61 protein-coding genes, 6 tRNA genes and 1 rRNA gene (1 of these 68 running past the window's edge) are annotated in these 57,671 nt (G+C 43.1%); 57 read left to right on the top strand and 11 right to left on the bottom strand.

The window, feature by feature from the left end:
- The 5 genes from M3197_RS15550 to M3197_RS15530 all read left to right on the top strand — a co-directional run.
- A protein-coding gene (locus M3197_RS15550; protein ID WP_285851432.1) for an ABC transporter ATP-binding protein crosses the window boundary here: on the top strand, positions 1-712 show its 3' portion. It extends 1,058 nt beyond the left edge of the window; only the last 712 of its 1,770 coding nucleotides appear in the window; the start codon falls outside the window, past its left edge; it ends in the stop codon at positions 710-712.
- 151 nt (positions 713-863) lie between these two features.
- A complete protein-coding gene (locus tag M3197_RS15545; RefSeq protein WP_285851431.1) occupies positions 864-1,478 on the top strand; it encodes a DNA-3-methyladenine glycosylase in 615 nt (204 codons plus the stop codon).
- A gap of 75 nt (positions 1,479-1,553) precedes the next feature.
- Complete coding sequence (locus M3197_RS15540) at positions 1,554-2,069, top strand: type 1 glutamine amidotransferase domain-containing protein (RefSeq protein ID WP_251662560.1); 516 nt, start codon at positions 1,554-1,556, stop codon at positions 2,067-2,069.
- Positions 2,070-2,217: 148 nt separating this feature from the next.
- The gene (locus tag M3197_RS15535; protein WP_251662558.1) at positions 2,218-2,373 is read left to right on the top strand and encodes a hypothetical protein; all 156 of its coding nucleotides are present in this window, start codon (positions 2,218-2,220) and stop codon (positions 2,371-2,373) included.
- A gap of 56 nt (positions 2,374-2,429) precedes the next feature.
- Positions 2,430-3,476: a YkvI family membrane protein gene (locus M3197_RS15530; RefSeq protein ID WP_251662632.1), complete on the top strand. Its 1,047-nt coding sequence runs from the start codon at positions 2,430-2,432 to the stop codon at positions 3,474-3,476.
- A 52-nt stretch (positions 3,477-3,528) separates the two neighbouring features.
- Here M3197_RS15530 and hmpA read toward each other — a convergent pair whose 3' ends face one another.
- A complete protein-coding gene (gene hmpA, locus M3197_RS15525) occupies positions 3,529-4,716 on the bottom strand; it encodes an NO-inducible flavohemoprotein (protein ID WP_251662556.1) in 1,188 nt (395 codons plus the stop codon).
- A gap of 160 nt (positions 4,717-4,876) precedes the next feature.
- Between hmpA and M3197_RS15520 the strand changes: the two genes are divergently transcribed.
- Together M3197_RS15520 and M3197_RS15515 are read left to right on the top strand one after the other, a co-directional pair.
- Positions 4,877-5,314 (top strand): Rrf2 family transcriptional regulator, encoded by a 438-nt coding sequence (locus tag M3197_RS15520; RefSeq protein WP_251662630.1) that lies wholly within the window; start codon positions 4,877-4,879, stop codon positions 5,312-5,314.
- A gap of 60 nt (positions 5,315-5,374) precedes the next feature.
- Positions 5,375-6,301: a manganese-dependent inorganic pyrophosphatase gene (locus M3197_RS15515; protein ID WP_251662554.1), complete on the top strand. Its 927-nt coding sequence runs from the start codon at positions 5,375-5,377 to the stop codon at positions 6,299-6,301.
- 168 nt (positions 6,302-6,469) lie between these two features.
- Here the strand turns inward: M3197_RS15515 and M3197_RS15510 are convergent, their stop codons facing one another.
- Positions 6,470-7,852, bottom strand: a complete 1,383-nt coding sequence (locus tag M3197_RS15510) for an FAD-dependent oxidoreductase (protein ID WP_251662552.1) — start codon at positions 7,850-7,852, stop codon at positions 6,470-6,472.
- A gap of 220 nt (positions 7,853-8,072) precedes the next feature.
- On the opposite strand from M3197_RS15510, the gene murB reads away from it, so the two are divergent.
- A complete protein-coding gene (murB, locus tag M3197_RS15505) occupies positions 8,073-8,990 on the top strand; it encodes a UDP-N-acetylmuramate dehydrogenase (protein WP_251662550.1) in 918 nt (305 codons plus the stop codon).
- A 60-nt stretch (positions 8,991-9,050) separates the two neighbouring features.
- On the opposite strand, the gene M3197_RS15500 is transcribed toward murB, so the two are convergent.
- Entirely contained in the window at positions 9,051-9,725 is a 675-nt protein-coding gene (locus tag M3197_RS15500) for a universal stress protein (protein ID WP_251662548.1), read from the bottom strand.
- Positions 9,726-10,080: 355 nt separating this feature from the next.
- On the opposite strand from M3197_RS15500, the gene M3197_RS15495 reads away from it, so the two are divergent.
- The 11 genes from M3197_RS15495 to M3197_RS15445 all read left to right on the top strand — a co-directional run bounded on the left by M3197_RS15495 (position 10,081) and on the right by M3197_RS15445 (position 22,869).
- On the top strand, positions 10,081-12,486 hold the full coding sequence (locus M3197_RS15495; protein WP_251662546.1) for a Na+/H+ antiporter subunit A: 2,406 nt from the start codon (positions 10,081-10,083) through the stop codon (positions 12,484-12,486).
- Positions 12,473-12,898, top strand: coding sequence for a Na(+)/H(+) antiporter subunit B (locus tag M3197_RS15490; protein WP_251662544.1), 426 nt, complete (start codon positions 12,473-12,475; stop codon positions 12,896-12,898). Before M3197_RS15495 ends, M3197_RS15490 begins: the two co-directional genes overlap by 14 nt.
- Positions 12,899-13,237: a Na(+)/H(+) antiporter subunit C gene (locus tag M3197_RS15485; protein WP_251662542.1), complete on the top strand. Its 339-nt coding sequence runs from the start codon at positions 12,899-12,901 to the stop codon at positions 13,235-13,237.
- Positions 13,230-14,726, top strand: coding sequence for a Na+/H+ antiporter subunit D (locus M3197_RS15480; protein WP_251662540.1), 1,497 nt, complete (start codon positions 13,230-13,232; stop codon positions 14,724-14,726). Before M3197_RS15485 ends, M3197_RS15480 begins: the two co-directional genes overlap by 8 nt.
- 23 nt (positions 14,727-14,749) lie before the next feature.
- Positions 14,750-15,232 (top strand): Na+/H+ antiporter subunit E, encoded by a 483-nt coding sequence (locus tag M3197_RS15475; protein ID WP_251662538.1) that lies wholly within the window; start codon positions 14,750-14,752, stop codon positions 15,230-15,232.
- The gene (locus tag M3197_RS15470; protein WP_251662536.1) at positions 15,232-15,516 is read left to right on the top strand and encodes a Na(+)/H(+) antiporter subunit F1; all 285 of its coding nucleotides are present in this window, start codon (positions 15,232-15,234) and stop codon (positions 15,514-15,516) included. The genes M3197_RS15475 and M3197_RS15470 overlap by 1 nt, the downstream gene beginning before the upstream one ends.
- A complete protein-coding gene (locus M3197_RS15465) occupies positions 15,494-15,889 on the top strand; it encodes a Na+/H+ antiporter subunit G (RefSeq protein WP_251662533.1) in 396 nt (131 codons plus the stop codon). Before M3197_RS15470 ends, M3197_RS15465 begins: the two co-directional genes overlap by 23 nt.
- Before the next feature lie 529 nt (positions 15,890-16,418).
- Complete coding sequence (locus M3197_RS15460; protein WP_251662628.1) at positions 16,419-18,776, top strand: penicillin acylase family protein; 2,358 nt, start codon at positions 16,419-16,421, stop codon at positions 18,774-18,776.
- A gap of 501 nt (positions 18,777-19,277) precedes the next feature.
- Positions 19,278-19,634, top strand: coding sequence for an ArsR/SmtB family transcription factor (locus tag M3197_RS15455; RefSeq protein WP_251662626.1), 357 nt, complete (start codon positions 19,278-19,280; stop codon positions 19,632-19,634).
- Entirely contained in the window at positions 19,627-21,735 is a 2,109-nt protein-coding gene (locus tag M3197_RS15450; protein WP_251662531.1) for a heavy metal translocating P-type ATPase, read from the top strand. The genes M3197_RS15455 and M3197_RS15450 overlap by 8 nt, the downstream gene beginning before the upstream one ends.
- 27 nt (positions 21,736-21,762) lie before the next feature.
- Positions 21,763-22,869: a GNAT family N-acetyltransferase gene (locus tag M3197_RS15445; RefSeq protein ID WP_251662529.1), complete on the top strand. Its 1,107-nt coding sequence runs from the start codon at positions 21,763-21,765 to the stop codon at positions 22,867-22,869.
- A gap of 41 nt (positions 22,870-22,910) precedes the next feature.
- Here the strand turns inward: M3197_RS15445 and M3197_RS15440 are convergent, their stop codons facing one another.
- On the bottom strand, positions 22,911-23,066 hold the full coding sequence (locus M3197_RS15440) for a lmo0937 family membrane protein (RefSeq protein WP_125101451.1): 156 nt from the start codon (positions 23,064-23,066) through the stop codon (positions 22,911-22,913).
- A gap of 132 nt (positions 23,067-23,198) precedes the next feature.
- Between M3197_RS15440 and mntR the strand changes: the two genes are divergently transcribed.
- The 5 genes from mntR (at position 23,199) to M3197_RS15415 (ending at position 26,393) form a co-directional block, all read left to right on the top strand.
- Positions 23,199-23,606, top strand: coding sequence for a transcriptional regulator MntR (gene mntR, locus M3197_RS15435; protein WP_025785473.1), 408 nt, complete (start codon positions 23,199-23,201; stop codon positions 23,604-23,606).
- 37 nt (positions 23,607-23,643) lie between these two features.
- The gene (locus tag M3197_RS15430; RefSeq protein ID WP_251662527.1) at positions 23,644-24,504 is read left to right on the top strand and encodes a CvfB family protein; all 861 of its coding nucleotides are present in this window, start codon (positions 23,644-23,646) and stop codon (positions 24,502-24,504) included.
- A gap of 54 nt (positions 24,505-24,558) precedes the next feature.
- Positions 24,559-25,443, top strand: coding sequence for a DUF1002 domain-containing protein (locus tag M3197_RS15425; RefSeq protein WP_251662525.1), 885 nt, complete (start codon positions 24,559-24,561; stop codon positions 25,441-25,443).
- A gap of 64 nt (positions 25,444-25,507) precedes the next feature.
- Complete coding sequence (locus M3197_RS15420) at positions 25,508-25,789, top strand: GNAT family N-acetyltransferase (protein ID WP_251662523.1); 282 nt, start codon at positions 25,508-25,510, stop codon at positions 25,787-25,789.
- Positions 25,790-25,913: 124 nt separating this feature from the next.
- On the top strand, positions 25,914-26,393 hold the full coding sequence (locus M3197_RS15415; protein ID WP_251662520.1) for a DUF4064 domain-containing protein: 480 nt from the start codon (positions 25,914-25,916) through the stop codon (positions 26,391-26,393).
- Positions 26,394-26,443: 50 nt separating this feature from the next.
- On the opposite strand, the gene M3197_RS15410 is transcribed toward M3197_RS15415, so the two are convergent.
- Positions 26,444-26,941 carry a GNAT family N-acetyltransferase gene (locus M3197_RS15410; RefSeq protein WP_251662518.1) on the bottom strand — a complete coding sequence of 166 codons (498 nt, stop codon included), beginning with the start codon at positions 26,939-26,941 and terminating at the stop codon, positions 26,444-26,446.
- A 180-nt stretch (positions 26,942-27,121) separates the two neighbouring features.
- Between M3197_RS15410 and M3197_RS15405 the strand changes: the two genes are divergently transcribed.
- The 3 genes from M3197_RS15405 to M3197_RS15395 all read left to right on the top strand — a co-directional run bounded on the left by M3197_RS15405 (position 27,122) and on the right by M3197_RS15395 (position 28,987).
- On the top strand, positions 27,122-27,499 hold the full coding sequence (locus M3197_RS15405) for a YbyB family protein (RefSeq protein WP_251662516.1): 378 nt from the start codon (positions 27,122-27,124) through the stop codon (positions 27,497-27,499).
- Between the two features lie 294 nt (positions 27,500-27,793).
- A complete protein-coding gene (yidC, locus tag M3197_RS15400) occupies positions 27,794-28,648 on the top strand; it encodes a membrane protein insertase YidC (RefSeq protein ID WP_251662514.1) in 855 nt (284 codons plus the stop codon).
- Between the two features lie 90 nt (positions 28,649-28,738).
- Entirely contained in the window at positions 28,739-28,987 is a 249-nt protein-coding gene (locus M3197_RS15395; protein WP_251662512.1) for a hypothetical protein, read from the top strand.
- A 45-nt stretch (positions 28,988-29,032) separates the two neighbouring features.
- Here the strand turns inward: M3197_RS15395 and M3197_RS15390 are convergent, their stop codons facing one another.
- Positions 29,033-30,196 carry an MFS transporter gene (locus tag M3197_RS15390; protein ID WP_251662509.1) on the bottom strand — a complete coding sequence of 388 codons (1,164 nt, stop codon included), beginning with the start codon at positions 30,194-30,196 and terminating at the stop codon, positions 29,033-29,035.
- Positions 30,197-30,376: 180 nt separating this feature from the next.
- On the opposite strand from M3197_RS15390, the gene M3197_RS15385 reads away from it, so the two are divergent.
- A complete protein-coding gene (locus M3197_RS15385) occupies positions 30,377-31,234 on the top strand; it encodes a M15 family metallopeptidase (RefSeq protein WP_251662507.1) in 858 nt (285 codons plus the stop codon).
- A 71-nt stretch (positions 31,235-31,305) separates the two neighbouring features.
- Here M3197_RS15385 and M3197_RS15380 read toward each other — a convergent pair whose 3' ends face one another.
- Together M3197_RS15380 and cls are read right to left on the bottom strand one after the other, a co-directional pair.
- Positions 31,306-31,557, bottom strand: a complete 252-nt coding sequence (locus M3197_RS15380; protein WP_251662505.1) for a hypothetical protein — start codon at positions 31,555-31,557, stop codon at positions 31,306-31,308.
- A 62-nt stretch (positions 31,558-31,619) separates the two neighbouring features.
- Positions 31,620-33,071 (bottom strand): cardiolipin synthase, encoded by a 1,452-nt coding sequence (gene cls, locus M3197_RS15375; protein WP_251662503.1) that lies wholly within the window; start codon positions 33,069-33,071, stop codon positions 31,620-31,622.
- A gap of 802 nt (positions 33,072-33,873) precedes the next feature.
- Between cls and M3197_RS15370 the strand changes: the two genes are divergently transcribed.
- Positions 33,874-34,014 (top strand): Lmo0850 family protein, encoded by a 141-nt coding sequence (locus tag M3197_RS15370; protein WP_172643597.1) that lies wholly within the window; start codon positions 33,874-33,876, stop codon positions 34,012-34,014.
- Between the two features lie 39 nt (positions 34,015-34,053).
- On the opposite strand, the gene M3197_RS15365 is transcribed toward M3197_RS15370, so the two are convergent.
- Both M3197_RS15365 and rodA read right to left on the bottom strand, forming a co-directional pair.
- Positions 34,054-35,235, bottom strand: coding sequence for an FtsW/RodA/SpoVE family cell cycle protein (locus tag M3197_RS15365; protein WP_251662500.1), 1,182 nt, complete (start codon positions 35,233-35,235; stop codon positions 34,054-34,056).
- 99 nt (positions 35,236-35,334) lie between these two features.
- A complete protein-coding gene (gene rodA / locus M3197_RS15360) occupies positions 35,335-36,513 on the bottom strand; it encodes a rod shape-determining protein RodA (protein ID WP_251662498.1) in 1,179 nt (392 codons plus the stop codon).
- Positions 36,514-36,727: 214 nt separating this feature from the next.
- On the opposite strand from rodA, the gene M3197_RS15355 reads away from it, so the two are divergent.
- The 6 genes from M3197_RS15355 (at position 36,728) to M3197_RS15330 (ending at position 43,873) form a co-directional block, all read left to right on the top strand.
- Complete coding sequence (locus M3197_RS15355; RefSeq protein ID WP_251662496.1) at positions 36,728-37,795, top strand: D-alanine--D-alanine ligase; 1,068 nt, start codon at positions 36,728-36,730, stop codon at positions 37,793-37,795.
- Positions 37,796-37,807: 12 nt separating this feature from the next.
- The gene (locus tag M3197_RS15350) at positions 37,808-39,187 is read left to right on the top strand and encodes a UDP-N-acetylmuramoyl-tripeptide--D-alanyl-D-alanine ligase (RefSeq protein WP_251662494.1); all 1,380 of its coding nucleotides are present in this window, start codon (positions 37,808-37,810) and stop codon (positions 39,185-39,187) included.
- Between the two features lie 3 nt (positions 39,188-39,190).
- Positions 39,191-39,907 carry an alpha/beta hydrolase gene (locus M3197_RS15345; protein ID WP_251662492.1) on the top strand — a complete coding sequence of 239 codons (717 nt, stop codon included), beginning with the start codon at positions 39,191-39,193 and terminating at the stop codon, positions 39,905-39,907.
- A gap of 343 nt (positions 39,908-40,250) precedes the next feature.
- Positions 40,251-41,762, top strand: coding sequence for a degradosome RNA helicase CshA (gene cshA, locus M3197_RS15340; protein ID WP_251662490.1), 1,512 nt, complete (start codon positions 40,251-40,253; stop codon positions 41,760-41,762).
- A gap of 133 nt (positions 41,763-41,895) precedes the next feature.
- Positions 41,896-42,375, top strand: a complete 480-nt coding sequence (locus tag M3197_RS15335) for a PH domain-containing protein (RefSeq protein ID WP_251662488.1) — start codon at positions 41,896-41,898, stop codon at positions 42,373-42,375.
- Positions 42,368-43,873: a PH domain-containing protein gene (locus M3197_RS15330; protein ID WP_251662486.1), complete on the top strand. Its 1,506-nt coding sequence runs from the start codon at positions 42,368-42,370 to the stop codon at positions 43,871-43,873. Before M3197_RS15335 ends, M3197_RS15330 begins: the two co-directional genes overlap by 8 nt.
- A 664-nt stretch (positions 43,874-44,537) precedes the next feature.
- On the opposite strand, the gene M3197_RS15325 is transcribed toward M3197_RS15330, so the two are convergent.
- The gene (locus M3197_RS15325; RefSeq protein ID WP_251662484.1) at positions 44,538-45,167 is read right to left on the bottom strand and encodes a rhomboid family intramembrane serine protease; all 630 of its coding nucleotides are present in this window, start codon (positions 45,165-45,167) and stop codon (positions 44,538-44,540) included.
- 65 nt (positions 45,168-45,232) lie between these two features.
- Here M3197_RS15325 and acpS point away from each other — a divergent pair, with 65 nt between their 5' ends.
- The 22 genes from acpS to M3197_RS15215 form a co-directional block, all read left to right on the top strand.
- Positions 45,233-45,598, top strand: a complete 366-nt coding sequence (acpS, locus tag M3197_RS15320; protein ID WP_251662482.1) for a holo-ACP synthase — start codon at positions 45,233-45,235, stop codon at positions 45,596-45,598.
- Positions 45,599-45,670: 72 nt separating this feature from the next.
- Entirely contained in the window at positions 45,671-46,678 is a 1,008-nt protein-coding gene (locus M3197_RS15315) for a LolA family protein (protein ID WP_251662480.1), read from the top strand.
- Between the two features lie 113 nt (positions 46,679-46,791).
- Positions 46,792-47,916 (top strand): alanine racemase, encoded by a 1,125-nt coding sequence (gene alr, locus M3197_RS15310; protein ID WP_251662477.1) that lies wholly within the window; start codon positions 46,792-46,794, stop codon positions 47,914-47,916.
- A 146-nt stretch (positions 47,917-48,062) separates the two neighbouring features.
- Positions 48,063-48,350 carry a transcriptional regulator gene (locus M3197_RS15305; protein WP_369795252.1) on the top strand — a complete coding sequence of 96 codons (288 nt, stop codon included), beginning with the start codon at positions 48,063-48,065 and terminating at the stop codon, positions 48,348-48,350.
- A gap of 4 nt (positions 48,351-48,354) precedes the next feature.
- The gene (locus M3197_RS15300) at positions 48,355-48,705 is read left to right on the top strand and encodes a type II toxin-antitoxin system PemK/MazF family toxin (protein WP_025783175.1); all 351 of its coding nucleotides are present in this window, start codon (positions 48,355-48,357) and stop codon (positions 48,703-48,705) included.
- 141 nt (positions 48,706-48,846) lie between these two features.
- On the top strand, positions 48,847-49,674 hold the full coding sequence (locus M3197_RS15295; protein WP_251662475.1) for an STAS domain-containing protein: 828 nt from the start codon (positions 48,847-48,849) through the stop codon (positions 49,672-49,674).
- A gap of 1 nt (position 49,675) precedes the next feature.
- On the top strand, positions 49,676-50,038 hold the full coding sequence (locus M3197_RS15290) for an STAS domain-containing protein (RefSeq protein WP_025783173.1): 363 nt from the start codon (positions 49,676-49,678) through the stop codon (positions 50,036-50,038).
- A 2-nt stretch (positions 50,039-50,040) separates the two neighbouring features.
- Positions 50,041-50,442, top strand: coding sequence for an anti-sigma regulatory factor (locus M3197_RS15285; RefSeq protein ID WP_251662474.1), 402 nt, complete (start codon positions 50,041-50,043; stop codon positions 50,440-50,442).
- A gap of 12 nt (positions 50,443-50,454) precedes the next feature.
- Positions 50,455-51,456, top strand: a complete 1,002-nt coding sequence (locus tag M3197_RS15280; protein ID WP_251662471.1) for a PP2C family protein-serine/threonine phosphatase — start codon at positions 50,455-50,457, stop codon at positions 51,454-51,456.
- Positions 51,457-51,541: 85 nt separating this feature from the next.
- The gene (locus tag M3197_RS15275) at positions 51,542-51,880 is read left to right on the top strand and encodes an STAS domain-containing protein (protein ID WP_251662469.1); all 339 of its coding nucleotides are present in this window, start codon (positions 51,542-51,544) and stop codon (positions 51,878-51,880) included.
- Positions 51,867-52,343 carry an anti-sigma B factor RsbW gene (rsbW, locus tag M3197_RS15270; RefSeq protein WP_039044384.1) on the top strand — a complete coding sequence of 159 codons (477 nt, stop codon included), beginning with the start codon at positions 51,867-51,869 and terminating at the stop codon, positions 52,341-52,343. Before M3197_RS15275 ends, rsbW begins: the two co-directional genes overlap by 14 nt.
- Positions 52,318-53,103, top strand: a complete 786-nt coding sequence (sigB, locus tag M3197_RS15265) for an RNA polymerase sigma factor SigB (protein ID WP_251662467.1) — start codon at positions 52,318-52,320, stop codon at positions 53,101-53,103. The genes rsbW and sigB overlap by 26 nt, the downstream gene beginning before the upstream one ends.
- Positions 53,103-53,699 carry a SpoIIE family protein phosphatase gene (locus tag M3197_RS15260; RefSeq protein ID WP_251662465.1) on the top strand — a complete coding sequence of 199 codons (597 nt, stop codon included), beginning with the start codon at positions 53,103-53,105 and terminating at the stop codon, positions 53,697-53,699. Before sigB ends, M3197_RS15260 begins: the two co-directional genes overlap by 1 nt.
- A 67-nt stretch (positions 53,700-53,766) precedes the next feature.
- On the top strand, positions 53,767-55,926 hold the full coding sequence (locus M3197_RS15255) for a Tex family protein (protein ID WP_432814008.1): 2,160 nt from the start codon (positions 53,767-53,769) through the stop codon (positions 55,924-55,926).
- A gap of 11 nt (positions 55,927-55,937) precedes the next feature.
- The gene (locus M3197_RS15250; RefSeq protein ID WP_251662624.1) at positions 55,938-56,396 is read left to right on the top strand and encodes a SprT family protein; all 459 of its coding nucleotides are present in this window, start codon (positions 55,938-55,940) and stop codon (positions 56,394-56,396) included.
- 160 nt (positions 56,397-56,556) lie between these two features.
- Positions 56,557-56,631 (top strand) — tRNA-Glu (locus M3197_RS15245).
- A gap of 23 nt (positions 56,632-56,654) precedes the next feature.
- Positions 56,655-56,729: transfer RNA gene (locus tag M3197_RS15240), tRNA-Gln, on the top strand.
- Between the two features lie 95 nt (positions 56,730-56,824).
- A tRNA-Lys gene (locus tag M3197_RS15235) sits at positions 56,825-56,900 on the top strand.
- A 79-nt stretch (positions 56,901-56,979) separates the two neighbouring features.
- Positions 56,980-57,066, top strand: a tRNA-Leu gene (locus M3197_RS15230).
- A 22-nt stretch (positions 57,067-57,088) separates the two neighbouring features.
- Positions 57,089-57,165 (top strand) — tRNA-Arg (locus M3197_RS15225).
- Positions 57,166-57,187: 22 nt separating this feature from the next.
- Positions 57,188-57,261, top strand: a tRNA-Gly gene (locus M3197_RS15220).
- A 284-nt stretch (positions 57,262-57,545) separates the two neighbouring features.
- Positions 57,546-57,671 (top strand): 16S ribosomal RNA (locus tag M3197_RS15215); the annotation flags it as partial.

Raw genomic sequence — 57,671 nt, 5'->3', positions numbered from 1 at the left:
TTACGATAGCGATAAGCCCGTTCTGAAAAACGTGACATTCAGTGCTGTGCCTGGCACTGTTACTGCATTTGTCGGTCCGAGTGGTGGAGGGAAAACGACATTGTTTTCTCTGATTGAGCGATTTTACAAACCGATGTCAGGCACCATCTCCCTGGGAAATCGCTCTGTTGAGGAGATTGAGTTATCGGACTGGCGTGGAAGAATAGGGTATGTCTCGCAAGAAAGTCCCTTACTCAGTGGAACCATTGTCGATAATATTGCCTATGGACTGTCGGAACGCCCATCGCTGGATAAAATCCGAAACGCTGCATCTGCGGCCAACGCGCTTGGGTTCATCGAAGAGATGGAAGACGGATTCGATACACTTGTCGGAGAACGTGGTATGAAGCTTTCGGGTGGGCAACGACAGAGGATTGCCATCGCTCGAGCATTATTGCATAACCCATCTATACTATTACTTGATGAAGCGACATCGAATTTGGATAGTGGATCTGAAACACATGTCCAAGAAGCGCTTCAACGACTTATGATAGGTCGTACAACATTGATTATTGCGCACAGATTATCAACTGTAATTGATGCAGACCAATTGATCTTTTTAGAAAAAGGGGAAATTACAGGGATTGGAACGCACCAGGAATTATTGAAATCGCATAAGATGTATGAAGAATTTGCTGCTGGTCAAGGACTGGTAGAAAATCATTCATTATAAAAAAACGGACCTTTCGCTTAGGAAGGTCCTTTTGTATGTTGAGGATCCGTGTCGTGGATGGATTGTAAACAATGAAACATGGGTAGACCCTTAAATATAATGAATCCATTGTCACCTTGCAAAATGAGTCTTGTACAATTTGCAGTTGTGAATGATAGAAGGAGTGATGCTTATCCACGAGCCAGTTGAGCAACAATTTTTTGAACGCCCAGTATTGGAACTTGCCCGGGACTTGATTGGACAACTCATTGTCCATGAACTTCCGACAGGTCCTGTCGTTGTACGTATTGTAGAAACAGAGGCCTATCATGGAGCCGAAGACCAGGCTGCACATAGCTTTCAAAATCGTAGAACCAAGCGAACAGAAGTGATGTTTGGAGAGGCGGGAGGTGTGTATACCTATCAAATGCACACGCATACGTTGATGAACGTCGTCTGTGGACCGATTGGGACACCCCATGCAATTTTAATTCGTGCAGGTGAGCCAGTCGAAGGATTGGAGTTTATGCGCGAACGTAGGGGAGAAAATCTCACTATGAAAGATTGGACAAACGGACCAGGGAAATTGTCTAAGGCACTTGGAATCACGATGAATTATTATGGTCATCATTGGACCAATCGACCGTTATTTATCGCGAATTCGACAACAGTGGGAGAAATTGTTACAAGCCCTCGTATCGGCATTGCGAATGCAGGAGAAGCCGTGCACTATCCGTGGCGTTTTTATGAAAAAGACAATGCATTTGTTTCTAAGTTCCGTCCGTAGGTTTAGTTTTGGGAGAAACGTGGAAAATAATGAAGGTGAAACATAACTTAATTAACTAAAGGGAGTGCATGTAAAATGGCTAAAATTGCAACTGTACTTACAAATATGTTTGAGGACTCAGAGTACGCAGAGCCAGCAAAGGCTTTCCAAGATGCTGGACATGAAGTCGTTACGATAGAAAAAGAAGCAGGCACTGTCGTTAAAGGATTAAAAAAAGGTACCCCTGTCAGGATTGACAAAGGCATTAGCGAAGTGAAACCGGAAGAGTTTGATGCTTTGTTCATACCAGGTGGTTTTTCTCCGGATCAGCTCCGTGCAGATGACCGTTTCGTCAACTTCGCAAAAGCCTTCATGGATGCAGATAAACCTGTATTTGCGATTTGTCACGGACCGCAGTTGCTGATTACTGCAAAGGCTTTGGAAGGTCGTGACGCAACGGGGTATACGTCAATTCGTGTTGACATGGAATATGCAGGTACTAAATTCCATGACAAAGAAGTTGTGGTTTGTCAGAACCAACTTGTCACAAGCCGTCAGCCAGAAGACATTCCTGCGTTTAATCGAGAAGCACTCAAGTTACTTGATGCATAATTAGTGAAAATAGACGTACTTATGAGAAGACCCCGTTGTGGGTCTTCTTTTTGGTGAGTTGAAAACGCTTTAAAGGAGTGGTAAATTAAACGAAGCAGTATACATAACTAGAATAGCCTGAAAAGTGGCAAGACTGGAGGCTAGATCATTGGGAGAATGGTTGTTGGTGCTCGTTATCACCTTCGTTCTGTTTTCGTTTATGCTCTATTTTGTCGTGCGGAATGCAATCGACAATTCAGCTAGACTGAAAAGACTGGAAGGAATTCTCGAGAAGATTTCAGAAGATTTAAAGAGAAAGAACTAAATCGTTTGTTCCAAAGTGTATACGAATTAGGGGGAAAATGCTTGAAAGTTTTAAAGATGGGAAGCGCTTTTATTGGAATTATCGTCGGAGCTGGTTTTGCTTCGGGGAAAGAGATTGTTCAATATTTTACGAGTTTTGGATTACTTGGAATAATAGGAGCCATTATTTCCACGGTCCTGTTTGCGTATTTTGGGATGGTCTTAACGCGGATTGGAAGTCGGATGCAAACTACCTCTCATAAAGAAGCTGTCTATAAAATAAGCGGTAAATACCTCGGGATAATCGTCGATGGCGTTATTATCATCACGTTGTTTTCGGTAGGTGTTGTCATGATTGCGGGAGCGGGATCAAACTTGAATCAGCAGTTTGGACTTCCACCTTTCATAGGAAGTTTGCTTATGGTGATTCTGGTGTTTTTAACAGTATTATTAAAAGTCGATCGAGTCGTAGCCGTTATCGGGAGTATTACACCATTCCTCATACTTGCGATCATCATCGTATCGGTTTATTGTCTGACGAACATGACGGATTCCTTTTCGAGCCTGAACAGTGTGGCAACATCAGTCCAAACACCTTTGCCGAATTGGTGGATTTCGGCCATTAACTACGTTTCGTTCAATATGGCAGTGGGTGCTTCAATGGCACTCGTAATGGGTGGAGCTGAAAAAGATGAAAAAGCAGCAGCGCTCGGCGGACTTGTTGGTGGGCTTGGGCTAGGAATTATGATTTTACTTAGTCACTTAGCCATTTTCTCGAAAATCGATATAGTAAAGGATTCAGATTTGCCCATGCTTGCGATCATCAATGACATTTCACCAATTTTGGGCATTCTGATGGCAGTTGTCTTATACGGGATGATTTTCAATACGGCTGTCAGCATGTTTTATTCTTTTGGTGCACGATTTGTACACCGTGGAACTCCGCGATTCCGTGTGTTTGTGTTAATCATACTCGTAATTGGATTTGGACTCAGTTTCTTTGGGTTCTCCGCATTACTAGACTTCTTATATCCGTTCATAGGATATATTGGATTGTTCCTTATGCTGACGTTGCTCATCGCATCGTTTAGATTACCTAAAAAAGCTCTTCGAAGTTCAAAATAGAAACAAAAAACAAGCCGTCATCGCGCGAACGATGACGGCTTGTTTTTGATTATTAAGAGTGTGCAAGATCAAGTTGTACAGCAGGACCAAAGAATTCAAAGTGTACTTTTTCTTTGTCAATTCCCATTGCATACAGTTCACTAATAACAGCTTGCATGAATGGAGTTGGCCCACAAACGTAAACGTCGCTACCTTCTTTAACGTTTTTCTCAAGGAATTCACGGTTGATGAACCCGTCACCTTCTTCAGAGTAAAGCGCTGCATAGCTGGAAGTTGCAAGGGATTCGTCCATTTCGCGAACAACTTTGTCGAATGCTTGGTGACTACGAGTTCGGGCAGAGTGTAGGAATGCTACAGGACGTTCTGGTGTAGTTGTTGCAATAGTTTCGTACATGGCCATCATCGGTGTCACTCCAACACCACCGCTGATTAATGTAACTGGAGAATTACTTTCGATATCAAGATAGAAGTCTCCAGCTGGAGCGCTAAGCTCAACTATATCACCAACTTTTAACTGCTCATGAAGGAAAACGGATGCTTTCCCATTTGGGTTGTTTTCTGCTTCGCGTTTTACAGAGATACGGAATGACTCACCATTCGGTGCTTGGGAAAGACTATACTGGCGAATCAACGTATTTTTCTCACCAGGGATTTCAAGTTTGATGCTAATGTATTGACCTGGTTTGTATGTTGGCACTTTACCACCGTCGACTGGTTTGAAGTAGAAAGATGTGATCACTTCACTTTCTTTGATTTTATCAGCAAGGACAAAACCTTTGAACAATTTCCAGCCGCCTTCTTCTGCTTCCCTTTCATCGTACATGGACTTTTCTACGCCGATGAACGCGTCGGCGATAATGCCATATGCTTCTTCCCATGCTCCAAGGATTTCAGGAGTTGCTGCATCTCCAAGTACTTCTTTGATAGCTCCAAGAAGATACTTACCGACGATTGGATATTGTTCTGGAAGAATACCGAGTGATACGTGTTTGTTTGCGATTTGAACAACTGCAGGGATGATTGCTCCTAAGTTGTCGATATGTTTTGCTGCTGCGAGTACAGTATTTGCAAGTGCAGTTTGTTGGCGCCCTTGTGCTTGGTTGACGTGGTTGAACACGTTTAGTAGCTCAGGATGCGCTTCGAACATATTTTTGTAGAACACAGTTGTAATTGTTTTGCCATGTTGCTCTAGAACAGGTACAGTGGATTTAATAATATCAATTTTCTCTTGGGATAACATAATTGACACGACCTCTCGTAGTTGATGGATTTATCATAATCCTAATGAATTTAAAAAGCTATATAAAAAATACATCTTTAAAGACAGTTCGAATTTTAGTCACATTTCATTCAATGAATGGACAAAATCCAAGGATTTTATAGAAAGAATGGTGAACGAGATGCGGTTGACGCTCTATACAGACTACTCGTTGCGTGTTTTAATCTTTTTGGCAGCTAAGCCAGAAGACGAATTATCAACTGTAGCAGAAATATCCGAGGCATTCACAATTTCAAAAAATCATTTGACAAAAGTTGTGCATGAACTCGGAAAGGCGGGGTTCATTGAAACTGTCCGTGGTAGGGGCGGCGGGATCCGTTTAAAAGTCCGACCAGAACATATTAATATAGGAAACGTTGTTCGTAAGACGGAAGACGATTTTCAATTGGTGGAATGCTTCAATCGGGAATCGAATCAATGTGTGCTTGCACCTGCCTGTCGGTTGAAAGGGGTGCTACAGGAAGCCTTGCAAGCCTATTTGGCAGTATTGGACCGGTATACGATTGAAGACTTTGTACAAAATAAAGATGAAATAGGGTTGCTTCTATTTCCGCGATAGTTGTTGTGATGGTAAGATAAGAGAGTTGCAACAGGTAAAGAACTTAGGAGGTATTCATTCATGAAAAAAGTACTTGTATTTGGTCACAAAAATCCCGATACGGATTCAATCGCTTCTGCGATTACATACGCATATTTGAAACAGCAAATCGGGGTGGACGCAGAAGCTGTAAGACTTGGCAGTGTATCTGAAGAAACTGCATTTGCGTTGGAAACATTTGGTTTTGAAGCACCACGACAACTCGATCGAGTGGCAACAGAAGCGACTCAAGTTATTTTAGTCGACCATAACGAAAAGCAGCAAAGTGCGGCTGATATAGAAGACGTTCAAGTGCTTGAAGTTATTGACCACCACCGAATTGCAAATTTCCAAACGAGTGATCCGCTTTACTATCGCGCCGAACCGGTAGGATGTACAGCAACCATTTTAAACAAGTTGTTCAAAGAGCATGGTGTAGATATACCTAAAAACATTGCGGGACTCATGCTATCGGCAATCATTTCGGATTCGTTGTTGTTCAAGTCACCGACGTTTACTGAAGAAGACAGAAAAGCAGCTGAAGAACTTGCAGATATTGCAGGTGTGGACGCAAGCATTTACGGATTGGACATGCTTAAAGCAGGTGCGGATCTTAGCAGTAAAACATTGGAAGAACTCATTTCACTCGACGCGAAGACTTTTGAAGTCGGTGATGTAACGATGGAAATTGCGCAAGTGAATGCAGTCGATCTGAATGACGTGTTGAATCGTAAGGAAGAGTTAACAGAACTGTTGACGAAAGTAGTATCTGTGAAGAAGCTTGATTTATTCTTGTTTGTCATTACGGATATTATTAACAATGATTCAATTGCAATTGCAATTGGTGAGAAAGCTTTTGCTGCAATGACGGCGTTTAACGTAGTACCGGCAAATGACATGGCGATATTAAAGGGAATTGTATCGCGCAAGAAGCAGATCGTTCCGGTATTAACAGAAGCGTTTAAGTGAAAATGATGAAAAGCTGTCTGGAGAGTGACGTGTTCACTAACCAGACAGCTTTTTTAGTGGAATTATCTGTTGAATTGTGTTCGGATTCCGATTATTCCTTGAAACTTCCGATATAAGCTTTGGTATTGCCGATTACGCAACTCATAATGCCGATTCCACAATTTAACGCTAGTCCTTTTTCAAATCGAGTGGACGTGTTGCGGGACCTTCTAATACAGAACCATCTTTTCTAAAACGGGAGCCATGGCATGGACAATCCCAGGTTTCATCACCTTTGTTCCAGCGGGTGCGACATCCCATGTGCGTACAAATAGGAGCATCGGTACGAGTCAAGTGACCGCCGGTAAATTCCTTTAATACAAATCCTGTCGTTTTCAAAGCCTGTAGTAAAAGTGTACCGAACCCAGTGCGATCAGGTGCGTAAAGCGAGATGGCAGGGTTCGGTTGACCTGTAATCTGGTCAGTGACAATTTGGGCGGCTGCGAGGGAATTTGTCATTCCCCATTTACGGAATCCTGTACAAATATGAACATATGGCATCGAGGCTGTAATAGGTCCTGCATAAGGTATTAAATCCGGAGTTGAAGGATCTTGTGCGGACCAAGTATGGATCGGTTCCCCTAGATGATAGACGGATTGTAGCTCTTCGGCAAGTCGTTTGTAATGCAGGTCTGTATCGCTTGTGACACCTGCTTTATGATCCTCACCCCCGAGTAAAAAGTGAGGACGACCGTCGATGAATACAGTTCGAATGGAACGTTTGGGTCCGTCCACAGATAAGTACTGGCTTTGCAAAGGCATATCAGCGGGTGCGGATAGCAGATAGGAGCGTTTGACTTCTAACTTCAAAATGTTCATGCCACGTAGCGCTTCAATTGGATAATGTGTACATAACAGAAGTTCATCAAAGTTAATAACAATGTCAGATGCGAGTTGGAGAGACTTCTCTTTCAGGTCCATGGAACGAACATCTGATTTCTCGCACAGTTGTGCACCTTCAGAAACAGCAAGCTTTGCAATATGCTGACCATATCGGACGGGATGGAGCTGTGCCTGATTACTTAACGTAAGTGTTTCTTTAACGGAGAGTGGTAATTCACAATTTAAACGTCGGTCAAATGGAATGCCAAGTGTTTTATAGGCATCCGCTTCTTTCCTTAAAGCAGCCACTCCACTGTCAGTACTTGCGAACAGTACAGAATTCGTTGAGCGCAGTTCGTCACCTTCAGCAATGGACTGTGCGAACCGAATCGCCGCATCGTTCGTCTTATAATAGACTGTTGCGGATTCTGTGCCGAATGTCTTCAGGAGGTCAGCATAGACTAAATCATGTTGCGTCGTTAGTTTCCCAGTTGTATTTCCGGAAGCTCCTTCAAGAATTCGATCCTTTTCAAGCAATAGCACTTTTTTACCGGCTTTCGCTAACAAATAAGCTGCTGTGAGACCGCATAATCCACCTCCTATAATGCAAACATCGCATGTCGTATCCGAAGAGGGTGGGAGATAGGTGTCACGGGGATAGGCTGTTTCTAGCCAGAGTGAGTTCAACATAGTGATTTCCCTCCGTGTTCATTAAGTTCATATAAGTCCATCTTCGCCAGAAATCAAAAGATTTAACAGAGTGGATTGAAAATACACGAATTCTCATCAATTGTTCATGGAGAACGAGTAGAATAGAACTATATAGAAAACATGTCCGTACCTCTTGTCAAATCACTCGATTCACAGCATACTGTAATAGTGGTACGTACATTCGAAAGGGTTGGGTGGAATGGCTAAGCAACAATGGCTTGCTGATTTACAAACGAAGATTACTAAGGGGCAGCTTTTGCTGGATGAATCCCTTTCAGCTTATACAAAAACTGAATTAGGCGGGCACGCAGATTTACTTGTAATTCCGCAAACAGTAGAAGAAATGCAGACGACTGTCTGTTATGCATATGAACATGATATCCCGTTATTGTTACTTGGAAACGGATCCAATATGGTCGTTCGCGATGGCGGAGTTCGTGGCATCGTATTGCATCCTGTGAAGTTGGATGTAATTACTGTCAATGGAACACACGTACACGCTGAAGCTGGTGCACATATTATCGATGTATCCAAAGCATCCGCTGCAGCTGGACTCACTGGATTTGAATTTGCTTGTGGCATTCCGGGATCTGTCGGAGGCGCGATGGCAATGAATGCTGGAGCCTATGGCGGGGAGATTAAAGACATCATCGTAAAGTCTACCCTTATGAATCGTAAAGGGGAAATTTTTGTTTTAACCAAAGAGGAACTTGGACTGGGTTATCGAAAAAGTATTATCGCTGACGAAGGATATTTCGTTGTATCTTCAGACTTCGAACTCCAGTTTGGTGATCAAGAGACGATCGATGCGAAAGTGGCAGAATTGACATTTTTGCGTGAATCGAAGCAACCTCTTGAATATCCGTCGGCAGGAAGTGTATTTAAACGACCGCCCGGGTTTTTCGCTGGGAAACTGATTCAGGACAGCGGGCTTCAAGGAAAAGGAATTGGTGGAGCAGAGGTCTCAACCAAACACGCGGGATTCATCATCAACAAAAATCATGCAACGGCAACAGACTACATTCAAACCATTGAAATGGTCCAAGCAGAAGTGAAAAAGCGTTTCGGTGTAGAGCTCGAACGCGAAGTGAAAATTGTTGGAGAATGTGCGGAGTAAGAATAGCAATAGCAACAAAAAAACAGGGAGCGCTTCGGCACTCTCTGCTTTTTCCTATGGTTATACATCGATTTTACAACTGACCAGAGATGGATCCTCAACGCGATCATCTGTAATTCTCACCTGGCACATCTTTCCGTCATGCATGAATTTAAAGATGCCATTATTGAAGTCGGTTCCGGTCTCTTTAAAGAAAATCCCTTCAAATCGAGCATCTTTTGTATAGTTGAACGTGATACGGAAGCCTTCGCCATCATCCGTCAGATAGGCTCGTAATCCCTTTTCGAACAGTCCCTCGACATCATGCTTAATAGAACGTGCGACCGATACAACGTGGAAATCGACGAACGTAATTTCACGCAACAAGACGTTCATAAACGAACCCTTCGTAATTTCTTCCCATCGGCTTTGCGCGGTTTGTCCGATAATAATTTGAGTGACATTCCGGTCGTGTGCGACTTGTTTAATCACTTTTGCGGTGGGTCTACTTTCGTTATCCCGTACAATGAATTCTTCTGCTTCAAATTCATCCGCAAGCTCACGCCATCTGTCAATGTAATCCGATTTGTCTGCATCCATATCATCTAATGGTCGTGGATCGACTGTTAAAATGTAAAGAGGGCAGTCCATTGCGCTTGCCATCTGATGACCACGACGAATAAGTCGCTCTCCGTTAGGTCCGTAATACACACAGACGAGGATGCTCTCATCCATGCGTCCTTTCACTTTTCCCATGTAGTCCTCCACCTCCATAGAATCCGAATACTAGGCCATCACACACACTTGCGCATCGTCTCAAGTGCGATTGATGTAAATATTGTGTATACTTTAGGGTGAAACCAAAAACACAAACGCCACTGTTTGAACGGTAGTCCTGAAACTAGAAGATAGTTTCGGGCTTGTTCACTGTACGCACATGGCACTCATTATCGCCGGCTTTGGCGTCCGCGTCAAGCCGTCACGGAAACTTTTCTATGGATTCTTGAAAACCCCGTACAAGTATTGCTACGATTTTACAGGCTTTCACCGTCCGTTAGAAGTCTCTGATGATAGGACCCGTGTTTTCTTTTTTGATTGGGGGTACGACGAAATGATGATTCCTATACTTATTTTGGTGCCTTTTTTGGCATCGCTTTTTGTCCCATTTCTTTATACATATGTTCGTAGTAAGAAAATCGGTTGGATGGTATTACCGGTTCCATTGATTTTATTTGTCATTCTTAGTTTTCAGATTCCAAAACTTGCTTCAGGCGAGAACCTATTCTACACCATCCGGTGGTTGAACGCTGCCGATATCCACTTTACCACGCATTTAGACGGTCTCAGTATGATTTTGGGATTGCTCATCACAGGCATGGGGACGCTCGTTGTCATGTACTCCATTTATTATCTATCTGAACGAGAAGCACTTGGTCGTTTTTATATGTATCTGTTGTTGTTCATGGGTTCCATGCTCGGTGTCGTCTTTTCAGATAACGTCTTGGTCCTCTACGTATTTTGGGAGTTAACGAGTGTTTCATCATTCCTGCTCATCGCTTTTTGGCATCAGCGGAAAAATTCTCGAGCTGGTGCGAAAAAGGCAATGCTCATTACAGTGACAGGTGGAATTGGCATGCTCGTCGGATTCCTTATGTTGCACCAAATGACGGGGACTTATAGTATCCAAGAGATGATTGGTATGGCAGAAATGTTATCGACGAACGAGCTTTTCATCCCAGCGATGCTTCTTATTCTACTTGGAGCTTTTACGAAATCTGCACAATTCCCATTCCACATCTGGCTCCCAGATGCGATGGAAGCGCCGACGCCGGTCAGTGCTTATTTACACTCGGCTACGATGGTCAAAGCTGGGATCTATCTTGTTGCGCGCTTCATTCCTGTATTCGGTGAAAGTGAAATTTGGTTCTATTCAGTGACGTTCGTTGGGCTATTGACCTTGTTATGGGGTTCGTTCAACGCAGTTCGCCAAAACGATTTAAAAGCGCTCCTGGCCTATTCAACAATCAGTCAGCTAGGATTGATCATGAGTTTACTTGGAATCGGTTCAGCTGCCATGCTGGACATCCCAGGGTCGGATAAAACCATCTATACAGCCGCGGCGTTTGCAGGACTATTCCATTTAATTAACCATTCCACATTTAAAGGTGCATTATTCATGATCATTGGAATCGTAGACCATGAACTCGGGACGCGGGATATTCGGAAACTCGGTGGTCTCGCTGTGTTCATGCCGATTACATTTACGATTGCACTTGCAGGTAGTTTTTCAATGGCGGGATTGCCTCCGTTTAATGGATTTTTAAGTAAGGAACTCTTCTTGGAAGCGAGTCTCGCTGTGCAACACTTGGCGTTACCAGGTGTCCACATTTGGATTCCGATTGTCGCATGGGTAGCGAGTGTCTTTACATTCGTATACTGCATGATTATCGTTTTTCAAACATTTTTTGGCCGCCAACAGCAACAGCCTGCATGGGTCGACCGGGGAGCGCATGATCCGCGTCCTGGAATGCTCGTTGCGCCATTCATTTTAGGGGGACTGATTGTAGGACTGTTCTTCTTCCCGAACGTACTAGGGAAATGGATTTTGAAACCAGCAATGGCGGCGATATATCCGTCGTTTGTAAATCCTGAATCACTAGTCCCGCACATTGCAGCTTGGCATGGATTGAATCCGGCACTTTGGATGACGATTGGAATTATCCTAATCGGTACGATTCTCTACATTTTCTTACGACAGTGGAGAAGGATCTATACAATTGCTCCATTCAGTTGGAAAATCGATAATATCTATGCGTTGTTGCTCATCCAGCTTGAAGGCAACTCCTATCACCTAACGAATAAGTACATGACGGGGCATTTGCATCGTTATTTTACGTACATTCTGCTGTTTTTCATCGCAATGATGGGGATTGCGTTGAGTTTTGTTTGGCGTCTAGCGTTTGACTTTTCAGAGGATTCCGTTGTGACGGTCAATGAATACATTCTCGTGATGGTCATGATGTCTGCAGCACTTGCCATTCTTTTCGTGAATTCTCGTTTGATCGCGATTCTACTGAATGGTGTCCTTGGATTTACAGTCGCATTTCTATTCGTCGTCTTGCGGGCACCCGACTTGGCACTTACCCAAATCGTTGTAGAAACGGTAACTACAGTTTTGTTCTTGTTGACATTCCGCTTTATGCCGGATTGGAAGAAAGAGCGACCACGTCGTTCAGTGAAGATTTTAAATGCGTTCATCGCGGTGGCATCAGGACTAATTGTCATCATCACAGCGCTTATGGTTCAAGGGAATCGCTTGTTCGACCCGATTTCCGAGTACTTTGAGGATGCGAAAACGCTCACGGGTGGGGGCAATATTGTTAATGCGATTTTGGGGGATTTTCGTGCGTTTGATACAATGCTCGAAATTGTTGTCTTGTTGATCGGTGGACTTGGTGTCTATGTGTTGATCAAGTTAAAACATAAAAAGGACGGTGACGGCAATGAAAATCAATGACGTCATCTTGCGCACTGTCACGAAAATTGTTGTGTTCATCATTTTAACGTTCGGTGTTGAGCTCTTCATCTCCGGGCATAATGACCCGGGCGGAGGATTCTCAGGTGGGCTCGTACTCGCTTCGGCGTTACTGTTGCTGTACATGACGTACGATATTGAGACAGTTCATAAAGGAATTCCGTTTGACTTCAAGAAAATTGCGGGACTTGGCGTGTTTCTAGCGGTCGCAAGTAGTGCAGTGCCTATGCTGTTTAACAATCAATTTTTGAACCAGGCAAAAGGGGATTTTGCGTTGCCAGTTTTTGGAGTAACAGAGCTTTCGATGGTGCTACTATTTGAAGCTGGCGTTGCACTTACCGTCGTGGGTGTCGTCGTGACAATTCTTTTGACGATTAGTGAGGATGTGAGTTGAATGGAGACCTTAATTACATTACTTGTAGGCGTTCTCGTCATGGTGGCGGTCTATTTACTGCTGTCCCGAAATTTTGTGCGGATCATTTTAGGAACTGCGATCCTTTCTCATGCCATTCATTTACTGATCCTTACAATGGGCGGATTGAAAAAAGGGGGAGCTCCTTTACTGACTGAAGAAGGTTCGACATATTCTGATGCGCTTCCGCAAGCACTCATTTTGACCGCAATCGTTATCAGTTTTGCTGTCACCGCGTTCCTCCTCGTACTCGCATACCGGATTTACAGAGAAACGGGTGCGGATAATTTGGATGATGTTAGGAGAGAATTCGATGACTAATGCACTCGTAATGCCTGTTCTCATTCCGCTGCTTACTGCGATTGTGCTGACATTCTTCCGCAATTCGTTCATCCTGCAGCGCACCCTCAGCTTCATAGCAACTGCAAGTTCTGCTGGAATCGGTGTGTACTTGTTGTTGCGAATCCAATCTGAAGGCATTCTACGATTGGATTTTGGTGGTTGGGAGCCACCATACGGCATTCTATTTGTCGGAGATTCGTTCGCACTGTTACTAGTTACGGCTGCTGCAACAGTAACAAGCATTATCTTGCTATACGCATTTTCGACGATTGGAGAAGCATTTGAGAAGATGTATGTCTATCCATTTATGCTTTTCTTGCTAGCGGGCGTCAACGGCTCATTTTTAACGGGAGATGTCTTTAACTTATTCGTCTGTTTTGAAGTGATGTTGCTTGCGTCGTATGCGCTCTTGATTCTAGGAGGACGTAAAGTCCAGCTCGTTGAAGCATTTACTTATATTACAATTAATGTCCTAGCCTCATGGTTTTTCCTCCTTGCGATTGCGTATTTGTACGGTGCAACGGGGACGCTCAACATGGCGCAATTAGCAGAGCGTGTTGCTGAAAATGGTCAAGGGCCAGTGCTAACGGTAATTAGTCTGATCTTTTTACTCGTCTTCAGTTTGAAAGCGGGGTTGTTGCTGTACTTTTGGCTCCCTGGTTCCTACAGCGCGCCTCCTGCAGCGATTGCAGCGTTGTTCGGCGCTTTGCTCACGAAAGTAGGGATTTATGCCCTAATCCGTATGTTCACACTTGTGTTTCATCATTCTCCGGAAATTACGCAGTCAATTATCGGAATCATGGCTGCATTGACGCTAATTGGCGGAAGTATCGGAGCACTTTCATCAAATGATATCCGGCAAATCATAGCCTATAACGTGGTCATTGCGGTGGGATTCATCCTCGTAGGGCTTGCTGCTGGAAACGAACTTGCGTTGCAAGGTTCAATTTATTACGTTTTACATGACATGGTCGCAAAAGCGATGCTGTTTTTAGCTGGAGGGTTGATGATTTCATTGACAGGTAAGGCGAAAATTGGAGAGCTCAGTGGATTGATACGGAACTATCCAGCATTGGGTTGGTTGTTTTTCATCGTTATGCTATCGCTCACCGGAATTCCACCATTCAGTGGATTCATCGGGAAAGTGTTGCTCGGTGAAGGTCTGATTGAAGCAGACACGTATGTGTTGCTGACGCTAGCGTTCCTGTCGAGTTTGTTCGTGTTGTATTCATTATTGCGCGTTTTCCTCAACTGTTTCATGGGGGAAGCAATCATCGGCAGCGAGGAACAAGTCGTGTTGAAGAAGCGTACGTTGCTACCTATTGTGATGCTTGGCATCTTGACGCTCGCAATCGGGTTAGGAGCTGACGCGATTGCACCATTTGTAAATGACGCGGCATCGACATTGGTCAATCCGCAAACATATATTGAAGCTGTATTAGATAAAGAAGCGTTGCTGAAACAATAACGCAGAGGAAAGGGGACGGGAGAATGCCAGGTCAACTGTTATTGAACTTATTCATTGCGTTTTTATGGATGTTGCTCATCGATGAAGACGAATTGCGTTTTTCCACGTTCTACGCAGGCTTTCTCGTAGGAATTGGTATCCTATTCTTCATGCACCGTTTTTTCGGCACACGCTTCTATTTACGTCGCGTCTACGCTGTCGTCAGGTTATTTTTCATCTTTGTCTGGGAATTGATTCAATCGAGTGCGGTCGTGTTGAAGCAGATTTTAAGTCCACGATTGAAGATTGAACCAGGAATTTTCAAGTATGAAACCATATTGCGGAGTGACGTTGAAATTACGATGCTCTCGATGCTGCTGACTTTGACGCCAGGTTCCGTCGTAATGGAAGTGACACCGGATAGTGATGCGTTGTACATCCATGCGATGGACGTCCAAGAATCACGTGATGGGTTGATCAAACAATTGAAGAACTTCGAAAAAGCGATTATGGAGGTGACTCGATAATGATTCAGATCATGCTAGGGATTTCTGTTGTGCTGTTTGCAATAACAATTGCGATAGCCGTGCTCCGACTCATTATCGGGCCTTCCATGCCGGATCGTGTAATTGCGATGGATGTTGTCGGTGTGAATCTAATTGCGATGATTGGAGTCGTATCTGTTGTTTACGGAACGAAAGCGTATTTGGAAGTCATTCTGATTCTGGGAATCTTGTCGTTCATCAGCACAATTGCCTTTTCAAAATATATTGAGAGGGGGGTTATCGTTGAACGGAAACGAGATCGGTGAATTCATCGGAGCACTGCTAATCCTGTTGGGAAGTATTTTTAGTGTCATCAGTGTGTTCGGGATTATCCGATTACCGGATGTTTATACACGATCCCACGCGGCTACGAAAAGCTCCACGCTCTCGGTATTGCTAACACTGATTGGCGTGTTCCTATACTTTCTATTCCATGATCATTTCGTCAGCGTCCGTGTGTTGCTAGGCATCGTGTTCGTCTTCCTAACAGCTCCAGTTGCGGGGCACCTGATCATTCGTGCAGCATATCGCTCAAAAGTGGGACTCGCAGACATTTCAGTAGAAGATGAACTATATGAGGTCATTCATGAAGATAAACCCATGAATGATGAGGAGACGGAAGATGAGGAGCGCTCATAAAGCGTAGGAAGTGCTCATAAAAGCTGGAAAGTGATCATAAAACATGAGAAGTGATCATAAAAGCTGGGAAGTGATCATAAAACGTGGGAAGTGCTCATAAAAGCTGGGAAGTGCTCATAAAACGTGGGAAGTGCTCATAAAAGCTGAAAAGTGCTCATAAAACATGAGAAGTGCTCATAAAAGCTGAAAAGTGCTCATAAAGCATGGAAAGTGCTCATAAAACATGAGAAGTGCTCATAAAAGCTGGAAAGTGCTCATAAAACATGAGAAGTGCTCATAAAAGCTGAAAAGTGATCATAAAGCATGGAAAGTTAACATAAAAGCTGAAAACTGCTCATAAAGCATGAGAAATGCTCATAAAGCCACCAAACTGATCATAAATCACAAAACTATTCCCTGTACTTATACAGGTGGACACGCAATCCCTTTCATTCTGGAAGGGATTTTATGGCGGTGCAACGAATATAGATTAAGTACTGTGAAAAATTAGAAATGGGGGGAAAGTAAAGTGGCAAAACATAAAAAGAAAATGGGGAAACCAATGAAAGTCCTTCTATGGTTCATTGCTACACTTGTAGTAGTAGCCACAGCTGCACTTATTTTTGTAAACGTTTACATAGGGAAGTCGAAGCCCGTGATTGAAGGAAACGCTCAGCTCACTGTATTAGATGAAAATGTAACCGTAACTCGAGATGAAAATGGCGTCCCGCATTTAGAGGCCAAGTCCGATGCCGATTTGTATCGTGCACAAGGCTACGTTCATGCTCAGGATCGTTTGTTTCAGATGGATCTTGCACGTAGACAGGCAAGTGGACGATTGTCCGAAGTTGTCGGTGCCAAAGCGATTGATACCGATAAACAGTTCCGTACATTTAGCTTGAGAAATGCAGCAGAGAAATCATTCGACACTTATAGCGATGATGCCAAACAAGTTTTGGGATGGTATGCAGATGGCGTGAATGAATTCATCAAAGAAGTAAAAGACAATGGAAAATTGTCCTATGAATTTAAGTTGCTCGGCTATGAACCTGAACCATGGACACCAATCGACTCACTGACAATTGGAAAGTATATGGCGTACGACCTTGGTGGAAAATGGACGCCTCAAGCTATGCGCCACTGGGCACTTAATAATTTCTCTGAAGAGAAAGCTCAAGATTTGTTCATTACGTATCCGGAGAATGCAGAATCCATTATGGAAGCAAATCTAAAAAATCCAGTTCAAGTCGCAGGACAGTTTGACCCTGGATTACTTCCACACGAATTCAATGGAAGTAACAACTGGGTTGTCTCAGGTGATAAAACAAAATCAGGGATGCCACTTCTCGCGGATGATCCGCACTTAGGACTGAGCACGCCTTCGATCTGGCATCAAATTCACTTGAAGTCTCCAGAGCAGAATGTTAGTGGGGTCATTTTTGCAGGGATTCCTGGCATTATCCTCGGGCATAACGAAAAAGTCGCATGGGGAGTTACAAATGTAGGGCCAGACGTCCAAGATCTCTATATTGAAATCCCGAACCCGGAGGATCCGACCCAATTCCAATATGACAACGAATGGGAGCAAGCCGAAGTGCGTGATGAGACAATTAGCGTGAAAGGGGAAAAAGACGTACCTTTCGAAGTGCTAGTCACTAGGCACGGGCCGATCATTACAGATGTCATTTATAAAGATGAAAAACCAGACGCTGTGTTTTCGATGCAATGGACGGCACTCGAGCCGAGCAATGAACTTGAAGCAATCATGGATTTAAACAAAGCCGACGATTGGGATTCGTTTGAAACGGCATTGGAAGCATTCAGTGCTCCCGCGCAAAACTTTGTCTTCGCTTCAACGGACGGTACAATTGCGTTCAAAGCAAATGGAAAAATTCCGATTCGTAAAAAAGGAGACGCTCAGCTACCGGTTCCGGGAAATTCCTCGGAATACGGATGGGACGGTTATATTCCGTATGACGAATTGCCGACTGTTGTGAATCCTAAAGAAGGGTTCATTGCCACTGCTAACAACGAAGTAGTAGATGAAAAGTATCCCTATCACATTACAAAGTTTTGGGCACAGCCGTATCGCTATGAGCGCATTGCAGAAGTGCTTCGTGATGGAGACGATTTTACAGCGGACGATATGATGAAGTTACAAATGGACCAGAAAAATTTACATGCAGAAGAGTTTCTGAATTCTCTAATTATGTCCATTGAAAAGATGGACCGAAAAGGGAGATACAAGGAAATTTTGGCTCAGATGAAAGATTGGGATCAGGTGGATTCGGTGAATGCATCGCAGCCTCTCGTATTCCATAAACTTATGAAACAATTGCCGGTGACGATGTTTGCATCAGATATGCCAGCAGATGTCTATGAGTTCATGCCCGGAAAGCCGCAGTTAACCGATCAGTTCTTGCGCAATGCGTATTCCGGGAATCCTTCTACTTGGGTGGAAGAGTATGGCGGAGTCGACCAATGGGTATATGATGCGTTTGAAAAAACGATTGCAAGCCTGAAAGAAGATTATGGGGATAAATCAGAGAAGTGGCAGTGGGGAGACTTCCATCAGCTCGTATTCCCACATCCATTATCGAGTGCTTCACCGATTTTACAGCGTTTCTTGGATCCGAAAAAGCAACCTGTCGGTGGATCAGGTATTACAGTTCAAGCAGCGTCGTTCAAAGACGATGGTAGTGCGAATCACGGAGCCTCATGGCGCTTTGTGGCGGATCTAGATGATCTTTCAAAGGCATATCATATTGTAGGTCCTGGTCAAAGTGGGCACGTGAAGTCGCAATGGTTCCACGACCAAGCTGATGATTGGGTTCGCGGAGATTTCCATGAGACTGTTTTAGACGGTGCCGTGAAAGACGGAAACGTGTTGACGTTGGAAGCAAAATAAGTAGATGAAGCAGAGGTGTAAGTTGCCTCTGTATTTTTGTTTGCTCTAATAGAGCTGCATTTTTTCTAGGGATACCCTAATACTCCGGATGCTCATAAATCTCAAAAAACGCTCATAAACCTGGGAAAGTGATCATTAATCAGTAGAAACGCTCATAACCCTAGGAATGTGCTCATAAATCTTTAAAAGTGATCATAACCACACAATTCCGCTCATAAAACTCAAAAAATGATCATAAACACCTCGCCCCCTATCGCTCGCGGCGAGCCCTTTCTTCACCAGCACCCTCAATCGCGAAAAAGTGCACTTCACCAATCAAAAACCAAGATTTATTTGGTCTGCTTCGCTTTGCGAAGCCATTTAGTACAAAAAAGTGAAGAGCGAAATCGCATTTCATTCAAATCATCGTTTGATAGTAGTTGCAAATCGTCAGAATAACGCATATACTAACTTTACAATCAAACGAACATTTGAATGATGAGGAGGCGGATGAATTTGAAAATGGTAGATATGTGTGATGAACAGATTATTCACGATGCGCTTGTCGTCGAAATTCAAGAGGAATTGCCCCGCGTTGGAAATATGGTGCAACTGTTTAAAGCACTTGCAGATGAAACGAGACTCAAAATTGCGTATTCATTAACATTAAAACAAGAGCTCTGTGTTTGTGATGTCGGTGCTATTATTGGTGCATCCAACGCGACAGCCTCTCATCACTTACGATATTTGAAAGAAAATGGATTAGCTCGCTCGGAACGAAGGGGCAAGATGGTTTATTATTCACTTGCAGATGATCACGTCTTACAACTAGTGAAAATAGCTCACGAACATACGATGGAAGGTGAAGAGAATGGCTGAAACGAACAGGACTGAATATCGTCTCGAAAACTTAAGTTGTGCCAACTGCGCCATGAAATTTGAAAAAAACGTCAGTCGACTTCCGAACGTCGAAGCGGCTACCGTCAACTTCGGTGCGAGTAAATTGTCATTTGCAGGTGACGCAACCGTCGACGAGCTGGAATCTGCAGGTGCCTTTGACGGCATCCGGGTCGTACCAGTTTCTCAGCGTAAGCCAACCAAGAAAACACCGTTCTTCAAACGGAAAGAGAACATTGTTTCGTTAATTTCGCTCATATTCCTAGCGGCAGGTCTATTCACTTCTAGCAAATATGGAGAGACCAATACCACTGCAATCATCTTATTTGCAATAGCGATTGTGGTAGGAGGAACTTCGATGTTCATCGACGGGCTCAAAAACTTAGTACGCCTTGAATTCGATATGAACACACTCATGACAATTGCGATTATTGGTGCCGCAATCATCGGGGAATGGCGCGAAGCCGCTGTTGTCGTCCTTCTGTTTGCAATCAGCGAAGCACTCGAATCCTACTCCATGAACAAAGCTCGGCAATCCATCAGTAGCTTAGTGGACATTGCACCGCCTTCAGCAACCATCAGACGAAATGATGAGATGTTCGAGCTACCGACTGAAGACATCCGAATTGGAGATGTCTTAATCGTCAAGCCGGGGCAAAAAATTGCCATGGATGGAACGGTACGCTCAGGGTTCTCAACCGTGAACCAAGCTGCGATTACAGGCGAATCTGTCCCTGTCACCAAGAAAGTAGACGACATTGTTTTTGCAGGAACGCTGAACGAAGAAGGATCTCTAGAAGTAACAGTCAACAAATTAGTAGAAGACACGACAATCGCTAAAATTATTCATCTTGTTGAAGATGCGCAGGCTGAGAAAGCACCTTCGCAACAATTCATCGACAAGTTCGCGAAATACTATACACCAGCCATTATCGCAGTTGCGGCGCTGACAGCTGTCATCCCCCCACTTCTCGGAGCAGATTGGCAAACTTGGATTTATCAAGGACTCGCTGTTCTTGTCGTCGGGTGCCCTTGTGCGCTCGTCGTATCCACACCTGTTGCAATTGTCACAGCAATCGGGAACGCAGCACGTCAAGGCGTGCTCATTAAAGGCGGCGTCCACCTGGAAGAAATGGGGCATATCAAAACCGTTGCGTTTGATAAAACCGGGACTTTAACGAAAGGCTATCCTGAAGTCACGGATATCATCACCTCAAATGGAATAGAGGAAGCGCATCTCCTTCAGTCAGTCGCAGCAGTGGAGCGCCTCTCTCAACACCCATTGGCAAGAGCGCTCGTCAATGCATCTGAAGCGCGCAACCTCGAAGTTGTACCAGCGGAAAACTTCCAATCCGTCACAGGTAAAGGGGCAGTTGCTGTTGTAGAGGGCAAAAGTGTTTCTGTCGGAAGCCTCCGATGGATGGAAGAACTCGCGGAACTGCCACAATTAGCGAAGGTCCAAGCTGCAGACATGCAGACTGAAGGGAAATCTGTGATGGGCGCTGTCATAGATGGTGCATTTGCAGGGCTCTTCGCAGTAGCGGATCCAGTTAGAGAAGAAAGCAAACTTGTTCTTGAACGATTAAAAGAAATCGGCGTAGATACTACAGTTATGCTGACAGGCGATGACCCGAAAACGGCGCAAGCGATTGCTGCTCGTTTAGGCATTGACGACGTTCGTGCTGGACTCATGCCGGAAGACAAACTCAATGCAATCCGTGAATTGAGCGAAGGCAAGAAACGAGTAGCGATGGTCGGAGATGGCATTAATGATGCACCAGCACTTGCTGCAGCCTCCGTAGGGATCGCAATGGGTGGCGCAGGGACAGACGCCGCATTAGAAACTGCTGACATCGCATTGATGGCGGACGATCTCGAACAATTGCCATATACCGTGAAATTGAGTAGAAAAACATTGCGTACTATCAAAGAAAACATTATGTTTGCAGTAGGACTAAAAATTGCTGCACTGCTTCTCGTCATCCCGGGCTGGCTGACGCTATGGATTGCAATCTTCGCGGATATGGGTGCAACACTGTTAGTTGTGTTGAATTCACTTCGATTAATGCGAATCCAAAAGTAAGGAGCGGTCGTTTGGAGGAACTTCCTAATGCAACTTAAAGAATGGACAATGGTGGAGCAAGAACAGCTGATCCACTTCATGACAACAAATACATGGCCATTTCACATGCAAGAAAATTCAGGGCGTGAGTTAATCGAAAAAGCGATCCGAGAAGGTGGATACGAGTCAGATGAAGTGAAAACATTTTGGCTCGTCAACGACAACGGAGAAAAAGTAGGCATCGCAAAAATCCATGACTTACAAGACGATGTCCCTTTGTTCGATTTACGTATCGCAGATCGCTATCGAGGCAGAGGATATGGAGCAAGTGCACTGCGACTCATGGCAGACTATGTGTTTGGATTGCCGGAGGGGAAAAACCGGCTAGCAGGTCACACGCGACATGACAATTTAGCAATGCGCAAAACTTTCGAACGGTCAGGCTTTGTAAAAGAAGGACATCTGAGGCAAGCATGGTTTTCTCCAGAAGAAGACCAATATTACGATGCTATAACGTACGGAATCACACGAGATGACTATATGGCAGGGAAGAAAACTCCAGTAATCTGGGAAGATAACGAAAGCTCACAGACGATTCAAGGAATCCCTGATTTTCCGGACCAATTTGAATCAGAACGTTTGTTGATTCGTATGCCTTCACTAAATGACGTTTCTGACGTGAATAACGCAATCCTTCAAACATTACCTACTTTGCGTCGGTGGATGCCGTGGGCGCATAAGCCACAAAATCTAGCGGACACAGAACAACGGATGCGACAGGGAATTGCGGATTTCATCACAAAAAAAGATCTCAGACTTCACTTGTTCGAAAAACAAACAGGGGAATTCATTGGCTCATCAGGATTGCATAGAATTGATTGGTCAATTCCGAAATTTGAAATTGGCTATTGGTTAGCAAGTGGTTCTGAAGGAAAAGGGTACATGACAGAGGCTGTAGAACGAATTACGGAATTTGCATTGGATGAACTAGGTGCACACCGAGTGGAGATTAGATGCGACGAACTCAACAAAAAAAGCCGTGCCGTTGCAGAACGGGCAGGCTTTGAACTAGAAGCTGTTCTGAAAAATGATGATCGGTCGGCTGATGGCACACAGTTGAGAAACACGGTCGTATATGCAAAAATTAGCCAGTAAACGTGAAAAAGGGATGTCGGTGAAAACCGACATCCCTTTATTTAAACTGACCGTCTACCAGAAATCATATTAAGAATAAATACGATTAGTGCGATGACGAGCAAGATATGAATAAGGCCACCACCGATTTTGAAAACTAGGCCGAGCACCCAGAATGCAATTAGTGCTACAATGATAATCCAAAGTAATTTACCCATGTGTCGTTCACTCCTTTCGAGATTGTGATTTAATTGGTTATGTTGTTTAGATACCCAGCAACAAAATGTGTTAAACACGTAAAAAATTATTTTAGGATATTAGGCTATAAAATGTTACCGGAGGTGCTTGGATTGGCAACACCGAGTATGGAAGACTATATTGAACAAATTTACTTGCAAATTGAAGCAAAAGGTCAGGCAAGAGTTTCGGATGTCGCAGAATCGCTCGCCGTACTTCCATCATCAGTTACGAAAATGGCGCAACGCTTGCACAAAGAAGGTTACGTCATTTATGAACGATATAAAGATATCAGCTTAACCGTACGCGGTCGTAATTTTGGTGAACGTCTGGTGCAACGACATGAATTGCTAGAACAATTTTTACGAATAATTGGAGTGAAGGAAGAAAATATATACGGAGATGTAGAAGGAATTGAACATCACTTAAGCTGGGACGCGATGGATCGAATTACAGATCTTGTACAAGCAATGAATGAAGACAAAAGCTTCGTGACTGCACTCAAACAGCGCAACGAATAAGTTTACTAACAATTATTTAAGGAAATGGGAGAATAAGATGACAAATACATTTGCAGGAACAGTTCAAAAAGTTCGGGTACTGGAGCTTGAAGGCTCGCGCTGGTCACTCGATTTAGATGGAACAGAATTGTATATGAACGCTTCTGAAGCACCGGAAACACTACAAACAGGAGACACTCCAGACGTTTTCCTATTCATGAATCGTCGTGGGGAACTCGCGGCATCGATGCAATTGCCACACATGACAATGGGAACGTACGGCTGGGCACGGGTATTACGGGTCGACGACAAGTTCGGAGCATACGTTGATATTGGTGCAGCTTTCGAAGTACTCGTGAACAAAGCGGATCTGCCTCATGTCCGAAAGTTATGGCCAAAGATTGATGATGCGCTGTATATGACACTTCGAACAGATCCAGCAGGCACGATCTTCGGACGACTCGCGACGGAAGAACGCGTACTAGATGTCATGGGAATTGCAGAACAATGGCGCATGAACGATAATTTAACCGCACGTCCTTACCGGTTGCTACCAGTAGGAGCGTTCTTGCTAAGCATTCCTGATAATTTCCGGATATTTATCCACGCTAGCGAAATGGCGTCCGAGCCACGTCTTGGAGAAGAGCTTTCAGTTCGAATTATTGATGTACAGGAAGACGGAACTCTAAATGGGTCACTACTTCCTCGTAAGCAGGAACGTTTGGACGACGATGCAGAAATGATTTACGCATATTTACAAGAGACTAACGGTAAAATGCCATTTACCGATAAGTCGACACCTGAGGAAATCGAGGAAATGTTCAACCTAAGTAAAGGCGCTTTCAAACGAGCACTCGGCAGATTGATGAAAAACGGTAAGATTGAACAGCGGGATGGTTGGACATCACTCAAAGATTGACGGGAACCTTTTAGCTAAAGATTTCGTATGTATTGGAAACGAGGAGGTAAGAAAATGAAACGAACGCTTACTGCTAGTCTTGCATTGATGCTCTCTGTGGGACTATTGTTACCGAACAGTGCATCAGCAGAATCGACCATTAATGAAAAGCTGGGAGTACCAATCGTAGTTTACGGTGCCAACCTTTCCGATGACGAACGGGCTAGTGTGAAAAAGAGCTTAAAAGTTGAAGAAGAGGCAGAAGTAGAAGAAATTGAAGTAACAGGTAAAGATCTTGTTACGTATATTAAAGACGGCGATCCGAATGCTCGTATGTATTCTTCAGCGAAAATTATGCGGCAAGATGCAGGTAAAGGGCTTGTGATTTCGATTGTTACGCAAGACAATATTACTCAAGTCACACCAGACATGTATGCGACAGCTATGCTGACTGCAGGGATTGAAGATGCTAAAGTGGAAGTAGCAGCCCCTAAGAAAGTTACTGGTCATTCTGCATTAGTCGGTATCTACAAAGCTTATGAAGTAAGTGGAGAATCACTAGATAAGGAACGTACGGATGTAGCCAATGACGAATTGGATGTTGCGACGACGCTATCTGAAAAAGGTGTAGACAAAGACAAAGTTGCTGAACTATTGACGGATATTAAACAGCAGATTTCAGACAAAAACCCTGCGACTAAAGAAGACGTCGAAAAAATTGTCAAAGAACAACTAGAAAAGCACAAAATAGAGCTAAGTGACGCTGATCGTCAATTATTAATTGACTTGATGAACCGGATTAGTAAATTAGATATAGATTTCTCTAAATTTTCTCAGCAACTGGATGATATGGCTACAAAGGTTAAGGACAAATTAGGTGAAATTGATCCCGGTTTTTGGGATAAAGTCAAAGAATTTTTCCAAGGGCTTGTGGATTCAGTGAAATCCGTGTTTCAATAACTAAGTAAGTATCGTTGGATTATCTAAATACCCGAATCATCCAATTAAAAGGGAGGCTGTTCTCATGGAATTTGAATACAAAGATCTCGGAGGAGATGCGTATGCATTTCGCAAGCAGCAAGATGGTAAAACGCTAGCTGAAATTACGTGGACACTTCTCGGAGATGTCATGGTCATGGATCATACTTTCGTTTCGGAAGAACTTCGTGGTGGAGGCGTTGCGAAGAAACTTTTAGACCGTGCTGCTGACTATGCTCGGGAAAACAACCTGAAGATGGAAGCGGTTTGTTCATATGTAGTAACCGCGTTCAACCGATACGAAGAATACAACGATGTGAAAGCATAACGAAAAGTTAAAGCGGAACGCTGTGTTTAGGCGCTCCGTTTTTTTAGGAAATACCTAAAAAATGAAACGTTTTGTGAATTCAGTCGTATAGTAGACTACAACTAGAAAAAGTGAGGCGATGTAAGTGAATCGAACGGCAGAAAAAGTATTAGGAATCATAGGATTGGTATTTACAGTATTCGGAATTATAGCATCTGTTTTTGGTGCGGTCATATTTAAAATGTTTAGCTCAAATCCTGATCTTCGCACGGAAATGGAAATGGACTTGTATTCAGATCCTGCAATGACACCGGCAGATATCGATATGTTCTTTACAATCTTCAATGCACTCGGAGGATTCCTGTGGCTAGGAGTTGTATTCCTAGTTATAAGTTTAGTACTGACAATTATCGGATTGGTCAACATTTGGAATAACAAAAATCCGAAACTTGCAGGAATCATGTTCATAATTGGAGGATTAACAGGAGGTATTCTTTCTCTTACTTCAATCTTACTTTATATCGCAGGTATTCTCTGCTTGACGAAGAAACCTAAAACAATGGTTCCTGATGAACACATCATTACTGACACACCTCCAGAAGATGGCGGTATGCGTCCATTGTAAATAATAAAAAAACGTCCTGTTCGGTAGGTTCCGAATAGGACGTTTTTGAATTAGATGCATAAAGCGGATTGCCGAATCATATAAACATATTGTGCTGTTTCAACGGGAACCCCTTCAAAGTCTTCATCGAATACTTCAAGTAACTCAAAACCTAGCTTCTCATAGAATGCTTTTGCGGGATCATTTAAATCATCTACGTATACGAATAGCTTCATAGCATCACTCAGTAGCGTCAGTGCACCAGCAAATAGCTCCATCCCTATGCCTTGTCGCTGATAGTCTGGAAGGACATAAAGTGCGGTCAGCTCGGCATCTCCATCAACATCAATTTGAGTCATGTTGAAAAATCCAACAGCACGTCCGTCGCGCTCAGCGATTAAAACCTCTGTCTTTTCCATACGCTTCAATAACATGGGCGTTGAGTAAGCGCTATCGAGAAATTTTTGTTGAACAAATTCAGGCAAAAGCTCTTTATACGTATCTTTCCAAGTGGCACGGGCAATGTGTTGGACGGCAGCAATATCTTCCTCAATCATTTGTCGAATCATTGCGCTTTCACCTCATCATTCCTTTCTCTCATCATAACAAATGCAGGTATTGAAAACTAGCGATAGTCAGACTTGTCATGAAAATGAAATGTTAGTTGCGTTTGGCAAAGTAGAAGTGGGGTATACTTGTTACATGGACCTATACTAAAAGTTAAGTAAAAATTTGGAGGTTTGATTTTCATGGCTAAAAAACGTAATGGTATTCTACTTGCAACAATTGCAGCCGGAGCATATGCGTATTTCAGTAAAAAAGAGAATCGTGACAAAGCGCAAGTAGCTGTGAACAATTTAGTTACGAAAGTCGATTCTTTTGTTCAATCTAAAAAAGCAGACTACTCGGACCAAACTAAACGTGGCATGTCCGATCCGTACGATTTCCAAGACAACAAAATGGTGAGCGAAGGAGCTCAAACTAGCGTTCATTACTACAACCAAGTGGTTGAAGATAAAGGGAAGGCCTCTAAAGAAGATGGTCTTTATCACAAAAAAGAAGACAAAGAAATTACGGACGAGCTTGAGTCTAAAGAAGCAAAATCGGATTCTGTAAAGTCTAAGTGAAACTAATGAAACGCTAACCACTATCAGATTATCTAAATAACACGTGATTCATCGCCTGATTAATTACAAAACCTGCAAAGTGTCTAAATTGTCACCAAATGCAGGTTTTTTTGTATTGTTCATAAGAAATCAGTTTTTTCATAATAGGTTTCGTTGTAATTGTGAACGGGATTAGGGTATACTTTTTGAAGAGACGACGACCGTCTGTAATTGAAAAAAACCCGTTAGTCAATCTGCGGTTTCCTATGAAAATCCGGATTGCTAATAGTTTGAAAAATAGTGAAGGTGGATTTCGTGAAAAAAAGAATTGGATTTATAACGATGTTGGCTACAGCCGCAGTGTTATTAAGTGGTTGTACGAGTGTTGAGGAAAAAAGAGGGACGTTCTATGGAATATTTGTAAAACCAATGGACTGGTTGCTTCATACTCTAGGAGAAGCATTTAACGGAAGCTATGGACTCGCAATCATCGTCATCACGATGGGGATCCGATTAATCCTAATGCCGCTCATGTTGAAGAACTACAAGTCACAGCAAGAAATGAAAGTGAAAATGGATGCGTTGAAACCTGAAATGGAAACGATCCAAAAACAGATGAAAACAGCTAAAGAAGCAGGCAACAAAGAAGAACAGATGAAGTTACAACAAGAAATGATGGGCCTCTATTCAAAACATAATGTGAATCCGTTAAACATGGGTTGTCTTCCATTAGTGATTCAAATGCCAATCATTATGGGTCTGTACTTTGCAATCTTGTATGCTGATGATGTAGTGAAAAGTCATCAATTTTTATGGTTTGAGCTAGGGAAACCTGATATGATTATGATGCTTGTTGCAGGTGCTGTGTACTTCGTTCAAGCAAGAGTTTCACTTTGGACGATGCCAGAGCAGCAAAAAGCTCAAATGAAATTATTTGTCTACATTTCACCAATTATGATTATGTTCATCTCGTATCGAGTGGCTGCTGCACTCCCTCTTTATTGGGCAGTAGGTGGTTTGTTCATGATTTTCCAAACATATCTCGGACGTAAATTCTACTATAAACACACTGCAGCAGAACTAGCTGTTGAAGCTGACGGTCAGGTCGATGTAGAAATTGTCGACCCAGAAGATAAAAAACATAACAACAGCAAGAAAAAAGGAAAGTAACTTTTATAGCTAAATCAGCCGGAGAGCTTACTCCGGCTTCTTTTTTAATTACAAAACATAAATCTGACTGTGAAATGGAGGAATATGCTGATGAACAGTAAATGGATATATGGAATCGGTATTGTCTTAGCAGGCGCATTTTCACTCTATTTTATTGTCAAGCTAGATTTGCAAAATGCATTGATTGGCATGATTGCGCTGTTTGCTCTCACAAATAGCGCTCGAGCTAAGCAATTCAAGAGTCAAGGGATGATACGTGAGTCCCGTTGGATGCAAGGGCTCTCCATGTTATTTGCGATTGCCCTCGCAGTCATCTTGTTTTTAAGATTGTTAGGATGAAAAAAGGAAACGGCCATGCGCATGGAGCGCTGCTGTTTCCTTTTTTTAGTATGAAAGCTTTCGTCGAGTAATGAGAACGATAAAGATGGCAGGGATTGTACAGGCCGCCATGCCTAAAAAAGCGAGTCCTGGCGAGATATCATATAAATACCCTGCGGGAATCGTTAAAAAAGCTGTACTCAAGCTCATAGCGAATGCTGCATACATGCCTTGCGCAGAGGCGATCTGCTGCTTTGGAAGGCGAGTGGATATATATTGGATGAATGCATAATGTGCTATACCGAAAGAAATTGCATGTAACATTTGTGTAATAACGAACACGGCTGTAATCGGAAACAGGAAAACAATTATCCAACGAACGGTTGAACCAATAGCGGCAATTAAAAACATCGTTGAAATCTTTACATTTGCTAACAATCGGTCAGAAACGCGGAAAAAAAGAATCTCGAACAACACAGCAACGTTTAAGATAACCCCAATCCAAAACCCTGAAACATTCAGATCATCCAGGTAAATAAAGCCAAAGCTATAATACGCAGCATGAGCTCCTTGGAGCAAGACAGCTAATATCGTGACGACCAGAAACCCTTTTGTTTGGAATAACGTCCTTAACTTGGTCTGAGAGACATTTGAAGAAGTACGTTCAGGTGCCATATCAAGAACTGCAGGTGCACCTCTCATGAAAAATAAGACAGCGACAGCAAGGCCAACAATCATTAAATATAAAATCGATTGCTCATTCCAAATGGACGTCGCTAGACCCACGAGCAGTAACGCGATTGTATATCCAATCGATCCAAACGAACGGCTTTTCCCATAATTGATCCGCTCAGACTGCATGAGTAGAGTCGCACCACTCTCGACAGCGGGTAAAATCATAGGATAAACTGCACTGAACAAAATCGTAATCACTGCAAGGGCCCATAATGGAGAATTAGGTAAGTATAGAATGACGAGCAACAGTGAGAGGATCGATAACCCTTGCACCACTCTTCTTAGAGAGTGTCTATGGGTTAATATAGGGAATACGAGAAAGGTAGTGAGCGCTCTTGCTGCCATTCCGATGCCCATGATGACACTGGCTGTAGAAACCGTGAGACCTTTTTCAATGGTCAACCATCCGGTCCAGTAGGGAAGAAAGATTCCCCACGTAAAGAAGAAAACAAAAAAACTGGCAGAAAGCCATCGTTGGTTAGCCAATAGAATCATCCTTCATCTAAAAAAATCAAACTGAAAAAGTAATCATAGCACACACTTTTAAAAAAGGCACAGTAGTCCTAAGCCAGAAATAATGGTAGACTATGAAATGGACTGTTTGTAATGATCCTGTAATATACAAGAAACTGAAAATAGATAGCAAGAGAAACAATGAAAGAAGGCAAATTTTTTATGAAGCGAAGACAAGAAAGAAGACGAACGAGCAAGAAACAGTCTAAAGGGCTAAAAGCGACGTTACTAATTGTCATAGCAGTTATGATTGGACTGATTATTTGGATTGGCACCAATGATTGGAACGTTGAGAAAACACTAGAACAAGCGGGTTTATCGAAGTCTGATAGTGAAAAACCACAGTCCTCCCCTGGGACAGAAGACAAGGAAGAAGAGAACGAACAAAATTTGCCTCCTGCAGAAGTAGAGCCGGCTCCTCCTGAAGAATCAGCAGAACCAGACAAGGATGGCACACCTTTTGATGGAGGTTATGTGGAGGGACAAAAATTGCCAAGTGAACCGACCTATGTGAAAAACATCTTGATTGCTAACAAAAAATATCCGCTACCGGAAACGTTTGCACCTGGTGAAAGTAAAGAAGCTCGTGCTGCATTTGAAGAAATGGCTGCGGAAGCTAAGCTCTCCAGTTTTAACTTAACAGCGTTCAGCACATACCGTTCCTACGACTATCAAGTAACACTTTACAATCGTTATGTGGATCGCGACGGAATAGAAGCAGCAGATCGCTACAGCGCACGACCTGGTTATTCAGAACATCAAACGGGTCTGGCATTTGATATTGGTGAAGTGAATCACGAAAAACACTGGGCATCCTCATCGTTCGGTACAACCGAAGCAGGCAAGTGGTTGCTGGCAAATGCACATCGCTATGGTTTCATTTTGCGCTACCCGAATCACAAAGAAGATATTACAGGGTACATGCATGAGGCGTGGCATTACCGATATGTTGGTAAACCAATATCTGAACAGATTTTCAAGAAAAATATCACACTCGAAGAATACCTTGGAATAGAATGATGAAAAGGGCTGCCAGCGCAGTCCTTTTTTCTATGGGGCGGTTGTCGCAGTTGCATTGGAGTTGTTAGTTTTTATGGAATCCGCTCAAGCGAGCCGCGAATCTGCTCAAGCGAGCCGCGAATCCGCTCAAGCGAGCCGTGAATCCGCTCAAGCCAACCAATAATCCGCTCAAGCGAGCCGCGAATCCGCTCAAGCGAGCCGCAAATCTGCTCAAGCCAACCAATAATGCGCTCAAGCGAGCCGCGAATGCGCTCAAGCCAACCAATAATCCGCTCAAGCGAGCCACGAATCAGCTCAAGCGAGCCACGAATCCGCTCAAGCAACCCAACCCCACACAAAAAAACAGGCTACCTCCAAATAGAAGGTAGCCCGACACGTGAACGCATTATAAAATAGGTGACAACAATCGCGAAATGGACTCTTTAATCTTAATCGTCCGTGATCGATTCAAATACATATCGTAAGTTAACTCGGTCGATAACTGAATGTCTTGTTCAAATAGCTCGGCGAGTTCACGAGACTTCTCGCGATCGTAGATGAACGCATTAATCTCAAAGTTGAGACGGAAGCTTCGCTCGTCAATATTGGCTGTACCAACAGTCGACAACTCATCATCCACAACAATTTGCTTCGCATGAATGAACCCATTCTCGTAAATGTAGACGCGTGCTCCAGCTTTCAGTAAGCTGCCGATATTCGAATACGTCGCCCAGTAGACAAACATGTGATCCGGCTTATTCGGAATCATAATCCGCACATCTACGCCAGACAAGCATGCGATTCGAAGCGCGTCCAAGAAACTAACGTCGGGAATGAAATACGGCGTTTGAATATATATATAATCTTTGGCAATGAAGATCATCTTTAGGTAGCCATCTTTGATTTGTTCCCATTCTGCATCTGGGCCGCTCGATACGATTTGCATTCCAACGGACCCTTTACGTGGTATGACAGGGAAGTAGCGATCGTTGTATTGAACTTCGCTCGATGCCAGTGCCTGATTCCAATCCAAAAGAAATCGGGTTTGCAACGGATGTACGGCGCTTCCTTCAATACGTAAGTGTGTATCTCGCCAATAACCGAACTTCTTACTCATTCCGAGATATTCATCGCCTACGTTGAATCCACCAACATATCCAATACGACCGTCGATCACTACAATTTTTCGGTGATTACGATAATTCAAACGTGGGTTGATGAGCGGCATTATGGCAGGGAAGAATGCTGCAGCTTCTCCACCAGCTTCTGTTAGCTCTTTTAAATGTTTGACGTGTAAGCCTCGCGAGCCGATATCGTCAAAGAGCACACGGACTTTTACGCCAGCTTGTGCCTTCCTTACAAGAACCTCCATAATTCTGCTTCCGAGTTTGTCGAGTCTCATAATGTAATACTGGAAATGGATATGATCCTTGGCACTTTCCAAGTCCTCGATAAGTGCTTCAAATTTTGCTGCACCATCATTAAAGATTTCCACATCGTTGTCTTGTGTTAACACAGCATGATTATTTCTTAAATGCAAATAAATCATATCGTGGTAATGAGCGGTATCGTCGAGTTGGAATTCGAAGGTTTCGTCTTCGATCGCTTCCATTTGGTAGTCAATTAAGGTCTCGATACCGATACGATCACGGCCGGACCAGCGAAATAAGTGTCGTTTTCGTAACTGTCTTCCAAGAAGCAGGTAGATAATAAATCCAAAAAGAGGAATGAAAAATAGAACAAGGAGCCAAGCCCAAGTAGCCGCAGCATCACGTCGTTCTAAAAAGATAAGAACTCCTGCAAGCAGGACGTTTAAAATTAGTACTGCAATCGTAAGAAAGGTGATAATTCCTGCCATTGTATGCCGCCTTTCTGGAAATGTATTGTATTTCTATAGTATACATGAACAAAGGGATTTGTCTCTGAAAACAAGAGCACGTGCACTCAAATAAAAAATGAAAGAAATGAAAATCGCTCATTTCTTTCAGTCCTTCACGAAATCAAGATTATGACCGTAACTTTTCCTCGTTGCAACCATAACTCATATAAGAAAACTGACACGGAACTGAACGACATTGTGACACCAGCTAACCAAAGGGAAATCGTGCCTGCAATGTAAACGAACTGCTGATGAGCTTCAAGAACTTCTCATTACCGAGCAACAATATCGTCTATTTTATAACGCATTCCGTGACAAGGAATGGATTCGAACTCTACAACTATTGGAATATTTTCCTAGTAATTCTCTTATTCACTCGCGCGAGAAGTGTTCCGAATCTCTTTTTGATGACGTAGCAAGTGCTATCAACGATTCCCTTTTCGGTGAATTTGAAACATAGAAATCTATCACTTCGGATGGGAACTTCTAGAGCGACACCATCACGCTCGACGGCTGCCAATTTAAAACTGGTCCATCCTAACGAACCATGTTCCCCTTTCTCTTACAGTAGCTGTGTACCTTAAGGGAGTATGTATATCAATTGCGCTTGCTCAATGAAATTTACGAAAAAAGAGCATTTGTAACATAATTGAAAGGTTAAAAACTTGACAATTGTGGTATAATGAAGTTAGACAAAGGAAAACATCAAGATTAGAGCAAAAATAGAACCTTACATCCAATTCGTGCGTCCTGCACTATAGAAAGGTTGAGGTGGAACCAGATGGCGAAAGAAATCGATTTGAAGAAGATCATCACAAACTTAGCGAAGTTAGGTGTTTCCGCTACAATGACAAAATCGCGTCTAGATATGCTGAAGGCACTTACACCGCCTGCTCAGCAAGACCCGCAAATCCAACCATAACTAAAAACACGACCTAGGAATATTCCTAGGTCGTGTTTTTTATTCTTCCTCATCCGAGTTAAACATATACGTACGGTGATGGAATTTCATGCTGAAAATTAGACCGATGGCGAGCATGTTCCCCATCAAAGAACTACCTCCATAACTGATAAACGGAAGGGGAATCCCTGTAATTGGAAGTAATTGTATGGTCATACCGATATTTTCAAATACATGGAACGTAATCATCGCGATAATTCCCGCCGCAATATACGTGCTGAATGGATCCTTTAACTCCAATGCAATTTTCGTCAAATGATAAATCAGAAAGAAATATAGGCAAATGACTACGCTTGCGCCGAAGAATCCCCATTCCTCTCCAATAACACTGAAGATGAAGTCAGTATGGCTTTCTGGAACATACACTTCGCGGTCTTTGTACCCTTTACCGAAAATCTCTCCAGAGCCAATTGCATTCAACGAAGTAATGAGATGCAAGCCTTCGTTTGACGAATATGAATAGGGATCGAGCCATGAATAGATTCGCTGAAACTGATACTGCTTAAATCCAAGTGACGCAAGAAAATCTTGGGCATATAATGCCATAAAGAGCATTGTGCCTCCTATAGAAGCAGTACCCACAAAGATTGGCAATAAGATTTTCCATGTAATGCCGGATACAATAGTTAGAGCAGCAGTAATGGCGAGGAAAACTAACGCTGTTCCTAAATCCGTCTGCATCATAATGAAAAATAGTGGCACAATTAGGACCACACCGATTTTTAAAAGTAACATGAAATCGGTTTGCAACGTCTTCTCGGTAAACTTCTCATGGTGCTTTGTAATGACGCGAGCGAGACCGATGATAAAAAATGTTTTCATGAACTCGGCAGGCTGGATACTACCCACACCAGGTAAGTGGAACCAACTTTTTGCTCCGTTACGGCGAGCGACAAGTTCCATACTTTCCGGGAGGATGAACAGCACGAAAAGGGAGAAAATGCCCGCTCCATAAATAAGCCATGCTGCTTTTTTATATTGTTCAGGTTCGAAGTACATGGTGAAAGCAATAATAATTGAACCTACGACATACCACTGAATTTGAGACGGTATAAAATTAATACCATATTGTCCTGTCGTTTGAGCTGAAGAAATAGCAATTAGACTAATTGCTCCAAACATAAGCAAGATAAAGGCTAGGGGCCAATCGAACCGGTCCGCAGATCTTTGTTGTATTTTCATAATTTGTCACCTTTGTCGTTTCATAGAGTTACAGTCACTCATTATAACCGAAAACGTACCCGAACCCACAAGAGGAAATTTTCCTGTTTTGTCCGTTTACTACTCTTCTGTTTCAAATAAGTAATTTTGCTGGTGGAACCGAATACTAAAAATCAAACCAATTGCAAACATATTACTAAATAAGGAACTACCTCCATAGCTAATAAAAGGGAGAGGGATTCCTGTTATCGGAAGCAGTTGAATATTCATGCCGATGTTTTCTAACACATGGAAAGCTAACATGGCAATTACACCTGCAGTCACATAGATGCTGAACGTATCTTTCAACGTTAATGCGATTTTAGTTAAATGATAAATGAATACGAAAAAAAGTATAATTAGTAAACTTGTCCCGACGAATCCCCACTCTTCTCCAATAACACTGATGATGAAGTCTGTGTGATTTTCAGGAATATACACAACACTTTCTTTGAAGCCTTTTCCAGTGAACTCTCCAGATCCAATCGCCGTCATTGCTTGAATCAGATTATACCCTTCTTCACCTGGATACGAATAGGGATCGAGCCACGAATAGACCCGCTTAAATTGGTAAGGGTCAAAACCAAGCTTCTGCAAAAAGTCCTGTGCATAGATAGCCATCCACAAAAGAGTGGCTCCCAGTGTTGCACCGACTGCCATGAACGGAGCAAGAATTCTCCATGAAATCCCGGATGCGATAACGACAGCAATTGTAATCGCTATGAATACAAGAGACGTCCCCAAATCTGGTTGCTTCATTATGAAAGCAAGCGGAACCAGCAACATCACGCCTACTTTTCCAAGTAGCATTAAATCCATCTTAATCGATTTTTCTGGATGACGTTCATGATGTACACTAACTGTTCGAGCTAATCCGAGGATGAAAAAAGACTTAATGAATTCTGAAGGTTGAATCGTTCCTATGATAGGAAGATGTAACCATCGCTTTGCACCAAGGCGAGTTTCTGCAATTTGATCTTCACCGCCTGGTGATAACATAAGAAATACTAAAAGAAAAATTCCAAAGCCATAAAGGGGCCACGCCAGTTTTTTGTATTGTTGAGGTTCGAGCTGTATCATAACAAAAATGATAAAAGCACCTAGGACGTACCAACGAATTTGCAGTGGGATGAAGTTTGTGTTGTATTGTCCGGAGTTTTGAGCAGAACCAATTGCAGTTAAACTGACGATAAAAAACAAGAACAGTAATAAGGCAAGTGTCCAGTCAAAGCGATCTGACCACTTGGTTGAAAGTTTCAAAGCGAAACTCCTTCCTAAGGAGATAATTGGTAAAGTATACCGTAGTTAGGTCAAAGATTCACGTGGTTCATAAGACGTGATTGTGGATTGATAAGTTTCTCTATTATAAAACTTATTACTCTAACAATAGATGAAGAGAGAGGTTTTTTCTAGCTTCACCCACGGTTCATGGTAAACTAGTGAGACGAAAACTAACCGATCGAGAGGGATTATTATGAAAAAAAAGCTAGGATTAGTCTACGGAGGAAAATCAGCTGAACATGAAGTTTCGTTATCTACAGCGCGCGCAGCTACACAAGCAATCAATTTTGAAGCATACGAAGTGATGCCGATCTACATAACTTCTGAAGGGGAGTGGCGTACGGGCACATCTCTTGCGGCACCTGTGAAAACAATCGAAGAATTGCGTTTGGGCGGAAACGGAACCAACGAGCCGGATAGTATCACTCAGTTCCTTCAACTTGAAAGTAAACCAGATGTCATCCTACCACTACTCCACGGAACAAATGGGGAAGATGGAACCGTTCAAGGTCTCTTCGAAGTGATGAATATCCCTTATGCTGGAAATGGCGTTCTTGCCTCATCAGCGGGGATGGATAAAGTCGTCATGAAACAATTGTTTGCTCAAGTTGGGCTTGCACAAGTGCCTTATGTCCATTTCATTCGTTCAGAGTGGGAAAATGATGAAACGCGTCTACTAGACGCTGCAGAGCAAACACTTGAATATCCGGTATTTGTAAAGCCAGCGAACTTAGGCTCAAGCGTAGGTATTAGCAAAGCGGATAATCGAGGAAGTTTGAAGGAAGCGATTGCGTTTGCGCTAAAATTCGACCGGAAAATCATTGTGGAACAAGGGGTCGCAGCACGTGAAGTCGAAATGGGCGTACTTGGAAACGACGAGCCTGCGTGTTCCGTACCAGGGGAAATTAAGCCTGTTGCAGCATTTTACGACTACGAAGCAAAATACCAAGACGGAAACACAGAATTGGTAATTCCTGCACAAGTATCTGATGACGTTGCAAACCGTATGAAAGACATGGCATATCGTGCATTTAAAGTACTAGACTGTGCGGGACTCGTTCGCGCTGACTTCTTTGTAACTGAAAGTGACGAAGTGCTTATCAACGAAGTGAATACAATGCCTGGATTTACACCAACGAGTATGTTCCCGCTACTTTGGCAACATACTGGCGTAAGTTATCCAGAACTAATTGACCGTCTTATTGAATTGGCGATCGCACGCCATGCAGAAAAACAAAAGATACAATACACAATGGATTGAGTGGGATGACTGATGAAACGAAAATTGACTGAACTGGCCAGCTGGTTAGAAGCCTCTGGACAGCATTTAGAAGGGATTACAGTGACAGGAGCAACCATTGACTCAAGAAATATCCAGGAAGGTGAGTTGTTCATCCCGTTCCGCGGAGAACATGCAAATGGGCATGTGTATGTCCGTTCAGCTATTGAAAATGGTGCAGTTGCTGCGCTATGGCTCGCTGATGAACCGAACCCTCCCGAAGACATTCCGCTTATCTTTGTAGAAGACGCAGAGATTGCTTTGCAGCAACTTGCTCGTAGCTATCGCGAACAGCTTACATGTAAAGTGATTGGTGTCACGGGTTCAAACGGTAAGACATCGACAAAAGATTTACTTGCAAGTGTGTTAGGCGCAAAATTTGAAGTTCGTAAAACAGAAGGGAATTTCAACAACGAACTTGGGATGCCGTTAACGATTCTTTCCCTTGAAGAAGATACCGAAGTGGCTGTTTTGGAAATGGGTATGAGTGGTTTTGGGGAAATTTCATTCCTCTCTAAATTAGCGAAGCCGGATATTGCAATTATTACGAATATCGGTGAAGCTCACATGCAGGATCTCGGCAGTCGAGAGGGGATTGCGAAAGCAAAATTCGAAATTATTGATGGGCTTTCATCAAACGGAGCGTTTTACTTTGATGGTGATGAGCCGCTACTTACAGCACTCGTGGATTCACATCCTGAGCTGGATGCACATGCATTCGGCTACGGGGATTCGTGTGACGTATTAGCGAAAGATATAAAAGTGACCGAACAAGGTAGTCAGTTTACTGTTGAAGGTCAAATCGAGGGGCAATTTGTTATCCCGGTCTACGGGGAGCACCAAGTAAAAAATGCGCTAGCGGCCATGCTGGTTGCTAAAAAACTAGGCATGACTGACGAATCGATCCGAAGTGCGCTGCTGAATGCAGTTTTAACACCGATGCGCATGCAACCTGTCACAGCAAAAAGTGGTGCGCTGTTCATCAATGATGCGTATAATTCGGCACCGACATCGTTGCGTGCTGCTTTGACGTTCATTGGTCAAACAGAACTTCGTAATGACAAGTGGGTAGTGCTGGGGGATATGCTGGAACTTGGTCAAGATGAACAACATTTCCACGAATCAGTTGCAGACCAACTTGCCAACCTAAAGTTGAAAGGAATCGCCTTATACGGACCTAGAATGCATTGGTTATACGACGAACTTCTCACACGGAATACGAATGTGGAACTGATTTGGACAGAGAATGACTATGCCCCAATCGTTGAGAAATTACTCGGATCCATCAACGATCAATCCATTATTCTGTTGAAAGGATCTCGCGGAATGGCACTTGAGAACGTGTTGAAAGGTGTACTGGAAACGGAGGCGTAATCCGTGAAAACAGGTGTAATTATTCTCCATGGATTTACGGGTGGCTCATTTGAAGTTCGCCCGTTCGTCCAGTATTTAAAGGACAATACGAACTGGAGTATTGATATCCCTATATTACCTGGGCATGAACCAGGAGGCAGACTAGCTGAAATCACCGCAGAAGCCTGGCTCATGGAAGCGGAACTCGCATACAGACGTCTGAGTAAGCGAACAGATCGAATTTTTGTAGTCGGATTTTCGATGGGAGGACTCATTGCGATGTATTTAGCGCTTCGGTATCCTGTTGAACGTCTCGTCTTACTGAGTGCTGCAGCAAAGTACATTTCACCACGTTTATTATTGGCCGATGCTGCGATTTTACTTTCCGAGCCGGTCGTTAAACACTTTCCACCAAACACGTTTTACCATTTATATCGTTACAAACTGGCCAATACGCCTATTCGATCTGCTTACCAATTCACACGGATTATCCAGCAGATTGAGCCTTATTATGGCAGAATCACTGCGCCTGTTTGTATTGTACAAGGCATGCAAGATAGTATTGTCCCTTATTCAAGTGCAGACATGCTCTATCATTCCCTGGGTTCCTTAACGAAGCAATTGATTTTCTCTGATAACGGGAAACACCATATTTGTTACAGTGATGATTGCGCAGAGTGGTTTGATAAGGTGCTTACATTCATGCGTGAAGAAGATGGACAGAAGACTTGTTTGGCATGAGTGTATAGCTTGCGAAGCGGCCTTTATTGTGGTAAACTAACATGAGCATTGGATACATTTACGCAGAACTCTTCCTTTTGTGAAGAGTATTTTTTATTGAATAAAACGGTTTGAAGGCAATGGCCACTAAAGAGGAGAATCCTCTATCGAACCGCTCGGCAAAGACCGGGCTTTCCTTTCATCCACTACATCTAACTGTCCGAGAGGAAATCAATGTTTCCCCCGCATTAGATTTGTATACGTTCGGAAACATACCCAAAAAGCATAAGGCTCCGATTTGCCGCGCTTTCATTTGCAAATGTAACCAATTGTCAAATGGAAAACACAAAGGAGATTGAGAAGTTTGACGAAATTTTCAGAACTTAACATCAGCAAATCAACACAAGACTCTTTAAAGAGAATGGGCTTTGAAGAGGCGACTCCAATTCAAGAAGGTACGGTTACTTTTGGAATGGAAGGTAAGGACGTTATCGGTCAAGCACAGACGGGAACTGGTAAGACAGCTGCATTTGGTATCCCTATGATTGAAAAAATTGATACAAGCAACCCTGCAGTTCAGGCACTTGTCATCGCCCCAACTCGTGAGCTTGCGATTCAGGTTTCTGAAGAAATCTATAAAATCGGTCACGGAAAACGTGCTCGTATTCTGTCTGTATTTGGTGGACAAGAGATTTCACGCCAAATTCGTGCATTGAAAAATAATCCACAAATCGTTGTCGGTACACCAGGACGTATTTTGGATCATATTAAACGTAAAACATTGAAGCTTGACGGCGTTCAAACACTTGTATTGGACGAAGCGGATGAAATGTTGAACATGGGCTTCATCGAAGACATCAACTCAATTCTTGAGAATGTCCCAGCAGAGCGCCAAACATTACTCTTCTCAGCGACTATGCCTGGACCAATCCGTAAAATTGCGGAAACGTTCATGAAAAATCCTGAAATCGTTAAAATCAAGTCTAAAGAAATGACAGTTGAGAACATTGAACAGTTCTTCGTGAAGTCACAAGAACGTGAAAAGTTTGATATTCTGTCTCGTTTGTTGAACGTTCAACAGCCAGAACTGGCGATTGTTTTTGGTCGTACAAAGCGTCGTGTTGACGAACTTTCACATGCGCTTAACATCCGAGGATACCTTGCTGAAGGAATTCATGGTGACTTAACTCAAGCGAAACGTATGTCAGTATTGCGTCAGTTTAAAGAAAACAAAATCGACGTCCTTGTTGCAACAGACGTTGCTGCACGTGGGCTTGATATCTCAGGTGTAACACATGTTTACAACTTCGATATTCCACAAGACCCGGAAAGCTACGTTCACCGTATCGGCCGTACAGGTCGTGCAGGTAAGAGTGGTATGGCAATCACGTTTGTAACACCACGTGAAATGGGTTACCTACGCATCGTTGAAGAAACAACGAAAAAGCGTATGACTCCACTTCAGCCACCAACATCAGACGAGGCGCTTCTTGGCCAACAAAAGGTTGCAGTTGAGACACTTGCTGAAGCTGTTCAAAAGAATGAGTTGAATGATTACGTTCAATTCGCGACTGACCTTCTTGGCAAATACGATGCAACTGACTTGGTTGCAGCAGCATTGAAACATTTAACAAATGAGCCTGACGCTACTCCTGTACAAATTACAGAAGAACGTCCATTGCCATCACGTGGCGGCGGCCGTGGCGGATATAAAGGCAATCGTAGTGGCGGCAATCGCTCACATGGTGGCGGCCGTGGATTCAGTGGTGGCCAACGTCGTAGTGGCGGAAGCCGTGACGGACGTAGCGGTGGAAGTCGCGATGGACGTAGTGGTGGAAGCCGGGATCGCTCACGTGGCGGACGGTCTGAACGCTAATCACTAAACAAAAACAAACAAAGCTCGAGACTTGCACAGGAAAAAGTGCGGGTTTCGAGCTTTTTATTGTGGTTATTTGAAACATCTTATGCTTCCAATCGTATACACTAGTAATAGATAGGGAGGAATTGATTTGAGAAAAGAACCTGCGAACAAACTATCAAGGAAAGGCTTAACTGTATGGCGTTTATATGGCTGGTTACAAACCGCTTTAGTGCTGTTACTTGCAATAGGCGCAGGTGCGTTAACATTTTTCTTTGATTGGCCTTGGTTTATATATGTAATTGCCGTAGCGGTTGTCGTGATATACGGTTGGTTATTCATTTATCTGTTTCCAAAGATCAGATGGTCCCGGTGGCGCTATGAAGTTCGAGAGTCTGAGATAGAATTGCAACATGGGATTTTCATCGTCACCCGTACACTCATTCCGATGGTTCGCGTGCAACATGTTGATACAGCACAAGGTCCGATTTTGAAGAAATATGACTTGTCTGCGATCTCGATTTCTTCTGCTGCAACCGTTCATTCAATACCGGCACTGGCTGCTGAAGAAGCCGATGAACTGCGAAATCGAATTTCAGCGCTTGCGAAGGTGGCGGAAGATGATGTCTGAACCACGGTATAAACTCCACTGGGTGACGGTTGTGGTGGAAAGTGTAAAAGCGTTGAAAGAGGCAATCTTACCGCTCGTGGTCGTTTTTATCTCTGGAAGTAGAAATAATGAGAGTGGGAACTGGTTTCTCGATAATTGGTCGCTCATTATCGGAACGGTATTGGTCGTCTATTTATTAACAAGTGGGTTCATCAAATGGCGAAGGTTTACCTACTGGTTTGAAGACGGGGAATTACGAATCGAGTCAGGATTATTCGTGCGGAAGAAACGCTATATCCCATTTGAACGAATACAAAGTTTGAATTACACAGAAGGTATCTTCCATCGACCGCTTGGGCTGGTGAAAGTGCAAGTTGAAACGGCCGCCTCATCTGGAGGGGAAGCAGAAGCTGAATTGACAGCTGTTACTCGTGAAGATGCAGACTTGATCAAGAAGCGCATTGCCGATGGAAAAAAACGAAAAGTCGAGGAAACAGGGGAAGTCCTTGAGGATGGGATAGATCATGCGGTTCCAAATGAGGAAGAGCCCGTTGAGAAACGTGTGTTTTCATTGAATCCGAAGCAACTCATTCTTCTTGCCACAACGTCTGGGGGAATCGGGGTTATTTTTTCAGGGGTGGCTATATTTTTATCCCAGTTTGGAGAATTTTTGCCGCTTGATAAAGTGAGTAACGAGCTTGCTGGCCTTATTAAATTTGGTGTATTTATTATTGTCCTCTTAGTTCTTGTGGGTTTGCTCGTCGCATGGTTATTGTCTGTCGCAATGACGTTTTTCTCGTATTATGGGTTTACCGTTCGTGTTACGGAGGAAGAGCTGATCATTACACGTGGGCTACTCGAGAAAAAACGTACCACAATCCCGCTGAGTCGGATTCAAAGTGTCAGTTTTGTAGAAAACCCACTTCGTCAAGTATTCGGCTACGGACGCGTACTAGTGCATAGTGCAGGTGCTGCAGGAGATGGTTCTAAAATCCAGCTGTTTCCTCTTGTGAAGAAGAAAGAGCTGTACGAACCACTACAAGCTATTTTCCCTGAACTAGATTTACGGGAACCTGAAAATAAACTGCCTAAGCGAGGGCGCAGGTTCTACTATCGAATTGATTTCATGTGGATGATTCCGGGGATTGTGCTATTAGGTTGGTTCTTCTATCCCTATGGACTGTTTTCGCTTCTCATTGTGCCACTCGTGATGGCATTTGGAGTTTGGCAACATCGCTCGGCTGCATATCGGGTAAGTGGCAGTCAGGTTACCATACGCTCGCGGGGATTTAGTTTAGAAACATCCTACACGATGCGCAAGAGAATTCAATCCACGCACTTGCGGCAAACGATTTTTCAACGTCGTAAAAAGGTCGCGACCATTCATTTGAATGTGAAGTCGGGTATTGGCGTTCACGACGTTCGGCTGAGGCAGATGGATGTAGAGGAAGCGGAGTACCTACTGGAATGGTATGAACCATCACGCGAGTGCGGAGAATCTGAATTTGGCTGTTTGTGATTTTTGGAAAGATGTTCGTAGGTGTCACACGTCCAGATTGAGGAGTGTTCGTAAATGAGAGGGAATGCTCCTAAATCTGGGGAAGTGATCATAAAAGCTGGAAAATCCTCATAAAGCATGAGAAGTGATCATAAAAGCTGGAAAGTGCTCATAAAGCATGAGAAGTGATCATAAACTCAGGAAAGTGCTCATAAAACTTGTAAAGTGATCATAAAAGTTGGAAAGTGCTCATAAAGCGTGAGAAGTGATCATAAAAGCTGGAAAGTGCTCATAAACTTAGGAAAGTGATCATAAAAGTTGGAAAGTGCTCATAAAGCGTGAGAAGTGCTCATAAAAGTTGGAAAGTGCTCATAAAGCATGAGAAGTGATCATAAAAGCTAGAAAGTGCTCATAAAACTTGTAAAGTGATCATAAAAGTTGGAAAGTGCTCATAAAACTTGTAAAGTGCTCATAAACTCAGGAAAGTGCTCATAAAAGCTGGAAAATGATCATAAATTTAGAAAAGTGCTCATAAAACTTGTAAAGTGATCATAAACCCAGGAAATTGCTCATAACACTCGAAATGTGCTCATAAACCAATTAAAAATGCTCATATATCCAAGTAAGTACCCCACAAAACAAAAAGACTGTCAGAAAGTCAGCAGTACTGACTTTCTAGCAGTCTTTATCTCTTCTGGACAACTTTGATCTTCGGTTTGCGCCAGCTAATGATTCGCTTTGGATGGAAAATACTTAATCCGATTAAGAAGCCGACCACCAGACCGGCAATATGCGCTGCTGCATTAGTGTTAGGTCCAACAAAGGTCATAACAACACTGAGGCCGATAATCGGCAACATAATTTGGCGAAGCTGCGGTAACATCTTTTTTGTATAATACACAAGAGCCCCGAATGCACCGAAAATCCCGAATACCGCACCACTAGCGCCGACGTGAGAGTAACTGGAATCGTATACGAAGAATGTAGCGATGTCACCAAAGACACCTGCCAAGAAATATACAGTTAGGAATCGTGCTTTTCCAGCTACCTTTTCCAACTCTGGTCCGAAGATGAATAAGGAAAACATATTAAATAACAGATGCATGATTCCAAGATGTAAAAACATTGGTGTGACAAGACGCCAATATTCTCCCTGTTCAATCAAATAATTCGAGCCTACTCCAAGGTTCCAAATGGTATCACCTATGAAGGGCAGAAACGTGAGTAGATGAATCACGACATTAAGAGCGATAAGTGTGGACACTACAGGATATAGCCGAATGTATTGAGAAAAACTTTCAGTACGGATAAACATGACTCTCCCCCGATCTTTGTTTTAGTATACAATTTTTCGACTCTATATGGAAAGAAGGTGACTGAATGATCTCAGGAATTGGTTTGGATATTACAGAACTTGACCGGATTGCAGAACTGGACAACAAATCCGATAAATTCCGCAATCGAATTCTTACGACTGCAGAACAGCAATACTACGAGAACCTTTCCAACCACCGGCGAATCGAATTCCTGGCGGGACGTTTTGCAGCAAAAGAAGCTTTCGCAAAAGCGCTTGGAACCGGAATTGGTCCAACCTGTAGTTTTTTGGATATTGCAATCTTGCCTGACGATAAAGGTGGGCCCGTTCTATACTTTAACGGAAATCTTGTGGACGGCTTTGTATCCATTACACATACGAAGACGGTAGCTGCTGCCCAAGTAATTCTTCAAAAAATGGAACGTTTCTAACCAGCTTTGCATAAATGACTGTCCCTCCTCATAAGATGACCTACCCGATTGAAATAGGAGAGGATGACCTGAATGCGGAGCAAAATTGGATTACTGTTGATGGGTGCGGTTCTTTTGTTACTAACTGCTTGTGGAGCACCGTCGAAAGAAGATGTCGTTAAGAAATTGAGTGGGAAATGGAATGATTCGAATGGGTACGATCTTCAAGCAACAATGGAGATTAAGACGGGTGAAGAACCACGTCTCTATGACGTAACAGTTTGGCACACGAAGCCTGATTTTTACAAAGTAGACGTTTCTCAAAAAGGGAAAGATGAGTCACAGATGATTGTACGTAACGAAGAAGGGGTTTTTGTTGTCACGCCATCCTTGAACAAGACGTACAAATTCCAAAGTGATTGGCCAGCACAAAATAGCCAGGCGTACTTAATCAGCACGTTATCTGATGATATTAAAGCTGATAAGAAATCTACGATGACTGAAAAAGATAAGACGTATGTATTTGAAACGGCAACTCGCAATAATCATAAAGCAGTTTTGCCGAAGCAACAGATCCATATTGACAAAAAGACCTTGCTTCCAACGCACGTTTCCTTATTGGATGCAAACAAAGAAGAGAAAATCCGTGTATCATTTAAGAAAATTACGTTAGGTGTAAAACGTAAAGCGGATGACTATAAAGTTGAGACGGAAAATATGGACCACGAGAAAAAAGATGAAAAACCTAAGGACAAAAAAGCGCAACTTGAAACGTTCTATCCTTCTGCTTCCTTTGAAGGTGTTACGTTGTTAAGTGAAGAGCCTGTCGCAACAGAAACTGGAACGCGTGTCTTCCTATCTTATGGAGGAGCTGGAAAAGACTTCGTTGTTGTTCAAGAACCGGCAGCTGCAGTAAATAGCCAACTTCCGGTATCTATAGAGGGAGACCCTGTAGACTTAGGATTTGCAGTTGCTGCACTTTCTGGTCAAACAATTCGATGGGAACAAGATGGAATTGCATTTTATGTAGCCTCTGAGACACTTAGCAAGGGTGAACTCATTCAAGTGGCAGGTTCGATGCAACCAAATGTAGTCAAGTAAATCAAACACATCAAGCGGGTGCCAAATCACTTGGTACCCGCTTGTTATCTAGATTGACGTGCGGCGCCTTTCAGGATGATAATGAGAATACTTATTCTGAAGAGGTGATCCGTGTGACAGAAACATTTAACTATCGACCTACTCGTGCTGTCGTTAATGTAGGAGCGATACGTGCGAACGTCAGGAACTTAAGAGAATTTTTGCCTGATGAAACGGGCATTATAGCAGTTGTGAAAGCAGATGGCTATGGACATGGAGCAACTGAAAGTGCACGGGCTGCATTTCAAGAAGGGGCGATTATGGCGGCTGTTGCTACACCTGACGAAGCATTGACTTTACGCGAGGCAGGCATTCAACAACCGATTCTAGTACTCGGTCCTGTCCCCATTACTTTTTTAAAAGAAGCAATCCGCCGAGAAATCACAGTTACGATTCCAGGTGTTCAATGGGCACAGGCTGCAGCTGATGCACTCCGAGGGCTGAAAGAATCTTTGAATACTCATGTAAAAATTGACACAGGGATGGGTAGGATAGGAGTACGAAGTGAACAAGAAATAATTGAAATAATTAAAATTCTTGAAGGAACTTCGGCTATCCGAGTGGAAGGTGTATTTACGCACTTTGCTACAGCAGATGAGCAAGACATTGAAAGGACGAAGAAACAATTCCGCTCTTTCGAAAGGCTAGTTGCCTGCTTTCCGGAACGTCCGAAACTTGTTCATGCTGCGAATAGTGCAGCAGCCCTTAGAATTCCGGATTATGCGCTAGATGCGGTTCGTTTCGGAATCGGGATGTATGGGATCGCGCCTTCTGAAGTGGTTGCTTCCGAGTTACCTTTTCAACTAGAACGTGCTCTTTGTCTGCAAACAGAGATTTCTTTTGTGAAACAGGTGCAATCTAGTGAACCTATTAGCTACGGAGGTACATATATTGCACAGCCGGGTGAATGGATCGCGACATTGCCAATCGGCTATGCAGATGGATTGAAGAGGGGATTAAGGAATCAGCATGTACTTGTTCGTGGTCAGCGCGTTCCGATTATAGGAACAATCTGCATGGATCAATGTATGGTGAGATTACCTGAAAGGTATCCAGAAGGTGAACCAGTTGTATTACTAGGGAAACAAGGAAATGAAGAAATTACAATGGAAGAATGGGCAACTCGTATCGGCACGATTCCTTATGAAATTGCCGTAACGATTGCTAGACGTGTACAAAGACAGTATTTTGGGGATTAGTTGGCACCTCCTACTTCTCGCACTTTCGACAAACTACCAAACCTGACTGCGCAACTTGTCGCTATATTACCTAATTTGTCTTTTCATTGTCGAACTCCAATGGTAAGATAAACATGTATAGAAATGAGGATCGGGTTTTGTCGGAGGTGCTAGAGTTGGATGCTAACCAAAACAAAAGAGAATTACTTATGGAAATCCCCACAAAAATGCTGAAACAAAATGAACAGACGATCGTCCATCAGGAGCAGCAGGGAGATTTCGTATATTACTCGGCTACGCGGTATAAGACTGATTGTGAGTTAAATGCAATCAGAGAAAAGATGATGCGCGGATATGTGGAAATGTCCCAAATCAATCTTGGAATTGCCGCTGAATGTCTGCATGCGGAATTCGAAGCTCAGCATACGGTGGAACGAATCGTAAGCGGAGGATGAAAAGTTGGCAATTAAACGCGGAGATGTCTTTTTTGCGGATTTGTCGCCGGTCGTAGGATCTGAACAAGGCGGCACACGGCCTGTTCTCGTCATTCAGAACGACATCGGGAACCGGTTTAGCCCTACAGTGATCGTGGCGGCGATCACTGCCCAGATACAAAAAGCAAAGTTGCCGACACATGTCGAAATAGATGCGGCCCGTCATGGTTTCGAGCGGGATTCTGTAATCCTGCTCGAACAAATCCGCACTCTCGACAAATCGAGGCTCACAGATAAAATCACCCACTTAGATCACCAAGTCATGCAGAAGGTAGATGAAGCATTAGAAGTCAGTTTTGGCTTAACTAACTTATAGGCATACATAGCAAAGAAATCCATTCTGTCCTCCGACGGAATGGATTTTTTGTACAGAAAAGATGCTGAACGTCCATTAATCCGTTATACTAGAGAGCAAAGTAGTATCGCGTTTTGATCATAAGGGGGAAAATATATCATTATGAACAGTAAAATGAGGACAGTAGTAAACGAACATATGGATGCAATTATTGAAAAATGGATTGAACTGATGAAAGAAGAGAAGGGTGAGCGTTTCTTTCATTTTATGCCTCAGCACCTTGTTGAAAAGACGAGTCGTGAGTTTACAGCATTAATGACCTCCAACATAAACGAAGGCGAAAGCGCGTTGAACGACGAACGCCTAGATGATTTTACGGAGAAAGTGATCCGCTTTGGTTGGTCTATAAAATTTGTGAACAAAGCAATCGACAATTTTGCCTCTGTTGTTTTTGAAATGCTTGAAGACCAAGAAGTCATTACCGAACAGAACCTAAGAATCTTTATGGGCGTATTTACTGGATGGATCAACCCCTTACGTGAAAGTATTATAGAAGCTTATGCCGTTAAATGGGAACAAACTGACACGTTGCAAAAAGTCGCGTTGCAGGAACTTTCGGCTTCGTTAATACCAGTCGTGGACAAGGTGTCAATCATGCCGTTAGTTGGGACTATCGATACTGAGCGTGCAAAGTTGATAATGGAAAATTTACTTGAAGGTGTTGTTCAACAACGAGCGGAAGTTGTATTGCTCGACATTACAGGAGTTCCCGTTGTCGATACAATGGTTGCGCACCATATCATCCAAGCGGCAGATGCTGTACGTCTTGTGGGTGCAAAATGTATGTTAGTCGGAATTCGACCTGAAATTGCACAAACTATCGTTGCGCTAGGTATAAACTTAAGTGATTTCACGACCACTAGCACACTTCGTAGAGGAATGCAGGAAGCATTAAGCTTAACCAACAGAGAAATAGTGGAGGTAGAGTAATATGAATGTCCGTATACCTATTTTGAAATTAGATGAAGTTCTCATAGTTTCCATACAATGGGAATTAGACGACCAGACTGCGATTCAATTTCAAGAAGACTTATTGAACAAAATGCACGAAACTACTGCTAGAGGTGTCGTCATCGACTTGACCTCTATTGATTTTATCGATTCATTCATCGCAAAAGTGCTTGGTGACGTAATTAGTATGTCAAGTCTCATGGGAGCTAAAGTGGTCATTACAGGAATCCAACCTGCCGTAGCAATTACTTTGATTGAACTTGGGATTCGTTTAGAAAATGTAATGACAGCCCTGGATCTTGAAAACGGACTTACGAAGCTACGTAGAGAATTGGAGGCCTGAATATGGACAATCGGTCTTCTGTAGAGATTTTCACGGAATGGGATATTGTTGCTGCACGACAGCTTGGTCGTAATGAAGCGAAAAACTCCGGGTTCGGAACAGTGGACCAAGCAAGAATTACAACGGCTATTAGCGAACTAGCACGTAATATTTACTTGTACGCGGGTAAAGGAAAGATAGAAATCGATCGACTTTCCACAGATGGCATGAAGGGGATGACCATCATCGCATCGGATGAAGGGCCTGGTATTCCAGACTTACGTAAAGTAATGGAAGATGGATTTTCGACATCTGGTGGACTTGGCGCAGGTATGCCTGGAGTAAAACGCTTAATGGACGATTTTAAAGTCGAGTCAGAGGTTGGCAAGGGTACCATAATAACTGCAACAAAATGGCTGCGATAAGGAGAGTAACAAATGCCGCAAGAAGTAGGAAAGCAATACTCTGAATTGCTTAGGAAATATATAACCCATGAGGATGAAACTGATTTATATGCTGCCCAGCAAGTCAGTCGGAAGTTTATCGAAAAAAAGATTTCGCCTGAAGAAGTGATCAGTCTTCACAAAACATCTGTGGAGCAGATTTTTCCTGATCTCGCTTTGCGAATCGGACCCTCTTACGACTTTTTAATAGAAATAATGATTCACTACGGATTGGCGCTAATGGAGCATCAGAGTCTCGTGCGTAAACAAGAAGCGCTGCAAATCGAAATGGATGTCGCTGTAAAGGTACAAGACATGCTCCTTGAGACAACCGTTCCTAAAGTAAATGGTTTGGATATAGGTGTTGTAAGTAAGCCCGCGAAAAAGATGAGTGGGGACTATGTCTATTTTATCGAACAAGGTAACGAGGAAGCATGCGTTGCTGTGGCAGATGTGATGGGGAAGGGACTTCCTGCCGCTCTTTGCATGTCGATGATTAAATTCGGGATGGATAGTTTGCGGGAAAAGGCTACAGAGCCACATCACGTATTAGAAGTCATTAACCAAATTGTTGAGAAAAGCATGGATGATTCGATGTTCATCTCCATGTTTTACGGTAAATACGTTGGAGCGACAAGTACGTTTACGTTCGGCTCTGCCGGTCACGAACCTGCATTGCTCTATCGTGCTGAAGAGGATCGTTTTGTTGAGTTGGATGCCAAAGGTTTATTGCTTGGTATTCGCAAAGACGTAGACTTTCAACAGAAGTCAATAGAGTTGGCTACAGGCGATTTTATTGTCATGTTGACGGATGGTGTTACTGAAGGTAGAAATGCTGAAGGCTTCATCGAAGAAGACGTGATTTTGGGCATGCTACGTGATGTGAAAAACTTACCTGCACAACAAATTGTCGACCATCTTTATACAGAACTTTTTAAAATGCAAAATTACATGCTACATGATGACTTTACTCTTGTCCTCTTCAAGAAAGAATAAAAATGTTTTGTTCACACAAAAATGGGTAAACACAATTACAGAGGTCTAAACTCAGTTTACAACAGAAAATATGGGGTGTGGATAAATGAATTTACAAGTTGATGTACAAGAGAAGGACTGTGTCCATGTATTTAAAATTATTGGGGAGATTGATGCGTTTACTGCCCCGACATTAAAAGAGCAACTTGAAAAAGTTGCAGACCAACCGGAATGTCAAGCTGTGCTCGATTTTAAAGATGTGAATTATATGGATAGTACAGGATTAGGCGTTTTTGTAGCGTTTTATAAGAAAGTGAAAGCTGTGAATGGTTCAGTTAAAATTGTCGGTTTGAACAAACGACTGAAGCGACTATTTGAAATTACAGGTCTCGACGATGTGGTTGAGATTGAAATGGAAAGTGGGGACACGAATGGCACCGTTTGATTACATTGAAATAAAAGTTCCTGCTAAGCCGCAGTACGTTGGTGTGGCGAGGTTAACGATTTCAGGGCTAGCAAGCCGCCTTGGTTTTACATACGATGAAATTGAAGATTTGAAGATTGCTTCCAGCGAAGCGATTACAAATGCAGTACGGCATGCTTATGATGAGGACGAAGAAGGTGAAATTATCATAGGCTGTGCATTGTATGAAGACAAACTTGAAATCATGGTAGCAGATCACGGTCAAAGTTTCGATTTTGAAGAAACTAAAAAACAGGTTGGTCCTTATACTGAACAAGAGTCTGATGTTCAACTCATACGCGAAGGAGGACTTGGACTCTATTTAATGGAAACACTAATGGATGACGTAAAAGTCCATCATGAAGAAGGAGTCACTGTTTTCATGACCAAATACCTGGGCAGAGAGCGGGGCGAAGCAGATGTCAAGCAAACAGCCTACTCGTGATCCGCAAATTCAGGAACAGGTTTTAGAGTGGATTAAACAATATCAAGAAAATGAGGATGATGAAGCTCAAACTCGACTCGTCATGCATTATGAGCGTCTTGTCCAATCGATTGCTCGTAAATATTCTAAAGGGAAGTCGTATCACGAAGACATCGCACAAGTGGGGATGCTGGGACTACTAGGCGCTATCCGGCGATATGACCCTGAATTCGGTCGTAGTTTTGAAGCTTTTGCTGTCCCTACGATTATTGGTGAAATCAAACGATTTTTACGTGACAAAACATGGGCGGTCCATGTACCGAGACGTATTAAGGAACTCGGACCTCGTATCAAAGCGACCGTTGAAACGCTTACTACAGAACTTCAACGATCTCCGCTTGTGAGCGAAATTGCAGAGTACTTGGAAGTAGACGAAGAATCTGTATTGGAAGCTATGGAAATGGGACGTAGTTATCAAGCGCTCTCAATGGATCATACGCTTGAAGCAGACTCTGAAGGTGGGACTGTTACATTATTTGATATCATCGGGTCAAAAGATGATGGATATGAAAAAACGGACCAGAGGTTGCTCGTTGCAAATGCGTTAAATGTTTTGTCGGACAGGGAGAAACAGATTATCCAATATACATATATTGAACAACTTAGCCAAAAGGAGACCGGTGAACTTCTTGGCATCTCTCAAATGCACGTGTCCAGACTTCAACGTAAGGCAATTAAGAAATTACAGGAAGCCATTGTGGCAGCAGGCGGAGCCTCTTGATGGAAACATTCAAAAACGATCATATCGAGGCATATATTTATCAACAGGCCAAAGGTGGAAATCGTGATTCTGGGGACGTATACTTTCTTCACGCGGAAGAGGACTATTTTATATGCGCCATCGCGGATGGACTTGGCAGTGGAATTGTTGCCCGCCAGTCCGCGGAAGTCATGCCGCGTATATTAGAGGAGCATCATGAAGAATCGATTGAAGAGCTACTCAGTCGTATTAATGAGCATATGGTACAAAAACGTGGTGCAGCGGTAGCGATTGTAAAAGTTGACTACTTGAAACATACCATTCAACATAGCTGTGTTGGTAATGTTCGGCTATATATCAGACAACATGACGGAAAAATGCTGTACCCACTTCCCGTGATGGGGTACTTATCCGGTCGCCCTCAAAAAATGAAGACACAAGAATATGCCTATCAAAATGGAGATTTGTTCTTCATGCATTCAGACGGTGTCGAACTCAGAAGTCCTAAAGCTTATTTAAGCCAAAGTGATGATCCGCTTACGCTATCTGAAATGGTACGCGCAACGGTGAAACCTGGCGACGATGCGACGTTCATCGCAGGAACCCTGCTTCTATAAATTAGAAGTGGGATTTTTTGTGTGCACTTTCATGGTAAACTAAGAAGTAATGAATGGGGGAATGGAAATGTCGGAACGAATTTTAGAATTGACCGCAAAACGTGCAGCACTTCCTTTGAAACAAACTAAACAAGTCATTGCATTGTTGGATGAAGGGAATACCGTGCCATTTATTGCACGATACCGCAAAGAAGCAACCGGCTCATTGGATGAAGTTCAAATTAAAGACATTGAAGACGCATACCAATACAGCAAAGGGCTGGAACAGAGAAAAGAGGAAGTCCTCCGTCTGATTGGTGAACAAGACAAGTTAACTCCAGAACTAGAACAGCAAATAAAAGCAGCAGACGTTTTACAACGGCTTGAAGACTTATATCGTCCTTATAAACAAAAGCGTAGGACCCGTGCCATGATCGCGATTGAGAAAGGGTTAAATGGGCTTGCTGACAAACTTCTTCAATTTACAAATGAAGCTGTTGAAACGTTAGCTAAAGAGTTCATCAATGAAGAAAAAGAAGTGAACACAGTTGAGGATGCGTTAACAGGCGCACAGGATATTATTGCAGAGCGTATTGCAGATGATGCTGCACTACGCGAGAAAATCCGTAAAATCAGCTGGTCCAGAGGGACACTCGTCTCATCCAAACGCAAAGACGCTGAAGATGAAAAAAGTATTTATGAAATGTATTACGAATATGAGGAACCATTGTCTAAAGTTGTTCCACACCGCGTTCTCGCATTAAATCGGGGAGAAAAAGAAGATGTACTCCGAGTAACAGTAGGATTCCCCGCTGATAGAATTATAGGGGATTTGGAGAGAAGTGTTGTCAAACGAGAATCTTCTCCTGCTACACATTATGTAAAAGAAGCATTGGAAGATTCGTTCAAACGACTAATCGCGCCATCCGTGGAGCGTGAGATCAGAGCGTCTTTATCTGAAAAGGCAGAAGCGCAAGCGATTCATGTGTTTGCAGAAAATCTGAAGAGCTTGTTACTACAGCCACCGTTAAAAGGGCGAATGGTACTGGGAGTCGATCCGGCTTTTCGGACGGGCTGTAAATTGGCGGTAATCGATGAGACTGGTAAAAACCTAGAAATCTCGGTCATTTACCCGCACCCACCGAAACCTCAAAAAGAGGCATCGAAGCAAACAGTGCTACAACTACTGAAGAAATACGACATTAAACTAATTGCAATTGGAAACGGGACGGCTTCTAGAGAAACAGAAAAGTTCATTGCAGAAACGATTAAGGAAGTTGATTCAGATGTAGCATATGTCATTGTCAACGAAGCAGGGGCGAGTGTTTACTCTGCATCTGCACAAGCCCGTTCAGAATTCCCGGACTTGCAAGTTGAACAACGAAGTGCAATTTCGATCGCTCGTAGACTCCAAGACCCGCTGTCAGAGTTAGTGAAAATTGATCCTGAATCGATAGGAGTCGGCCAATATCAGCATGACGTTGCTAAGAAGCAATTAGCAGAGTCTCTTTCGTTTGTCGTTGAAACGGCTGTTAACCGTGTTGGTGTCAATGTTAACACGGCCTCTGCATCATTATTACAATATGTCGCGGGACTGTCTAAAACAGTTGCTGAAAACATTGTGAAAAAACGTGAAGAGGAAGGTCAATTTGAAAAAAGAACACAGTTGAAAAAAATACCACGGTTAGGTGCAAAAACATACGAACAGGCAATAGGTTTCTTACGAGTACCTAATGCAAAGGAATTATTCGACGCAACAGGCATACACCCGGAGAGTTATGCACTCGCCGAGGACATCTTACGAGAAGCGGGAGTTTCAAAGAAACAAATTGGATCCGCAGAAGCAATCGCTGCACTCAACGATTTAAACAGCGCAGAACTCGCAAGTAAGCTGGAAGTTGGAATCGTGACTGTTAATGATGTGATTGAAACATTGAAACGACCGAATCGTGACCCGCGTGATGAATATCCTCAACCTCTTTTGAAAGCGGATGTACTGGATATGAAAGATCTTCACGAAGGAATGGAAATGCAAGGAACTGTAAGAAATGTTGTAGACTTCGGGGCATTTGTCGATATCGGAGTGCACGAAGACGGACTTGTCCATATTTCTAAATTGAAAAAAGGCTTTGTGAAGCATCCTTTGGATGTCGTAGCTTCAGGGGACATTGTAACAGTTTGGGTTGAATCTGTAGATAAAGCAAAGGGCAGAATTGCCTTGACGATGTTAGCCCCTGCTGGGAAATGACAGTGAACGGTATTAATCTATCGGTTGATGAACTACAAGCACTTACTGAGAGGCTATCTATTCAGTGGTTTCAGAAACCATTTGTTCACAGAGCTGTCTACAACAGTCGTCTTCAAACGACGGGCGGTAGGTATATGCTATCGGATCATTCCATACAAGTGAATCCTAAAGTTGAAAATCTATATGGATTGGAAGAGCTAGTAGGTGTCCTAAAACACGAGTTGTGTCATTATCATCTTCATATAGAAGGAAGGGGATATAAACATGGGGATCATGATTTTAAAAACCTTCTGCTACAAACTGATTCACCAAGATATTGCAAACCACTCAGGAGCCGAGAAACCTCATCTAGAAAGATCCGTATCTATACTTGTACAAATTGCGGACTTCAATATGAACGAAAACGACGAGTAGACACAAAGCGATTCCGGTGTGGAAAATGTCACGGTATACTAAAAGAAATTCAATAACACAAGCTTATTAAAACGTTCAACCCTAGTGATATCAAGGGGTTGAACGTTTTTTTTAAAAGTTTCAAGAAAACTGTTGACGAATAGTGTAAGACTGTCTATAATAATAAAAGTCGACAAGGAACAACGACAACAAACGACAAAGCAACACACTATAAATGGCCCCTTGGTCAAGCGGTTAAGACACCGCCCTTTCACGGCGGTAACACGGGTTCGAATCCCGTAGGGGTCACCATGTTCTTTCCAAAATAATAATAGTGGGGTATAGCCAAGCGGTAAGGCAACGGACTTTGACTCCGTCACTCGTTGGTTCGAATCCAGCTACCCCAGCCAAGTTTTTCAAACTTAGTTTGAAAAACTTAGCGAGAAACAGTGCGAAGTATTTTGAATGATAATCGTGCATGCATGATCTAAATTCAAAACTGTACGAGCCATTAGCTCAGTTGGTAGAGCATCTGACTTTTAATCAGAGGGTCGCAGGTTCGAATCCTGCATGGCTCACCATTTTAACTTTTTAAAACTTAAGTGTTGACAAACTTTACTTATCATGTATAATAAAGGATGTCGCGAAAATAATAAATACGCGGTAGTGGCGGAATGGCAGACGCGCTAGGTTGAGGGCCTAGTGGGTGAATAACCCGTGGAGGTTCAAGTCCTCTTTACCGCACCAAACACATTTTAAATCTTAGCGAGCGCCCGTAGCTCAATTGGATAGAGCGTCTGACTACGGATCAGAAGGTTGTGGATTCGACTTCTGCCGGGCGCGCCATAATAATAATAATAATAATAACGCGGGTGTAGTTTAGTGGTAAAACCTCAGCCTTCCAAGCTGATGATGAGGGTTCGATTCCCTTCACCCGCTCCATAATTTATAACCATATGAACCTTGAAAACTGAACAGCAAAATGTCAACGAATTATCGTTTGGGAAGCCGGTTTTGCCGGTGAAACAAACACAAGCAGATCTTAGCTGATCTGATAGACATCTTAAATGATGCCAGTACGAATTGAGCAATCAATTCTCATACTGGTTGTCGAGCTGTAGTGTAGTACTAGGAAGCAATCGAACGAAGAAGGGAGCGTACTTTGGTACGTGACCGACTGAGAGAGTGAAGCTGACGACCTAATGCGCTGCAGATTGACTACCAGTTTTATGGAGAGTTTGATCCTGGCTCAGGACGAACGCTGGCGGCATGCCTAATACATGCAAGTCGAGCGAATCAATAGGAGCTTGCTCCTTGAGATTAGCGGCGGACGGGTGAGTAACACGTGGGCA

Origin of the sequence: Sporosarcina aquimarina (assembly GCF_023715615.1) — a bacterium.
GTDB lineage: Bacteria > Bacillota > Bacilli > Bacillales_A > Planococcaceae > Sporosarcina > Sporosarcina aquimarina_A.
The sequence above is the reverse complement of the archived record's forward strand: the minus strand, read 5'-3'. Positions and strand labels throughout refer to the sequence as shown.

Coding starts and splice junctions, on each gene's coding strand:
- M3197_RS15255 (WP_432814008.1), top strand. CDS start 53,767: ATGTCGGAACGAATTTTAGAATTGACCGCAAAACGTGCAGCACTTCCT.
- M3197_RS15385 (WP_251662507.1), top strand. CDS start 30,377: ATGAAGCGAAGACAAGAAAGAAGACGAACGAGCAAGAAACAGTCTAAA.
- M3197_RS15485 (WP_251662542.1), top strand. CDS start 12,899: ATGGAGACCTTAATTACATTACTTGTAGGCGTTCTCGTCATGGTGGCG.
- M3197_RS15490 (WP_251662544.1), top strand. CDS start 12,473: ATGAAAATCAATGACGTCATCTTGCGCACTGTCACGAAAATTGTTGTG.
- M3197_RS15540 (WP_251662560.1), top strand. CDS start 1,554: ATGGCTAAAATTGCAACTGTACTTACAAATATGTTTGAGGACTCAGAG.
- M3197_RS15425 (WP_251662525.1), top strand. CDS start 24,559: ATGAAACGAACGCTTACTGCTAGTCTTGCATTGATGCTCTCTGTGGGA.
- M3197_RS15315 (WP_251662480.1), top strand. CDS start 45,671: ATGCGGAGCAAAATTGGATTACTGTTGATGGGTGCGGTTCTTTTGTTA.
- M3197_RS15460 (WP_251662628.1), top strand. CDS start 16,419: ATGGGGAAACCAATGAAAGTCCTTCTATGGTTCATTGCTACACTTGTA.
- M3197_RS15500 (WP_251662548.1), bottom strand. CDS start 9,725: ATGGGAAAAGTGAAAGGACGCATGGATGAGAGCATCCTCGTCTGTGTG.
- M3197_RS15420 (WP_251662523.1), top strand. CDS start 25,508: ATGGAATTTGAATACAAAGATCTCGGAGGAGATGCGTATGCATTTCGC.
- M3197_RS15370 (WP_172643597.1), top strand. CDS start 33,874: ATGGCGAAAGAAATCGATTTGAAGAAGATCATCACAAACTTAGCGAAG.
- M3197_RS15355 (WP_251662496.1), top strand. CDS start 36,728: ATGAAAAAAAAGCTAGGATTAGTCTACGGAGGAAAATCAGCTGAACAT.
- murB (WP_251662550.1), top strand. CDS start 8,073: ATGGCTAAGCAACAATGGCTTGCTGATTTACAAACGAAGATTACTAAG.
- M3197_RS15390 (WP_251662509.1), bottom strand. CDS start 30,196: ATGATTCTATTGGCTAACCAACGATGGCTTTCTGCCAGTTTTTTTGTT.
- M3197_RS15455 (WP_251662626.1), top strand. CDS start 19,278: ATGGTAGATATGTGTGATGAACAGATTATTCACGATGCGCTTGTCGTC.
- M3197_RS15450 (WP_251662531.1), top strand. CDS start 19,627: ATGGCTGAAACGAACAGGACTGAATATCGTCTCGAAAACTTAAGTTGT.
- M3197_RS15405 (WP_251662516.1), top strand. CDS start 27,122: ATGGCTAAAAAACGTAATGGTATTCTACTTGCAACAATTGCAGCCGGA.
- acpS (WP_251662482.1), top strand. CDS start 45,233: ATGATCTCAGGAATTGGTTTGGATATTACAGAACTTGACCGGATTGCA.
- M3197_RS15495 (WP_251662546.1), top strand. CDS start 10,081: ATGATGATTCCTATACTTATTTTGGTGCCTTTTTTGGCATCGCTTTTT.
- sigB (WP_251662467.1), top strand. CDS start 52,318: ATGTCAAGCAAACAGCCTACTCGTGATCCGCAAATTCAGGAACAGGTT.
- M3197_RS15515 (WP_251662554.1), top strand. CDS start 5,375: ATGAAAAAAGTACTTGTATTTGGTCACAAAAATCCCGATACGGATTCA.
- M3197_RS15445 (WP_251662529.1), top strand. CDS start 21,763: ATGCAACTTAAAGAATGGACAATGGTGGAGCAAGAACAGCTGATCCAC.
- M3197_RS15510 (WP_251662552.1), bottom strand. CDS start 7,852: ATGTTGAACTCACTCTGGCTAGAAACAGCCTATCCCCGTGACACCTAT.
- M3197_RS15275 (WP_251662469.1), top strand. CDS start 51,542: ATGAATTTACAAGTTGATGTACAAGAGAAGGACTGTGTCCATGTATTT.
- M3197_RS15350 (WP_251662494.1), top strand. CDS start 37,808: ATGAAACGAAAATTGACTGAACTGGCCAGCTGGTTAGAAGCCTCTGGA.
- M3197_RS15280 (WP_251662471.1), top strand. CDS start 50,455: ATGCCGCAAGAAGTAGGAAAGCAATACTCTGAATTGCTTAGGAAATAT.
- M3197_RS15365 (WP_251662500.1), bottom strand. CDS start 35,235: ATGAAAATACAACAAAGATCTGCGGACCGGTTCGATTGGCCCCTAGCC.
- hmpA (WP_251662556.1), bottom strand. CDS start 4,716: ATGTTATCCCAAGAGAAAATTGATATTATTAAATCCACTGTACCTGTT.
- M3197_RS15260 (WP_251662465.1), top strand. CDS start 53,103: ATGGAAACATTCAAAAACGATCATATCGAGGCATATATTTATCAACAG.
- M3197_RS15395 (WP_251662512.1), top strand. CDS start 28,739: ATGAACAGTAAATGGATATATGGAATCGGTATTGTCTTAGCAGGCGCA.
- M3197_RS15440 (WP_125101451.1), bottom strand. CDS start 23,066: ATGGGTAAATTACTTTGGATTATCATTGTAGCACTAATTGCATTCTGG.
- M3197_RS15520 (WP_251662630.1), top strand. CDS start 4,877: ATGCGGTTGACGCTCTATACAGACTACTCGTTGCGTGTTTTAATCTTT.
- M3197_RS15545 (WP_285851431.1), top strand. CDS start 864: ATGATAGAAGGAGTGATGCTTATCCACGAGCCAGTTGAGCAACAATTT.
- M3197_RS15330 (WP_251662486.1), top strand. CDS start 42,368: ATGTCTGAACCACGGTATAAACTCCACTGGGTGACGGTTGTGGTGGAA.
- M3197_RS15325 (WP_251662484.1), bottom strand. CDS start 45,167: ATGTTTATCCGTACTGAAAGTTTTTCTCAATACATTCGGCTATATCCT.
- M3197_RS15480 (WP_251662540.1), top strand. CDS start 13,230: ATGACTAATGCACTCGTAATGCCTGTTCTCATTCCGCTGCTTACTGCG.
- M3197_RS15285 (WP_251662474.1), top strand. CDS start 50,041: ATGGACAATCGGTCTTCTGTAGAGATTTTCACGGAATGGGATATTGTT.
- cls (WP_251662503.1), bottom strand. CDS start 33,071: ATGGCAGGAATTATCACCTTTCTTACGATTGCAGTACTAATTTTAAAC.
- M3197_RS15290 (WP_025783173.1), top strand. CDS start 49,676: ATGAATGTCCGTATACCTATTTTGAAATTAGATGAAGTTCTCATAGTT.
- M3197_RS15530 (WP_251662632.1), top strand. CDS start 2,430: ATGGGAAGCGCTTTTATTGGAATTATCGTCGGAGCTGGTTTTGCTTCG.
- M3197_RS15475 (WP_251662538.1), top strand. CDS start 14,750: ATGCCAGGTCAACTGTTATTGAACTTATTCATTGCGTTTTTATGGATG.
- rsbW (WP_039044384.1), top strand. CDS start 51,867: ATGGCACCGTTTGATTACATTGAAATAAAAGTTCCTGCTAAGCCGCAG.
- M3197_RS15295 (WP_251662475.1), top strand. CDS start 48,847: ATGAACAGTAAAATGAGGACAGTAGTAAACGAACATATGGATGCAATT.
- M3197_RS15430 (WP_251662527.1), top strand. CDS start 23,644: ATGACAAATACATTTGCAGGAACAGTTCAAAAAGTTCGGGTACTGGAG.
- M3197_RS15470 (WP_251662536.1), top strand. CDS start 15,232: ATGATTCAGATCATGCTAGGGATTTCTGTTGTGCTGTTTGCAATAACA.
- M3197_RS15410 (WP_251662518.1), bottom strand. CDS start 26,941: ATGATTCGACAAATGATTGAGGAAGATATTGCTGCCGTCCAACACATT.